The following is a 57,671-nucleotide window of genomic DNA, read 5'->3' on the forward strand; positions in this document are numbered from 1 at the left end:
GGTGCCGATCTCCGACCTGCTGGACGCCCGGCCGGCCGGCGAGCTGACCGTCGTGCGGGCGGCCGAGACGGAGGTGCTCAGCGGTGAGGGCGTCGATCTGCGCCCGCTCCAGCGGATCGAGTCGGGCGACGCCGTGATCGAGGTGTTCGACCAGCGGGTGCGGTCCGGGTGCACCCAGGAGTCGCTCGGCCACGTGGGCACCGAGCACACCATCGTGCAGGCCGGCCGGCTCGGCGTGCGGGTGGAACGGGAGACGGTGGAGCTGGGCCCCGGCGACTACGTGCGCTTCGACGCCTCGCGGCCGCACGACTACACGGCGCTGGACGGCGAGGTCCGCTCGGTCCTGCTGCTCCAGTACCGGGCGGAGCAGCGGCTCCACCTGTCCGACCCGGGACTCGGCGGCACCCACCCGGCGGCGGAGTGACCCGCCGCGCGGCGGCCGGGGGAAGAGCCCCCGGCGCGACCGTTGACAGACCCCGTGCCCGGTCTTACGTTTCCGTCGTTCGCTATGACGAACGGAGACGGTTCGATGTACGGAACACGGGCTGTGGTGCTGGGCGCAGGGATCGTCGGCTGTGCCTGCGCCCGCGAGCTGGCGCTGGCCGGGTTCGACGTCACCGTCGTCGAACGCGGCGCCCCCGCCTCGGCGACCACGGCGCACGGCGAGGGCAACGTCCTCGTCTCCGACAAGGGGCCGGGCCCCGAGCTCGAACTCGCCCAGCTGTCCCGGGCGTTGTGGCCGCGGGTGCTGGCGGCCGCCGCCGAGCGGAACGCGCACGCAGCGCGGGCGGTGGAGTGGGAACCCAAGGGCGGCATCGTCGTGGCGACGACCGACGCCGGCGCCCGCGAGCTGACCCGCTTCGCCGCCGCCCAGCGCACCGCGGGCGTGCACACCGAGGACCTCGACGCCGACGCGCTCGCCGCAGCCGAGCCGTACCTCACCCGCGAAGCCGCCGCCGCGGTGCGCTACCCGCAGGACGCCCAGGTGCAGCCGGCCGCCGCGGCCGCCGCGCTGCTCACCGAGGCCCTCGCGGCGGGCGCCGTCCTGCGCACGGACTGCGAGGTGCTCGGCGCGGCCACCCGCGGCGGCCGGCTCACCGCGGTCCGCACCTCGGCCGGCCCCCTGGAGGCGGACTGCTTCGTCAACGCCGCGGGCCCCTGGTCCGGCCGACTGGCCACGCGGCTGGGCGCCCCTGTGGACATCCGGCCCCGGCGCGGTGACGTCCTGGTGACCACGCCGCTGCCGCCGACGGTCTTCCACAAGGTCTACGACGCGGACTACGTGGCCGCGGTCGGCAGCGGCGCGGCCGACCTGCGGACCTCGGCGGTGGTGGAGTCCACCCGCGCCGGCACCGTGCTCATCGGCTCCTCCCGCCGCCGCGTCGGGTTCGACGACCGGCTGCGCCCCGAGGTCCTGTCGGCCGTCGCCGCCAAGGCGCTGCGCCTGTTCCCGGCGCTGGCCGGCGTCCCGGTGATGCGCGCCTACGGCGGCTTCCGCCCCTACGTCCCCGACCACCTGCCGGTCATCGGCGCAGACCCGCGCATGGCCGGACTGTGGCACGTCGGCGGCCACGAGGGCGCCGGCATCGGCCTGTCGGTGGGCAGCGCACGGCTGCTGCGCCAACTGCTGCTCGGTGAGCCGACGGACATGGACACGACCCCGTTCCGGGTGGACCGCCCGGCCGTGCTCGGCGAGCACACCCGCCCCACCAGGGAGGAGACGGCATGAGCCCCAGACGCGTCCGCGCCGCGTGCGACGGCGTCGGACGGCAGGACCGGCCGCTGCGGTTCACCGTGGACGGCGAACCCGTCGACGGCATCGAGGGCCAGACCATCGCGGGCGCCCTGCTCGCCGCCGGCCGCCTGGCCTGGCGGCGGGGCCGCTCCGGTGCCCCGCGGGGCGTCTTCTGCGGCATCGGCGTCTGCTTCGACTGCCTGGTGACCGTGGGGGAGGAGCGCGACGTCCGCGCCTGCCGCCGCAGGGTCCGCGACGGCGACGTGGTCACCACCCAGAGCCGGTGCCCCGAGCCCGGCGACGCGCAGCGGCGGCACCCGGCCCCGCCGGCCGAGGAGGGCGGATGAGCACGCGCCACGTGGCCGTGGTCGGCGCGGGACCCGCGGGCCTCGCCGCGGCGCAGGCCGCGCTCACCGCCGGCGCCCGGGTCACCCTGCTCGACTCGGCCGACCAGCCCGGCGGGCAGTACCACCGCATGCTGCCCGAGCCCTACCGGGCCACCCGCCCGGAACGCCTCCAGCACGGCTGGCGGGCCTTCGACCGGCGGCGCCGCCGGGTGCTCGGCCACCCGCGCTGCGCCTGGTGGCCCGAGACCTCGGTCTGGGCCCTGGAACGCCCGGACGAGCCCGGGGTGCCACGGGTGCACCTGCTGCGCGGCCCGGCCGACGGCGGCGCCCGCGGCCGTCTGATCCTCGACCCGGACGCGCTGGTCCTCGCCGTGGGCGCCCACGACCGCGTACTTCCCTTCCCCGGCTGGGAGTTGCCCGGCGTGTTCACCGCGGGCGCCGCGCAGGCGCTCGCCAAGGGCGAACGGGTCGTCGTCGGGGACCGGGTGGTCATCGCCGGCACCGGCCCCTTCCTGCTGCCGGTCGCCGCCTCCCTGCTGGAGGCGGGCTCCCGCGTGCTGGAACTGCTGGAGGCCAACCCGGCGGGCACCGTGGCCCGCGGCTGGGCCCGGCGCCCCTGGCAGCTGGCGGCCCACGGCGGCAAGGCCGGTGAACTCGCCGGGTACACCGCCTTGTTGCTGCGGCACCGGGTGCCCTGCCGTATCGGCCGCACCGTCGTGGCGGCGCGCGGTGACGGCCGGGTGGAGGAGGTCGTCACCGCACGGCTGCGCCCCGACTGGTCGGTGGTGCCGGGCACCGAGCGCACGGTCGCGGTCGACGCGCTCTGCGTCGGCCACGGCTTCAGCCCGCAGCTCGAACTGCCGGTGGCCGCCGGATGCGCGCTGCGCGGCACGCCGGGCGCCGAGTTCGTGGCCGTCGACGACGACCAGCGCACCAGCTGCCCCGGCGTCTACGCGGCCGGTGAGATCACCGGTGTCGCGGGCGCGCCGGCCGCGCGGGCCGAGGGCGCGCTCGCCGGATGGCTGGCGGCAGGCGGCGCGGCGGACGCCCCCGCGCTGCGCCCGCTGCGACGCGCCCGGGACCAGGGCCGCGCCTTCGCCGCCCGGCTGGCCGAGGCACACCCCGTCGGCGCCGCGTGGCCCGGGTGGCTGCGCCCCGACACGGTCGTCTGCCGCTGCGAGGAGACCGACTACGCCTCGCTGTGCCGGGCCGCCGGGAACGCGGTCGGCCGCGGCTCACACGTCGGGAAGCTGGAGTCGCGGGCCGGCCTCGGCCCCTGCCAGGGCCGGATCTGCGGCCCCACGGTCGCCCAGCTCACCGCCCGGCAGGCCGGCCGCCCCGCCGAGGGCGCACCCGCGACCGGACCCCAGCACCCGACGTCCGGCGGCCCGCACCACCGGCCGGTCGCCCAGCCCATCCGGCTCGGCGAACTGGCCGCCGCCCCCCTGCCCATCCCCGACCGGTCCATCTCCCGCACCCGACACCCGAAGACGGAGCAGAGTCGATGAGCGACACCCAGAAGCAGCGGCACGCGAACCTCGGCGGCGTCGTGGTGGCCACCGCGCTGCCCTACCGGGAGGACGCCTCCGCCCCGGCCGGCCTGGCCGTCGACTACGACCGCTACGCCGAGCACTGCCGCTGGCTGATCGCGGGCGGCTGCCACGGCGTCGGCCCGAACGGCTCCCTGGGCGAGTACTCCTCGCTGACCGACGAGGAGCGCCGCAGGGTGGCCCGTACGGCGATCGAGGCGGTGGGCGACTCGGGGACCGTGATCGTCGGGGTGCACGGCGCCGGCTCCCACCAGGCCCGGCAGTGGGCCGAGGCGGCGGCCGAGGACGGCGCCGACGGCGTGCTGTGCCTGCCGCCGACCATGTACCGCGCCAACCGCGGCGAGGTCCTCGCCCACTTCGAGGCCGTCGCCTCCGTCGGCCTGCCGGTGATGGTCTACAACAACCCCGTCGACACCAAGGTCGACCTGACGCCGGACCTGCTCGCCGAGATCTCCCGAATCGACAACGTCGTCGCCGTGAAGGAGTTCTCCGGTGACGTCCGGCGCGTCCTGGAGATCCGCGAGCGGGCCCCCGGCCTGGAGGTGATCAGCGGCGCCGACGACGTCGTGCTGGAGAGTCTGTTGATGGGCGCCACCGGCTGGTTCGCGGGCTTCCCGAACGTCTTCCCCGCGGAGTCGGTCCGCCTGTACGAGCTGGCGCTGGCCGGCAGGGTGGAGGAGGCCCGCGCCCTCTACGAGCCGCTGATCGCGGCCTTCCGCTGGGACTCGCGCACCGAGTTCGTCCAGGCCGTCAAGCTCGGCATGGAACAGGTAGGCCGGTTCGGCGGCCCCTGCCGCCCGCCGCGCGGCGCGCTGACCGAGCGGATGCGCGAGCAGGTGAGGGCCGACATGGCCCGCGCCGTCGACGCCCTCGGCAAGCGGGCCGGCTGATGCGGTCCGTCCGTACGATCAGCGCCGTCGACTCGCACACCGAGGGCATGCCCACCCGCGTCGTCACCGGCGGCGTGGGACCGGTTCCGGGCGACACCATGGCCGAGCGGCGCCGCCACGCCGTGGAGCACCTGGACGAGCTGCGCCGCTTCCTGGTCGACGAGCCGCGCGGCCACGCCGCGATGAGCGGCGCCGTCCTCCAGCCGCCGACCCGCCCCGACGCCGACTGGGGCGTGCTGTACATCGAGGTCAGCGGCTTCCTGCCGATGTGCGGACACGGCACCATCGGAGTGGCCACCGTCCTGGTGGAGACCGGGATGGTGCCGGTCACGGAACCGGAGACCGTCGTACGCCTGGACACGCCCGCCGGGCTGGTCGAGGCCCGGGTCGCGGTCCGCGACGGCCGCGCCGAGCGGGTCACCCTGCGCAATGTGGAGTCGTTCGCGCTCGAACTCGACGCCACGGTGAGGGTGCCGGGCATCGGGGACGTGCGCTACGACATGGCCTACGGCGGCAACTTCTACGCCATCGTCGAACTCGACCGGCTGGGGCTGCCGTTCGACCGGTCGTACAAGGAGGAGATCCTCGCCGCCGGCCTCGCCGTCATGCGGGCGGTGAACGAGCGGAACCGGCCGGTGCACCCGGTGGACCCGCGCATCTCCGGCTGCAAGCACGTGCAGTTCCTGGCCCCGGACTCCACCGCCCGGCACTCCCGCAACGCCATGGCCATCCACCCGGGCTGGTTCGACCGCTCGCCGTGCGGCACGGGCACCTCGGCCCGGATGGCCCAGCTGCACGCGCGGGGCCGACTGCCCCTGCACACCGAGTTCGTGAACGAGTCGTTCATCGGCACCCGGTTCACCGGCCGGCTGGTCGGCCCCGCGGAGGTGGGCGGACTGCCCGCCGTCGTACCGGAGTTCTCCGGCCGGGCGTGGATCACCGGCACGGCGAACTACCTGCTCGACCCGAGCGATCCGTTCCCGCACGGATTCGTGCTCTAGGCGCTCCCCGCACGGATCCGCACTGCGGACCTCCCCGCACGGCGCGGCCAACGGGCTGCTGGGACAGGTGGTGCGCCTGATCGACCACCGCGGCCTGTACGAGCTGCCGCGCCGCAGTACCGCATCGTCGAGGTCCTCCAGGACGAGGGCGGCGTCACGGTGGAGGCCGAGGGTCCGGGCAGCGGCCTGCGGCTGCGCGCCCGCTTCGTGGCCGGCGCGGACGGCGCGCACAGCGTGATCCGCGAACTGTCCGGGATCGGCTTCCCCGGCGTCAGCTACGACCGGCGCACCAACCGCTCCGCCCGCGCCACCGTGCCCGCCGACTGGATCGACCCGGCGAGCGGCGCGCTCACCGTTCGGCCACGGACCGGTGCTGCCCTTCCTGCCGCACCGCACCGACCGAGGAGGCTTCTCGTACGCGCCGTTCCCCGGCCTGCCCCGCTCGTCGGCACCACCGAGTGGGATCAGCCCGCCGGCGGCGAGCCGATGACCCTGGCGGAGCTGCGGGCGCGTGTCCACCGAGTGCTCGGCGCCGACGTGCCGCTCGGCCCCCCGGCCGGGCCCGGCCCGCATGTGCTGCGGCGGCTGGACGGCGGCAACACCCGGGTCGCCGAACGGTTCCGCGGCCGTCGGATCTTCCTGGTCGGCGACGCCGCGCACGTGTACGCCTCCAGGACGCCGTCGACCTCGGCTGGAAACTCGCGGCCGCGCTGCACCGGACCGCCCCGCCCGGCCTGCTCGACACCTACGACACCGAACGCCGCCAGGCCGCCCGCCGCATGGTGCTCAACGCGCAGGCGCAGTCGGCGCTCGACGCGCCCGGCGGCGACACCACCGCCCTGCGCGAACTGTTCCTCGCCCCTCCCCGACCGCACCGAACTCGCCGACCTGCGTGCGGCCGTCCGGCGCTGGTTCCGGCCCTGAGCGCCGGCACCCCGGGCGCCGCCGCGTTCCGGTCAGCGGGGGCCGTCGTCCAGCGCGAAGCGCAGGTAGCGCTCCGCGGAGCGGCGGACGGCCTCCGACCCGCCGCCCGTGACCACACGCCCCCAGAACGCCCCGTAGACACGCGCGAACTCGAAGGGCTCGACCAGGGCGAGCGCGCGGCGGATGGTGCGCGGCCGCTCCGGGACGAAGTTCGGGATGCTGTACATGAAGCTCACCCACCGGCGGTCCGCCACCACCATGAAGATGTCGCCGCTGAACAGCGCACCCTGCCCGTCCGGGTCGTCGGCCCAGTGCAGCACGGTGCCCCCGGCGAAGTGCGTGCCCGCGTTGATCAGCGTCAGTCCGTCCGCGATCCGGTGGGTGTCACCGGACCAGTACTCGACGACCCCGTCGGGCCGGGGAACCCACTCGCGGTCCGCGGCGTGGACGTAGACCGGGGCGTGGAAGGCGCGGCCCCACTCGGTCATGGCGCCGTAGAAGTGCGGATGGCTGACGGCGACCGCGCTGATCCCGCCCAACCGCTCGATCCCGGTGGCGAGTTCGTCGTCGAGATAGCCCAGGCAGTCCCACAGCACGTTGCCGCCCGGCGAGCGGATCAGCAGGGCGCGCTGGCCGATCCCCACGGACGGCGTCGTACCGATGCCGACCACCCCGGGACCCTCCTCCTCCACCCGGCCGCGGTGACCTGCGTCGCGCAGTTCGGCGAGGGTGGTCCACTGCTGGCCGTCCCAGCCGACGTACTGGCGTTCGTCCAGGCAGATCGGGCAGTCCTCGCGCGGTTCCGGGTACTGCACCGCGCAGGTGCGGCAGATCGGCAGGTGCCGCCCGCGCACCGGCGAGAGTGGTTTCGACGACGGCATGGGAACCTCCGGTGGTGGTCGATGACGTCCCTCACCCCGGAGCCTAGGAACAGGGGCGCCCCGGACGCGTCGGTCCGGGGCCGTGTCCGCGTTCGGTTCCTGGACCTGGGCCGGCCGGGGAAGGGGCCGCGCGGTGGCGGATCACCGGATCAGCGAGTCCAGGAGTCCACGGCCGTACGGCCACGCGCCCAGACCACTCGCGGAGTTCAGCTGCCCGTACGCGCCCGCGAGGCCGGCGGCGGTCTCGGGGGTGCAGTACGGGTCGTCGCCGCTGCCCACCACCAGGGCCGGGCAGAGCAGCGGTCGAACCGGCACCGTCGGAAAGGTCCCGGCCGCGCTGGGGAACGCCGGCCCGTGCGGGTCGGGCGGCGCGACCGGGAAAGCTCCGGCGACCGGACGCGAAGGGTTCCCCTCCCGCCAGGCGGCGGCCGCCCAGCAGCCCAGGCCGCGGGCCCCCAGCACCACCCGGTCGTCGTGCCGGACCGCCTCGCGGTACGCCCTGCCGACGGCCTCCACCCAGTCCCCGGGGTCCGGCTCGGACCACGAGGCGGGCGCGATCCGCACCCCGAGGCCCCCACCGCCGCTCCCACAGGCTCTGCCAGCGCCGCTCGTCCGAGCCGTCGATCCCGGGCATGATCACGTACGCGACCACGATCCGCCTGACGCAGATTGTGCGGGAAGCGCCGGGACGACGGGGTGACGAGCACGACACCGGCGGGTCCTCCGAGACGGGTGGCTCCTTCGACGCCGCTCCCGATGACACCGGAGTTCACCCGGGCACCGCGGCGCACCAGTACGACCTGGTCCACGGCCATGGCGACTACGACCTGGAGTGCGACACCGGCACGGCGAGTCCGCGCGCGTGCGCACAGCGGATCAAGGATTTCCTCCCGCACCGCCCCACCCCCACCGCCTTCACCCGCCTCCGCCGACGCCACGGCCTCGGGTAGACGGTCCCTCTGTTAGTGTTGCGGGTTTGCAGCGTCGCTGTGCCGGTGCCCCGGTCGGCGGCCGTGTCCCTGCCGCGCCTTCCTCGGTACGGTCCCTTCGGAGGAAGGCTCTCCTCGTGAGCGAATCAGCACGTGCGCGTACCCGTCGGCCGGACGACGGGTCGGGCGCCACCACCCCGGCAGTGCCCAAGGCGGCGTCCTTCGACGGGCTGGGACTGCCGGCCGAGATCCTGCGGGTGCTCCGCGAGCAGGGTGTGACGGTGCCCTTCCCCATCCAGGCGGCGGCGCTGCCGCACGCGCTCGCGGGACGGGACGTCCTCGGCCGGGGCCGCACCGGATCGGGCAAGACGCTCGCCTTCGGCCTCGGGATGCTCGCCCGCACGGCTGGGCGGCGCGCCCAGCCGAAAGAGCCGCTCGCGCTCGTCCTGGTGCCCACCAGGGAGCTGGCGCAGCAGGTCGGCGAGGCGCTCACCCCGTACGCCGAGGCGCTGCGGCTGCGGCTCGCGACCGTGGTGGGCGGAGTGTCCGTCGGACGGCAGGCCGCCGTGCTGCGGGACGGCGCGGAGATCGTCGTCGCCACGCCCGGCCGGCTGCACGACCTCGTCGAGCGCGGGAGCTGCCGACTGGGACGGGTGCGGATCGTGGTCCTGGACGAGGCCGACCAGATGTGCGACATGGGGTTCCTGCCGCAGGTCACCGAGATCCTGGACCAGGTGCGTGCCGACGGGCAGCGGATGCTGTTCTCCGCCACCCTCGACCGCGACGTCGACCAGCTGGTCCGGGACTACCTGCGTGACCCCGCCGTCCACTCCGTGGACCCCTCGTCCGGCGCGCTCTCCGCCGTCGACCACCACGTCCTCGTCGTGCACGGCCCGGACCGGTACGCCGTGACCACGGAGATCGCCGCCCGGGACGGCCGCGTCCTGCTGTTCCTGGACACCAAGCACGGCGTCGACCAGCTCACCCGGCACCTGCGGGCCGGCGGGGTGGCCGCCGCCGCGCTGCACAGCGGCAAGTCCCAGCCGCAGCGCACCCGCACCCTGGCCCAGTTCAAGGAGGGGCAGGTCACCGCGCTGGTGGCGACGAACGTCGCCGCCCGCGGTCTGCACGTCGACGACCTCGACCTCGTGGTCAACGTCGACCCGGCCACCGATCCGAAGGACTATCTGCACCGCGCGGGCCGCACGGCCCGGGCCGGCCGCTCCGGCACCGTCGTGACCCTCGTCCTGTCGGGACAGCGCCGTGAGACGAGCCAGGTCCTGGCGGACGCCGGCGTCGCCGCACAGGTCACCAAAGTGCGCTCCGGCGAGGCGGAACTGAGCCGGATCACCGGCGCCAAGGCGCCCTCCGGCGTACCCCTCGACGGCGGGCCGGCCGCGCCGCGCCCCAAGAACCACAACGCCCCCTTCCGCGGCCTCGGCAGCACCAAGGCCGCGAACGGCGGCTCCGGCGGCAGGCCGTCCCGCAGGACCAGCGAGGCCCGCAAACTCGCGGAGGCACAGAGGGCGGCGAGGGTGCGCCGCGGCGGCTGAGACCGGATTCCCCCTCCTCGCGCCCGCGGCGATCCGCGCCCCCGGAGCCGAGTCCGCCGGGATCGACGGCACGGCGAAGCCCGCGCCTCGGACCGTGCGGTACTACCGCGAGGTGGGCGGATCGGGGGAGCGGAGGACGAGCAGGGTGATCTCGCTGGGGGCGAAGACGCGGAACGGCGGGCCCCAGAAGCCGGTGCCGCGGCTGGTGTAGAGGAGGGTGCGGGCGCCGTGCCGACTGAGGCCGGCGAGGGCGGGCTGGTCGATGCGGACCAGGTGGTGGAAGGGCCAGATCTGGCCGCCGTGGGTGTGGCCGGAGAGCTGGAGGTCGACGCCCGCGGCCGCCGCCCGGTCGACGAACTTCGGCTGGTGCGCCAGAAGAAGGACGGGCAGGTCGGGATCGGCGCCGTTCAGGGCTTCGGCGAGGTGGGCGCGGTGGCCCGGCAGACCGGAGGACTCGGCGGTGACGTCGTCCACACCGGCCACCACGAGGGTGTCGCCGCCGCGTTCGAGCAGCAGATGGCGGTTGCGCAGCGGCTCCCAGCCCAGTTCGTCCATCAGGTCGACCCAGCCCTGGGCCTCGCTGTAGTACTCGTGATTGCCGGTGACGTACACCCGGGCCCGGGTCGCCCGTACGGTGGCGAGCGGGGCGGCCTGGGCGCGGCGGCGTTCGGCCGTGCCGTCCGCGATGTCGCCGGTGTGGCAGACCAGGTCGGCTTCCAGAGCGTTCACCGTCTCGCACACCCGTGCCGACCAGCGGGCGCGGTCGAGCGGGCCGTAGTGGGTGTCGGTGACGAGGGCGACGCGGGTGCCGTCCAGCCCGGCACCCAGGCGCGGGAGTCGCACGTCGAGCCGGCGCACGCGTGGCACGCGGCGCGCCTCGGCGTACCCCCAGCCGAGCAGTACGGCGGATATGCCGAGGACGGCCCAGGTGACGATGCGGGCACGGTCCTGGCCCTCGCCGACGCCGGCCAGGGCCAGGGCGGGCCGCAGCAGGACGCCGAGCAGAACGGACCAGGTGAACAGGACCCAGCTGGTGCCCAGCAGGGCGTCGCCGACGATCGCCGCCCGGTCCTGCTGGCGCCGGCCGTGGCCGCGCGCCATCGCGAGCGGCATGCCGACGAGACCGAGGACGAACAGGGCGGTGCCCACCGGCGTGACGGGCAGCGGCCAGTGCTGGCCGGTGTACAGGAGCACCCCGCAGGGCACGGCCCACAGCAGGACGGGGGCGATCATGGGGATGTACCGCAGCAGGCGGCGCCGCCGCGGCGCCTGCGCTTCGCCCTCCGCGGGCCGGGTGCTGCTGGTGTCGGTCACGCTTACCCTCCCTGACCGGGCTGCCGTCTCGCGCAGCGTATCCGGTCGCCGGGGCCGGCCGGACCGGAGTGTGGGCACGCATCCGCGCCACGGCCTTCGGCCCGACCGGCCGCGCCACTTCGGGGAGCGGGGGCGGGCATCCGCCACAACGGCTCCGGGCGGCTGACGGCACCCGCGGGCCACCCGCGCCGACCGTGCCCCCGCACCGCCCTCCCCCGGTCGGCGGCGGCTCGCCGGCACAGCCGCCGCCGTGAGCCCCGCCGCCCCTGCGGCCGTCCCGCCCCGCCGGCCCGGCTCCCCGGAAGCCCGCGGCTCAGGCCGACGGCGACACGGGCCAGCGCAGCAACCCGAGCAACTGCTCCCGCAGTTCGCCCTCGTCGGCGTGGCGCAGCGCGTCGTCCCGGCGGCGACGGGCCACCGGGTCCTCCAGCTGCTCCATCTCGCTGACCGACCGGGAGGCCGCCACCACCCCGCGGACCCGTTCGCGCCGCAGATCCTCGTAGCGGCGGAACGCGGCGGCCGGGTCGTCGCGGGAAGCGCCGAGGCAGCCGGCCAGGACGACCGCGTCCTCGATCGCCATCGCCGAACCCTGCCCGAGGCTCGTCAGCATCGGGTGCGCGGCGTCTCCGAGGAGGGTGACCGGGCCCTCGCCCCAGCGCTCCAGGAACGGCCGGTCGTGCGAGGGCACCGCGAGCACCGACTCCATCGGGGTCGCGCGGACGATGTCGCACACCTCGTCGGCCCAGCCCGCGTACGTGTCCAGGATCTCCGCCTTGTCGCCGTCCCAGTGGCGGGACCGCTCGGCGGGCATGTTCTTCGTACCCCACCAGTAGTAGCGGCCGTGACCGACGTCGATCAGGCCGAACCTGCGGCCGGCACCCCAGTAGTGGCCCACGTAGCCCGCCGGGAGGTGCGGCCGCGCGAACGGGGTGACGGCCAGCCAGCAGACGTAGCCGCTGTCCCGGGTCTCCTCGGGGCCGACGAGGCCGCGGCGGACGGCCGAGTGCAGCCCGTCCGCGCCGATCAGCGCGCTGCCCCGCACCGACGCGCCGTTCTCGAAGCGCACGGTGACCCCGTCGGGCCCCGGCTCGTACCCGGCCACCGTGTGCCCCAGGGCCAGCGGGATCCCGGCGGCCTCGGCCAGCAGGGCGTCCTGGAGGTCGGCGCGGGTCACGCACACCGACGGCACGCCGAGCGCCTCCGTGACCGCCTTCAGCGGTTGCTCCCGGATCAGGTCGCCGGTCTCGTCGAGGATCCGGAACGTCTCGATGTTCCGGCCGCGCTTGGACAGGTGCAGATCGATGCCCAGCGACGCCAGCGCGGCGACGGCGTTGCTCATCACGGACAGCCCCGAGCCCGCCGCGCGCAGCCGGGAGGCCCGCTCGTAGACGCGGACGGGGACCCCGGCACGGCGCAGGGCGATGGCGGCGGTCAGTCCGCCGATACCGGCTCCGGCGACGATGACCGGCAGGCGGGGGGACGACGTCTCGTGCGCGTTGGATGTCATGCTCCGACTCCTGCGGGGGAGGGGACGGCCGAGCCGTCGAGGATGCGGCCGATGACGTCGGCCGTGTGCTTCACATGGGGGTCTTCGACGATGGACAGGTGGTCGCCGGGCACGTGCACGGTGTGCAGCCGGCCGCGGGTCATCTGCCGCCAGCCGTTCAGCGGGTCCTCGTGCCGGCTGCCGCCCGCGGTGTGCATGGCCAGCAGCACCTCGGGCAGCGGGTCGGTGGCCAGCACCAGGGTGAGGTCCTGGTCCGGCACCTCGGGCCGGTACTCCAGCGCGGCGTTCCAGTTGGCCTCGTAGACCCGGAACAGCCGGCGGACCACGGCGCCCGAACTTCCCGGCGGCAGCACCCCGGTCCGCGCCGCGAAGTCCGCGATGAAGTCGAACTTCTGTGCCAGCGTGGTCAGTTCGGCCGGGATAGCCTCCAGCGGCGACGCCCCGCCACGGCCGAGCCACAGCAACTCCCAGAAGAACCAGCCGAGGAGGGCGTTCTCGTCGCTGCGGACCCGGTGCCCGGGAGCCAAGACCGTGGTGTCGAGCAGCACCAGATCGGCGACCTCCTCGCCGGCCCGGGCGAGCTGGAGGGCCATCTCGAAGGCCACGAAGCCGCCGAAGGACCAGCCACCGATCGTGTAGGGGCCGTGCGGCTGCACCCGCCGCAGCGCGGCGATGTAGTCGGCGGCCAGCTCGGGCACCGAGCGGCGGGGTTCGGAGCCGGGGTCGGCGCCCGCCGCCTGGAGCCCGTACAGCGGCAGACCGTCGGGCAGATGGCGGGCGAGCTGGACGTAGCACAGGACGTTGCCGCCCATGGGGTGCACCATGAACAGCGGGCGGCGGTCCCCTTCGGGGCGGATCGGCACCAGCGGATCGAAGGTGACCGAGGCGTTGCCGCGCCGCAGCCGCCGCGCGAGCCCGGCGACGGTGGGCGCGGCGATGAACTCGGACAGCGGGACGACGACCCCGTAGCGCTGCTCGATGGTCACCATCAGCCGCATCGCGGTCAGCGAGGTACCGCCCAGGTCGAAGAGGTCGTCGTCGACGCCGATCGCGTCGGCGGGCAGCTCCAGCAGGTCGGCCAGGGTCTCCGCCAGAACCGCCTCGTGACTGCCCGGGGCCGGCCGGGCACCGCGTGGCCGTGCCTCCCGCGCGGGGGCGGTGGCCGCCAGCGCCCGGTCGTCGCGCTTCCCGGACGGGGTCAGGGGCATCGCCGCCGTCCAGGTCACGGACGAGGGCACCAGGTACGACGGCAGCACCGTGCGCAGATGGCGGAGCAGTTCCCCGGTGTCCGCCCGGTCCTGGTCGCCGACGAGGAACGCGGCGAGCGTGGTCTCGCCGTCGGCCCGCCGGCGCGGCACGACCGCCACCTCCCGGATGCCGGGCCGGTCCGAGGCGAAGCCGAGCACCGCGGCCTCCACCTCGGCCGGCTCCACCCGGTAGCCGCGTATCTTGACCTGCCCGTCCGCCCTGCCGGTGCACACGATGTCCCCGCCGGGCAGCACGATCGCCAGGTCGCCCGTGCGGTACAGGACGTCGCCCGGGTCGCCGTACGGATGGGCGACGAACCGTTCGGCGGTCAGGTCGTCGCGGCCCTCGTACCCCTGGGCCAGGCAGACTCCGCCCAGGTAGATCTCACCCTGGACCCCGGGCGGCACCGGCCGCATCCGCGCGTCGAGCACCAGCACCTGCGCGCCGTCCACGGGGCGGCCCACGGGCGGCAGTTCCGGGAACGCGGCCGGGTCGCCGGTCATGCTGTGGCGGGTGACCACGTGCGACTCGGTCGGGCCGTACTGGTTCTCCAGCAGGACGCCGGGCAGGGCGGCGAGGAACCGGCGCAGCGCGCCCGTCACCCGCAGCTGTTCACCGGAGGAGACCACCACCCGCAGCCGCCGCGGCACCAGGCCGAGCGCGTCGGCCGCCTCGGCCATCTGCTGCAACGCCACGAACGGCAGGAACACCCGCTCCACGGCCGTCTCGTCCAGCAGCCGCAGCAGCGCCGGCATGTCGCGGCGCTGGTCCTCGTCCGCGAGTACCAGGGTGCCGCCGCCGCAGAGGGTGGAGAAGATCTCCTGGAAGGAGACGTCGAAGCTCAGCGGCGCGAAGTGCAGGGTGCGGCCGCCGACGGCTCCGCTGGGCACCCGGTTCTGCCACCCGATCAGGTTCGCCAGCGCCCGGTGCGGCATCGCCACGCCCTTGGGGACCCCGGTCGAGCCGGAGGTGAACAGCACGTACGCGGTGTCCAGCGGGCCGGGCCCCGCGAAGTCGTCCGTACCCGGGCCGGGGTCCCCGGGCGCGGTCAGGGACTCCGCGGACAGCAGCGGCGCGCGGTCCGCCACCAGGTGGGCGTGGCGAGCGGTGGTGACGATGCGGCGGGGGCGGGCGGTGGCGGCCATCGCGGCCAGCCGGGACGGCGGATACGCCGGGTCCAGCGGGACGACGGCGGCCCCGGCCAGCAGGACACCGAGGACCACGGCGACCGTCCGCGGGCCCCGGTCCATGGCGACGCCGATCCGGTCGCCGCGGCACACCCCGTCGGCCCGCAACCGGTGCGCCACGGTCCGCGCGGCACCGGCCAGCCCGGCATAGCTCCACGCTCCGGTGCCATGGACCAGGGCGGTGGCCTCCGGGGTGCGGGCGGCCTGCGCGAGGAAGGCGTCCGTGACGCACTGCGGGCTCGCCGGGGCGGGCCGGGGACGATCCGGCTCCGGCGCGAGGAAGCCGAACCCGGCCTGCTCCAGCGGGTGCTCGACCATCCGCCGCACCACCGCGACCAGGGTGTCGGCCAGCAGTTCGGCCTGGTCCCGGTCGAACACCTGCCCGTCGCAGTCGACACGCAGGACGATCCGCCCGTCCACCGGGTCGTGCAGGACGTTGACCAGCAGGGCGAAGTTGGTCTCCTCCCAGGTCCGGAAGTCCAGCAGCCGGACGTCCGGCAGCGTCAGCACCTCGGCGAGCTGCCGGAAGTGGACGTAGTTGAACGCCGTCTCCAGCTCACTGCCGGGGTTCTCCTCCTGGATGGCGCTGAGCGGATAGCGACGGTGCGGGAAGGACGCGCGCTCCCGGCGCAGCGCCTCCCGCGCGAGGTCGAACCACCCGGCGCCGGAGGTGGGCAGCCGCAGCGGCACGGTGTTCAGGAAGAGACCGAGGGCGTCCTCGCCGCCCTCGCCGGTCCGCCCGTGCGTGATCAGCCCGGTGAGCACCTCGGGGGCGCCCGTGAACAGGCCCAGGGTCAGGCAGTGCGCCGCCAGCAGCACCGACTTGACCGGCGTGCCGTGCGTGCGGGCGGCGGCGCGCAGCGCGTCGGCGAGGCCGGCCGGCAGGTCCCGGTGGCACACGATCTGCTCCCCGCCGGCCGGCGGGCGGTGGGCGCGTGTCCCGGTGATCCGCGGCGCGTCGGCACCGCGGACGACGTCCCGCCAGTAGGCGCGGCTCTCCGCGGAGCCCAAGGCGGCCCGTTCGGCGGCCACGTGCGCCGCGGGGGAGGGCAGCGGGCGGCCGGGCACCGGGCCGGTACCGAGCCCGAGGGCGTGCGCGTAGTCCCGCAGCAGGTCCCGCAGCAGGTTGGCGACGCTGGCACCGTCCAGCAGCGCGTGATGGAAGCTCAGCACCAGCTCCACCGTGTCGGGGCGGACGTACGCGCGCAGGAAGAGGAGCGGCCCGTGCTCGAAGTCGTAGTCGTGCGTGCGGCGTTCCTCGACGTGCCGCAGGATCTCCGCCTCCGCCCGCGCCGCGGGGCGATCACGCAGGTCCACACTGTCCGCGATGTCCCGCGCACGCGGGTGGATCACCTGCAACGGCTCGGACACGCGGGCGAGTGCGAACGTGGAGCGCAGCACGGGGTGCCGGGCGGTCAGCCGCGCGGTGGCGGCGCGGAACGCCGCCTCGTTCCACGGCATCCGCAGCACGTAGCGGAAGACGTCCTTGTACACGGCGGAGCCGGGCCGGCGGCGGGAGTGGAAGATCAGGCCGAGCTGAAGCCGGGAGAGCGGGTGGGCGTCCTCGGCGTCGCCGAGCGCCGCCCGGTCGACGCGGGACACCAGCTCGAAGGGGCGCGGCCCGGCCGGCGCGGTGTCACCGGCCGGGGGGTCGGTGACGGTGACGGCGGCGAGCGCCGCGACGGTCGGCGCGGCCACGAGGTCGCCGAGCCGGAAGCGCAGCCCCTGCCGCTCGGCCCTGGACCGGACGGTGAGCAACCGGATCGAGTCGCCGCCGAGGGCGTAGAAGTCGTCGTGGACGCCGACCCGCGGCACCTCCAGCACCTCCGCCCAGATCCGGGCGAGCGCGGCCTGCACCGGGTCCGCCGCCTCGCCGTCGCCGGCCGGGCCCGCGAGGTCCCGCGGGTCGGGCAGGGCCCGCAGGTCGGTCTTGCCGCTCGGGGTGAGCGGCACCCGTTCGATCCGGCACAGCAGGGACGGCACCATGAACGCCGGGAGCCGGGCGAGGAGCGCGGCGCGGAGCCGGTCCGGCCCCGGATCGCCGTCGACGGCCACGTAGTAGGCGGTCAGCCTGCCGCCGCCCCCGGAGCCGGTGACGGTGACCACCGCGTCCCGCACCCCGGGCAGTTCGCGCAGCGCGGCGGCGACCTCGCCGGTCTCCACCCGGTTGCCCCGGATCTTCACCTGGCCGTCCGAGCGGCCGAGGTACTCCAGGGTGCCGTCGGCGAGCCAGCGGGCGATGTCCCCGGTGCGGTAGATCCGGCCGCCGGGGACGAACGGGTCGGCGCTGAACCGCTCCTCGGTGAGCCGGGGCAGCCCCAGGTAGCCGCGGGCGACCTGCACGCCCCCGATGTACAGCTCCCCGGGGACGCCCGCGGGCTGTGGCCGGCCGTGCTCGTCCAGGACGTACAGCGAGGTGTTGTCCACCGGCCGGCCGATGGGCACCCGGCGCACGGCGGCCGCCGGATCGGCGGGGCAGTCGTACGCCGTCACGTCCACCGCGGCCTCGGTGGGCCCGTACAGGTTCACCAGGCGCGGCGGCCCGGCGGGACCCGGCCGGAAGGTGCGCGCGAAGCGTTCCACGTGTCCGGGCGGCAGGGCCTCGCCGCTGCAGAAGACGTACCGCAGCGAGGACAGCCCCTGCGCGCCCAGATCGAGGAAGGGGCCGAGCATGGAGGGAACGAAGTGCAGGACGGTGACGCCGTGGTCGCGCACCGCGCGGGCCACCTCCCGGGGGTCCTTCTCGGCCCCGGGCGGCAGCAGCACCAGCCGGGCGCCCTCGGCGGCCCACCAGAACAGCTCCCACACCGACACGTCGAAGGACACCGGGGTCTTCTGGAGCAGCACGTCACCCGCGCCCACCGGGTACAGCCGCTGCATCCAGGCGAGACGGTTGACCGCGGACCGGTGCTCGATCATCACGCCCTTGGGCCGGCCGGTCGACCCGGAGGTGTAGATCACATAGGCGAGGGAGTCCGGGCCGGCGCCGGTGACGGGAGGGGTGTCGTCCTGCCCCGCCTCCAGCTCGGCCACCCGGTACGCGTGCGGCCGCCCGGCCGCCCACGGCTCCCCGGCGCCCACGTCGTCCAGCAGCACCGCGGCGGCCCGGCTGTCGTCGAGCATGTGCGTGATCCGCCCGGCCGGGTAGTCCGGATCCACCGGCACGTACGCGGCCCCGGCCTTGAGCACGCCGAACAGGGCCGCCATCAGGTCCGGCCCGCGGCGCAGCGCCACCGCCACCCGGTCCCCGTCGCCGACACCGGCCGCGCGCAGGCCCCGGGCGACACGGTTGGCGCGGCGCTCCAGCTCCCCGTACGTCAGCGAGCGGCCGGTGGCGGCGTCCATGACCGCGAGGGCCCCCGGCTGCCGGGCGCACCGCCGCTCGAAGAGTCCGTGCAGGGTACCGGGCTCGCGTTCCGGAGCGGCGGGGCCCCGGCCCAGGGCGAGCAGGGCGTCCCGTTCCTCCGCGCTGGTCACCGGCACCGTGGACAGCGGCGCCGCCGGATCGTCCAGGCAGCCCGCGAGCAGCCGCCGCAGCTGCCGGGCCACCGCCTCGATCGGCAGGTCCTCGTCGAACACGTCCAGCGCGTACACCAGGTCGATCTCCATGCCCGGGACGTCGTCGAAGTCCCGCACGAAGACGTTGAGCGCGGACTGGTCGTACCCCGGCGTCCGCATGCCGGTCTCGCGCCGCACCCCGCCGCCGACGGCGGGCCGCTCGTAGCGCAGATAGGAGAGCGTCACGTCGAACAGCTGCCGGGAACCGCCCGCGCCGTCCGCGGCCAGACCGGTCAGCAGGTCGCCGAGGGCGAGCCGTTCGTGCCGCTGCAGCTCCCGGATCGCCGTGCGGGTCTCGCGCACCAGGTCGCCGACCGGGCGGGCCCCGGGGCGGAGCAGCGGCAACGGCAGGGTGTTGGCGAGCTGGCCGAGCGGCGCCGCCTGCCAGCGGGCGCGGTTGAGCAGCGGGATGCCGAGAACGACGTCGTCGCTGCCGTGCAGCCGGGTGAGCAGCCCGCCGAGGACGGCCGCGACGTACGCGAAGGGGGAGTGACCGGCGGCCCGGACGCGCCGCACCAGCGCGCCGTCGACCGGCACCGTCACGACGCCCCGGCGCCGCTCGCCGCTCGGCGCCCGGCGTGTGAACAGCGCGGTGCCGGCGTCGGCGAGCGCGGCGCGGTGGTACGCCAGGTCGCCGGCGAAGTCCTCGCCGGCCCGGTAGCGGGCTTCCTCGGCGAGGAAACCGGCGACCGGGACGGACTCCGCGGCGGGCGCCGGGGTCCCGGCGCGGCGGCGCCCGTACTCCTCGAAGATCTCCTGGCTCACCCGGTTGCAGGTCCAGCCGTCCGCGACCAGATGGTGCATCTTCAGCCGCAGGACGACCGTGTCGGGTCCCTCCACCAGCAGGGTCGCCCGGACCGGCGGCCCGTCCCGCAGCGGCAGCGCGCGCAGCAGGTCGGCCTCCAGCCACGCGGAGCAGGCCGCTGCCGGGTCCTCCTCGTGCGACAGATCGAGCTGCCGCACCGTGGGTGCCTCGGCGCCGACCCACTGTACGGGCGTCCCGTCCTGCTCCTCGAAGCACAGCCGCAGCGCGTCGTGCCGGGCGAGCACCGCGTCGGCGCTCGCCACCAGCACCCGCCGGTCCACGGGCCCGGTGAGACGTTCGGTCAGACAGCAGTTGAACTGCGGGTCGTCCGGGTGGAGTTCGGCCGCGACCCACACGTCCCGCTGGTAGGCGGTCAGCGGGAGCAACCCGGGGCCGGGCGAGGCACCGGGCCCCGGCGCCGGTGCGGCGGCCGCGGGGGAGGGGGAACCGATTCGGTCTTCTAAGTTCATGATCACACCAAGGGATGCGGAGGCGGGGCCGGGGCGTCCGCCCGCGTTACGCGGACAGTCGGGGAGTCGGGGATGTGTGCACGGCGCGCAGCATCCGGACGAAGTGCGGCGCGATCTCGGCGGCGTGCTCCTCGGGGAAGAAGTGGCCGCCCGGGAGCCAGGTGTGGCCGAGGTAGTGGGAGGTGCGGTCGGCCCAGTGCGTCATCGCGTCGGGCTCCACCATCAGCGGGTCGGCGTCGCCGCCGTAGGAGACCAGCGGGCAGGTGACCTCGGCGCCGTCGTCGGCGAAGGTCGCGGCCACCCGCAGATCCGCCCGCAGCGCGGGCAGCACCCGGGCCAGCAGCGCCGGATCGCGCTGGATCTCCTCCGGGAACGAGCCGAGGCGCCGGACATGGGCGAGCAGATCGGCCTCCGGCATCTCGCTGTCCGCCAGGGTCGCCCGGAAGAAGCCGCGCGGCGCCCAGCCGGACACCCCGAGCAGCACCGGCGCCGGCCGGCCCTCGGCCACGAGGCGGCCGGCGAGACGGAACGCGAGGTGCGCCCCCAGGCAGTGCCCGAAGACGGCGTACGGCCGCCCGTCCAACTCGCCGACGACCGCGTCGTGCACGGCGCCGTACAGGGCGTCCCAGTCCCGCAACGGCGGCTCGGCCAGCCGCGCGTCCCGGCCGGGCGCGGTGAGGGCACGCGGCGCGACGTCGGACGGCAGCAGCGGCAGCCAGTCACGGAACATCGCCGCGCCACCGCCCGCGTGCGGCAGCAGGAACAGCAGGACGGAGGCGTCCCGGTCCGCCTCCGGCGGGTGGAACCAGCGCCCGGGAGCGGACATGTCGGTGGGCAGGGGCATGGAGGTCATGGCGGAATCTCCCTGACACGGATGACGACGGAGCCGGCCGGCATGTACACCACGCCCGGCCCGGTGCCGACGGCACGTCGCCCGCGTCGTGGCGCCCACTGCTCGACGCCGGTTCCACCAGCCGGCCGGAGCGGCGAGCGTCGGTGCACACCCCTCGCCACCGGTGGCCGACGGCACACGGGGCACGGGCCGGGCGGCGCACGGTTCGACGTCCTCACGGACGCAGTCGTCCGACAGGCGCAGGCCGAGGAGGACGACGGGCGGTGCGGAGGCCATGACCTGAGCTCATCCCATTTCCGAACCGGGTGCGGGCATACCGACGTGCTGTTCCGAGCCGAGCGACCACTCACGGGGCGTGCGGGCCTGTTGCGGCCCATGCTGGCAAGCCCCGCTGATCTTCGAATGACACGGGGCTGACATGACCGGGGGCGCGGCGGGGTGGGATTCCTCAGAGGACGACCGCGGAGCGAGCGTCGACGGCCCCGCTCAAGAAGGCGACTCGGAGCGGTGTGCGGGGTACGGTCTCCAGGCATGACCCCCTCTCCCGATCACGTCGCGAGCCGAGAAGACCTTGCGGCCTTCGTCCGTTCCTTGCGCCGCAGCCACGCGGAGGACGGCAGCTTCTGGGAGAACCAGGACCTGCCAAGCTTCCTGGAGGCCCTGGCCGCGTGGATCGACGACGCGGACGGGTGGTACGGCAACACCGGTCGGGAGTTGCCGCCCGGCGGTGACTGGACGTTCTTCGCCCGAGCCCTGCGAGCGGCGGCCGTGTACGAGTAGTCGCCTGTGCCCACCGCGCGGACTCGGGCACACGGGAGGGGCACTGCGCGCGGAATCCACGCGTCACCGTCGCCGGGTCGGCCGGTGCATCACCGAGGCGACCGGCGTGGACGCGGAGCGAGACGCGCCGGCACCGCGCCCGAACCCGGCACACCGGAGCACGGAGAACCGAGCGGTACGCGGAGGCCATCCGTTCCCCCCAGGGGTGTGCGGGCAGCCGGCGTCACGAACAAGGCCGAAGTGCCGGAAACGAGGCATGCCGCATCCCCCCGCCGCATCACCGCGCGGCGACGAGGTACCGTCAAAAGGCATGCCCGGCCGTCGGCGCCCATGTTCCGCGGCCCGGCTGACCAGGGCCTTCTCTTCTAGCCGGGGCGGTGACGCGGTGGACTCGCTGGTGTTCGACAGCCAGGACCTGGCCGAGACGGAGGACTTCCTCTGCCAGGCCTACGCCCGTATGAGCATCGGCACCAGCACGCCGGAGAACAGCAGGGCGCGCATCCGCCGCGACGCCATGCCCTCGGTCAGCGTCGACGAGCTCGACCTCGGTTTCGACATGAGCTACGCCGTGACCCCGCTCGGCAGGATCTGCCTGTGCATGGTTTACGAGGGCACCGTCCAAGACCACGCCTTCCAGGGCGTGCGGGACAACTTCGGCCCCGGCGACATGGTGCTCTTCGCGCCGCCCGACCTGCCCTACGCCGGCCGTATCTGCACCGCCCGCTACAACATCACGATGCTGGACAGCGCCCTGCTGGACCAGGTCGCCGCGACCGGCCCCGCGCCGGTGACGGAGCCGGTCCGGCTGATCGGCCACCGGCCGCACTCCCCGGCCGCGGCCCGCCAGCTCAAGAGCACGATCGTCTACCTGCGCGACCACGTCCTCGCCGACCCGGCCGTCGCCGCGCAGCCACTGATCACCTCCACCAGCGGCCAGTTGCTGGCAGCCAGCGTCCTCGCCGCCTTCCCGAACACCGCCCACACCGATCCGACCGCACAGGACCGCACCGACGCCCACTCCACGACGCTGCGGCGGGCCGTCGCCCACATCGAGGACCACGCCCACGAGCCCCTGACCGTCGCCGACGTCGCCGCCGCCGCGCATGTCACTGTCCGGGCCCTCCAGTACGCCTTCCGCCGTCACCTCGACACCACCCCGCTCGCCTACCTGCGCCGCGTGCGGCTCGCGCAGGCCCACCGGGAACTGCGGGCCGCCGACCCCGCCGGCACGACCGTCGCCGACATCGCCGCGCGCTGGGGGTTCGCGCACCCCGGAAGGTTCGCCGCCCTGTACCGCGACGCCTACGGCACCAGCCCGTCCAGCACCCTGCGCGGCTGAGCCGCGGCGCCCGCCGGCGCCGCGGACGTTCACGGTACGGACCCGCACCGGGCGGGCTGCGTGTGCCGCTCCAGCGAGCCGAGCAGAGCCTGGCCGATCTCCGGCGGCAGCCAGCCGCGGTACGGCCACCGCACGAGGTGTTCCGCGACCTCCCGCAGTTTGGTGTTCGTGCGCTGGGAGACGTCCTTCAGGACGGTCCAGCCCGTCTCGGGCGGCACTCTGCCATGGGCGATGACGACCCCGATGGCCTGGTCGACGACGGCATGCGAGACGACCGCCTGCTTCAGCTGCTCGATCTCTTCCTGGAGGGCGGAGATCGTACGGTTCACATCCTCGTGCTCGGGCAAGGCGGTGCTGCTTTCTGACGCGACGGTTCGGTTCACACCGCGCTAGTGCCCCGCCCGAACGCCACACGGAGCGCCACAAAACGAAGACCTGCCGCGACGGCGGTCCAGAAAACGAAGGATCGGTGCGGAGGGACGGCGGCGGTCGCACCCGCCGAACGGGCTGTGCACAGCCTCCAGGCGAGCCGAGGACTCGCTGTGGACGGCACCGTCGGGGACCACACGTGGTCGCGTCTCCGTTCGATCCAGGGCTGACGCATCCACGCCCGCGCCAGGCCGTTTCATTTGGATCGGTAAGGACGGCGGCTGAGGACGAACGCGTGGGCGCCTGGGCGGCTTCGGCCGATGCGCCGGGAGGATCTGGCGACGGGTTCCGGCTGCTGCTCCGAAGGTGCCGGCGACGCCCCGTGCCGCCCGGGGCGTGGCGCTCGCACCTGACTGAGCGTGGTCAGTGTCCGCCGTCCGTCGCCCGGCCGCCACGTTCCCTTCCCGCCCCGGCGACCACGACGGCGCGACCTGGCATCACCTCGACCTTCGCGACCCTCTCAGCCTGGACGAAGCCCTCGACACGGTGGCCCCGGCCGTGGTGATCAACACGACGAGCGGCCGAGCGGACTGGGCAGTCACCGGCCTCGACATACGACTCGACAGCCGCACCACCCGAAAGAAGCTGCGCATCCGGTTCCGCGGCGCCCTGGAGTTCCTGAGTAAACAGCCCAGAGTTGACCCAGCCGACGTGGTAGCCCAGCCGGCCGGCCTTGCGCCGCAGGCTCTGCCGCCACTCTGGCACGCGGCGTGACCGAATTAATCCTTCTCCGGCTTTCCATTCCCCCGTACGGTCATGCACTGGAAAGGAGCCTGAATGCTCACGAAAACTCCTTCTTCTTCACGGAAAGTTTCCGCGGTCAGGGCAGGCCTCACTGTTCTCGCGATCCTCGCCGCTACCTTCACCGTCCAGACGGCACCCGCAGCGGCCGACGAATCGTATTGCGGTTACAAGGTCGGCGGCGACATCCTCACCAAGTACATCAGCCTCAACCGGACCGAAGGTGTTCTCGGCTGCCCGGTATCCGGTGAGCTGCCCAATCCGGACGGTGTCGGTAGACGGCAGCAGTTCACGGGCGGAACCATTTACTGGAAGGCCTCGACAGGTGCGCACCCCGTATGGGGAGCGATCGGCGACAAGTGGCGCGAACTCAACTGGGAGACCGGGCCCCTGGGGTATCCCGTCGACGACGAGTCGGCCAACCTTGACGGGGTGGGTAAGGCGCAGCAGTTCGAGGGCGGCGTCATGGCCTGGCATCCCTCCTACGGGGCGCACCCCGTGTGGGGGCAGATTGCGAGGCTGTGGAACCGTTACGGCAAGTTCGCCAGCAGGTTCGGATACCCCGTCACCGACGAGCGGCGTGACGACGTCCTGAACGGATACCGGCAGACCTTCTCCGTCCGCAACACGGACCTGTTCTGGAGTGCCGGAATGGGAGATGGCGCGGAAGTGTGCACCGGGGAGTGCGTTGGCTACGTCCTGGGCGCGGGGGAGCGGTGGGTTGATTCGGTCTCCGTCAAATTCGCGCTGCCCAACGGGGATGCGAATCATATCGAGGTGAGCGTCAAACCGACGCAGACCGGATACGATCAGGCGTCGACCGACTACGACTCGCTGTGGCAGCAGGTGTGGAACATGGTCCCCAGCCCCTTGCCGCTTGACGGGACACAACTGAGCCAGACGCAGCTCGCGTCGATGAAGGATCAGCTCGCCTGCCACGCGAAATGGGACTTCGAGCTGTTCGGCAAGCACCTTTCCCATGACACTTGGGATCTGGAGTCCTGGCGTTCACACAAGGGCGAGGATTACGCGACGAGCACGCTCGCACTACTCCAAACCTGCAACTGGGGCTGATCGCTTCGATGCACTGAGCTGTTTCCGTGTGGCCACTGATCGGGTGACCGGCCGGCGTCCCGCGACAAACGAGGCTCCTGTGCCGTTGAGAGAGGTGTCCGACGTCTCAACTCATCAGCACAGGAGCCTCGCCCGTTCCCTGGCAGGCATGCCGACGGCGGTACGCCGCATATGCGGCCTCAGCACACCACCGTCTTACGGTACGTTCCGACCTTCAGGACGAGTTCACGGCTCGCACGGTTCGCGAGCCGCAGGCAGCTGCTGTCGTACCAGCCGTCCACGATGACCTTGACGTGCATCGTCTTGCCGCAGTTGTTCTCCAGCCACACATGCTGGCCGTCCGGCATCTCGTCCACAACCCGGGTGATACATGCCGGGGCGGTGCCGGCTGCGGCGTACGCGGCGGGCGCGGTGGCAAGGGCGGCCCCGAGGAGAGTCAGGGCAGCGGTGGCCACGGTTGCGTGCTTACGGAAGAGCATCGATTACCCCTTTCCACGACACGGATTCGGACGTACTTGCTGGTGAACCGTGCCGCTTCGAGCATCAGGCTCGTCACCGAGCACAGTCAATCACTCACAGTGATTAAGGGGGCGCTCGCTGCACTCGATCGGGGTCGTCGTTCGGCGCGTGACACCGGCCTGCGCCCTCGCGCCGAGCGCGCAGGCCGTCGCCATGGTCGAGTTCAGCCCGGACGGCATCCGTCGCCGACCGGTGCCGGGGGCCTCGGCGGCGTGCTGATGGGGGCTGGTGGCCGGCGTCCCCCAACACGCAGCGGCCAGCGACAGCGGCACCGTCAGCTTGAGGACGTCACGTTCCCCGGGTCCTGGTTTCCGGTAGGCCATCGGTGCGTTCGCGCGGCGAGTTGGTGGACCTCTGGCACCCGTCAGCCGCGCGGGACGACCATCGACTGGACCTCCGGCAGGGCCTTCCAGTCATTGGACGCCACCGTGGCGTGTGCCTTGGCCAGTTGAGTGACCCGGGCCTGCGCGTCGGCCGTCGAGGGGTTGACGTCGTCCAGCGCCGGCGGCACGTTCTGCGCGTCGGTCATGAACAGCAGGTAGTGGTGGGTGTCATACCATCCGGTGTCGATGCTGCCGTTGAGGTATGTCGCCGCGTCACCGTCGAAGGCCACGAACCAAGGGCGCAGCGACGTGTCGGAGTAGCGCGAACGGGGATCGCCTGCCTGGGCGTTGTGCACCGAAGGAAAGACGTTCGCCTGTGACGTCCTGCCCTGGGTGTGCAAATCGCGCAGGTAGCCCGCGTACTCCTGGTCGGTCCACAGAGAGTCGGTCGGGTTGCTCTCCTCGACCGTGCCGGGAATGACCTCGATGATGACCTTGCCGGCCAGTTGCTGCCGAGTGGGCCAGTTTCCGGCGGAAGCGGCCGCGTCGAGCGTGGCGTACTGCCCGCCGCCTGGCTTGTCGAGCAGGTCGGACGGCTTGAACACCAGCCCACCGAGATGCGCGCTGATGGACTGGTCGAGCTTGGCCGGGCCCATGCCGTACGTGGCCTGGAAGCCCGCCTTCATCTCCAGCTTGATATAGAGCGGGCCGTGCCCGGGGTGCGCCCCGAGCCACAGCCGGACGTCGTCCAGGCAGCTCTCCAGGTCCTTGTTCGCCCCGCCGGTGTAGAGCTGGGAGGCCGAGGACGCGTTGACGCAGTTGTTCGAGTTGCCCGTCGGGTTGGAGTGGCTCACCTTCCACTCCTGGGTGAAGAAGTCGTCCCAGACGTCGAGTTCGATCATCGAGGTGCCTGTGTCGAGAGCCTGGGCCAGATACGTGAAGGCGGCGGGGTCGTAGCTGTTGTGCAGGCCTGACGTCGTGGCGCCGGACAGTGGTAGGGCGTTCGTGTCGGCGGCGGAGGCGGTGACGCCGCCCGGGCCGGCCATGGTGAATGCCAGGCACGCGGTGAGTGCCCCGAGCAGCGCGGCGCGCACGACGGCGCGTGGTCGGAACAGAGCTCGACGGGTGAACGGTCCGGTCACGTGCCCTCCTGTGGGTGTGGCTCTCCGTCAAGGACGGTGACAGCCACGTGTGAATCGACGGGGGCATGACACGTAACACGACGTGGATTCCCCCTGTCAGCTCCACTTCGAGCCGAACTCCACCACGTGATGCGGAGGTTCATGCTGTGGATCAGGTCCATATGGCTGAACGTCTGCGGGAACGTTCTGGCTCTACTCCGGAGTGGGCCCGGTTGAGCATGCAAGCCGGACCCGGCCGAGAACGAGTTGCACGAAGGGCGCCTGACGGGTGAAAACCCAGGGCAGGCGCCCTTTCGCAGGTCTCTAGAAGAAGCCCAGCCTCTTAGGCGAGTACGAGACCAGAAGATTCTTCGTCTGCTGGTAGTGCTCCAGCATCATCTTGTGGGTCTCGCGCCCGATGCCGGACTGCTTGTACCCGCCGAACGCGGCGTGCGCCGGGTACGCGTGGTAGCAGTTGGTCCACACCCGGCCCGCCTGGATCGCGCGGCCCGCGCGGTAGGCGGTGTTGATGTCACGGGTCCACACGCCCGCGCCGAGGCCGTACAGCGTGTCGTTGGCGATCTTGATGGCGTCGTCGAAGTCGTCGAAGGAAGCCACCGAGACGACCGGGCCGAAGATCTCCTCCTGGAAGATCCGCATCCGGTTGTCGCCCTCGAAGATGGTCGGCTGGACGTAGTAACCGCCCTTCAACTCACCGTCATACTCGATTCGTTCCCCGCCCGTGAGGACCTTCGCGCCCTCCTGCCGGCCGATGTCCAGGTAGGAGAGGATCTTCTCCAGCTGGTCGTTGGAGGCCTGGGCGCCGATCATCGTGTCCGTGTCGAGCGGGTGCCCGTGCTTGATCTGCCGGGTGCGCTCGACCGCCGCCTCCAGGAACTCCGCGTAGTTGCCGCGCTGGACGAGCGCCCGGGACGGGCAGGTGCACACCTCGCCCTGGTTGAGCGCAAACATGGTGAAGCCCTCGAGCGCCTTGTCGCGGAAGTCGTCGTCGTGCGCCCAGACGTCGTCGAAGAAGATGTTCGGCGACTTGCCGCCGAGTTCGAGCGTGACCGGCTTGATGTTCTCGGAGGCGTACTGCATGATCAGCCGCCCGGTCGTGGTCTCCCCGGTGAACGCCACCTTCGCCACCCGCGGGCTCGACGCCAGCGGTTTGCCCGCCTCGACCCCGAAGCCGTTGACGATGTTCAGCACGCCCGGCGGCAGCAGATCGGCGATCAGGCTCACCCAGTAGTGGATGGAGGCCGGGGTCTGCTCGGCGGGCTTGAGCACCACCGCGTTGCCCGCGGCGAGCGCCGGCGCCAGCTTCCACGTGGCCATCAGGATCGGGAAGTTCCACGGGATGATCTGCGCGACGACCCCGAGCGGCTCGTGGAAGTGGTACGCCACCGTGTCGTCGTCGATCTCGCCCAGCGACCCCTCCTGCGCCCGGATCGCCCCGGCGAAGTACCTGAAGTGGTCGATCGCCAGCGGGATGTCGGCCGCTAGCGTCTCCCGCACCGGCTTGCCGTTCTCCCAGCTCTCCGCCACCGCCAGGGCTTCGAGGTTGGCCTCCATCCGGTCGGCGATCCTGCGCAGGATGTCGGAGCGCTCCGTCACCGACGTACGGCCCCACCCGGGAGCGGCCTCGTGCGCCGCGTCCAGCGCCCGCTCCACGTCCTCCGCGGTGCCGCGCGCGACCTCGGTGAACGGCAGCCCGTTGACCGGCGACGGGTTCTCGAAGTACTGCCCGCGCGCCGGCGGCACGTACTCCCCGCCGATGAAGTGGTCGTAACGCGCCTGGTAGGAGACGATCGCGCCCTCGGTGCCCGGCGCCGCGTAACGAGTCATCCTGAAGTGCCTCCCGGTGCAGCGCTGCCCGCCCTTGGGCAGCTCTCGGCGCGAGGCTAGGCGGGCGGACGTTGCAAGTACGTTGCGCCGCCGCCTCGCGCTCGCGCCCGGACGACGGGCGCCGCCAACTCGGCCTCCAGGGCCGCCAGCCGCACCCGCACCGAAGCCGACGGACGCACCGCGGCCAGCGCCCGCCACACCTCGACGTCGTCCTCGCCCCACGGCGCGTGCGCCCAGTCCGCCAGCAGGTCGGGATCGCGGTGCGCGATCAGTGCCGCCCGCAGCTCCCGGGCCAGACGCTCCCGCAGCCGTACGATCGCCGGGGCCTGCGAACCGGGCAGCAGCGGCCCGGCATACACCTCCATCGCCGCGGTGAGCGCCCCCGAACCCAGCCGCCGCTCCACCACGGTCGCGTCGGCGTCCACCACCGCGGTCAGCCGGTACGGCCGCGAGGCCAGCAACCCCGGCCCCAACAGCCGGCGCAGACGGGCCAGCTCCGCCCGCAGGGTCACCGGCGTCACCGACTCGTCCGCGTACAACGCGCAGAGCAGCTCGTCGCCCGTCAGCCCCTCGGGGTGCCGGGACAGCAGCAGCACGATCTCGCTGTGCCGGCGGCTCAGCCTGATCCGCCGGCCGCCCAGGGCGAGTTCGGCCTCGTCCCGGCCCAGCGCGCCCAGCGTCGGCGTGTCCGCGGCGGGCCGCACCGGGGCGAGCAGCGCCAACTGGGCCTCCGCGGCCCGCGCCACCGCCTGCACGAAGCCCAGGCTGTGCGGATGCGCCAGCCCGTCCCCGCCGGTGACGTCCACCGCGCCCAGGACCCGCCCGGTGCGCGGATCGTGCACCGGAGCGGCGACGCAGGTCCAGGGCTGCACCCGCCGCGTGAAGTGCTCCGCCGCGAACACCTGCACCGGCCGGCCCAGGGCGACGGCCGTCCCCGGCGCGTTGGTCCCCACCGCGGCCTCCGACCAGCGCGCCCCCGGCACGAAGTTCATCCCGTCCGCCCGCCGCCGGGCCGCCGGGTGCCCCTCTACCCACAGCAGCCTGCCCTGGGCGTCGCACACCGCGAGCAACTGCTCGTCGTCCGCGGCGAACGTGCCCATCAGCTCCCGGAACAGCGGCATCACCTGGGCCAGCGGATGCTCCGCCCGGTAGGCACCCAGGTCGCCGTCGGACAGCTCCACACTCGCGGTGCCGTCCGGTACGACGCCGGCCCGCGCGCTGCGCCGCCACGACTCCGCGACCACAGACCGCACCGGCCGCGGCACCGCCCCGACCGTGGTGAACGTCTCGTGCGCCCGCCGTAGCACCCGGACGCGCTCGGCGGGATCGGCCCCCGGCTCCAGGGCCACCCACGGATCGGTCAACTCGGCCTCCCCGGACGGTGATACGGCGATGATCCGGCCAGACCCATCGTCACGTGCCGTGTCCGCTCAGACAACCGGTGTGACGTCGGCCGGGGAATCGTGTCAGGCGAAGTTGACCAGTCTGATGTAGCGCACCCAGTCCCAGTTGGGTCCGGGATCGGTGTGGTCGGTGCCGGGTACCTCGTAGTGGCCGAGGATGTGGTCCCTGTTCTTGGGGATGCCGTACTTGTCGCAGATCGCCGCCGTGAGCTTCGCCGACTGCTCGTAGAGGGCGTTGGTGAAATAGGAGGGCTGGTCCACCCATCCTTCGTGCTCGATGCCGATGCTTCGGGTGTTGTAGTCCCAGTTGCCCGCGTGCCAGGCGATGTCGCTCTCGCGGACGCACTGCGCGATGTGCCCGTCCGCCGACCGGACCAGATAGTGGGCGGACACCTGCTTCTGCGGGTTCTGGAAGATGGACAGGGTGTTGGCATACGTCTCCTGGGTGACGTGGATGATGACGCAGTCGATGGGGTAGCTGCCGGGCCGGCTGGAAGCCGTGTAGTTGGAGGTGCTGGCGGGCTGCCACTCTGCGGCCGGGTAGTCGACGGAACCGGTCTGCGCTCCGGCGCTCGGCTCGGGGAGCAGCGCGTACGGAACGGCGGCGAGCGCCGCGCCCTTCAGGAGCCACCGTCTGCTCAGACGCGGTCTTTCCCGGTCCATGTCCATCATCGATGCCTTTCTGCGGTGGGGAGTTGGCGGTTACGGAAGTACGGGAGGGGGTGACGGTAGGGGTGTTGCCCTTCTGTTCATGAGGGGAGGCGGACGGGTTTGCCCGGTGCGTGCCGGCGGCCGGGGCCGGGTGTCAGCCGCGCAGGGACCGTGCGGTCTCCCGCAGCCGTGCGTGCATACCGCGGTAGGTGTCCCGCGCGGGCAGCCACTCCTTGCGGAGCCTGGCCACGCACGTGTAGTTGGTGTCGCACACGTTCGCCAGCGGAGACTCGACCGTCTGCGTGGCGAACTGGTACGCGTCCAGCTCGCTGAACCCGTAGTCGCGCACCAGCCACTGCACCAGGTCCAGCTGCGATATCCGGAACGCGTCCTCCAGCGGGCGCGCCGATCCGGTCGAGACGATGTGGGTGTCCGACTCCAGCCGGGGCCACGGGGTCGCGACGCCCTTGAGGAGGTCCACGATCACCACGGTGTTCATGGCGCACTCCACCGCCACGCCGCAGGTCTCGCCCTCGCCCTGCCGTGCGTGCCCGTCACCGAGGCTGAGCAGGGCACCTTCCACGTTGACACCGAGGTAGCAGGTGACCCCGGCACGCATCTCGGGGGTGTCCATGTTGCCGCCGTGCGCGTCCGGGACCAGTGCCGAGCGGACCTCCAGGTTGGCGGGCGCCACGCCCACCGTGCCGTGCATGGGCGCCAGCGGGAGTTCCGCCTCGAAGTCACTGTCCCGGGCCCGGAACAGGGCGGTGCGCCGGGTGCGGTCCAGCTGCCAGATCCAGACCCGCTCCGGCAGCGGCGGCTGGAGCGAGGCGGTGGTGTGGGTGGAGGTGAGCGCCCCGAAGAGGGGCACGGTGGTCGATGCCGCCCAGTCGCGGGCCGGTTCCACCGACACGAAGTGCACGGCCACCGTGTCGCCGGGCTCGGCGCCCTCGATGTGGAAGGGCCCCGTCTGGGGATTGAGGAAGGGGAACTCGCAGACCTCGGACACGAGGTCCTTCTCCGAGCGGACCCGGCCGGCGAAGCAGTCCTCCGTGAACAGGTCGAGCACCGTACCGGGCGCGACGCGTGCCACGGGTGCCGCACCGCCGAAGGTCCAGGCGTACTCGTCCGGTCGCGGGCGCACGGTGAGGATCCGGGGGTCGGTCATCGTGACGGGGGTCCCTTCTGGTGGGGTGGTCGTGCGCAAGGGAGAGAGGAGGGGGGACGGGCGGGGGCACGGGGTGCGGTCGCCCGCGCCCGGTCGGCCCGGTGCGGGCGCCGGTCAGCCGGGCACGGTGCCGTCCCGGCGGGGGACGGCCGGTTCGCGCTCCTCCATGTGGACCCGCGCGGTCTCGGCTATGCGATCGGGGTGGCGCCGGAGCAGCACCAGCAGCACCACCACGCCCGCTGCCAGCCAGACTCCGACCACGGGACCCGCGTAGGACACCGGAGCCCTCAGCTTGGCCACGAAGGTGAACACTGGAAGACCGGCGGCCGTCAGCAGCGCGGGCACGAAGGCGGCGATGCCCAGCACCGGGAACAGCAGGTGCCGCACCGGCTTGAGGGCGCCGCCACCGACCCGTACGAAGTGGCCCGCGCAGGCGAGGTTCACCACGATGTAGACGCCGATGACGACCGTCACGATCACCGTGGCGAGCAGCAGGAACGCCGTTTCGGGGCCGTAGCCGAGGCCCAGCCCCAGCACGGCGGCGACGGCCACGACGGTCTGTACCGCGATGCCCGCCACGGGGGAGCGGTGCCGGGGATGGAGCGTGGCGAGCAGATGGGGCAGGACGCGGATCCGGGCCAGGGCGAAGGCCGTACGCGTCGACACGTTGGCGCACGCGTTGGCGTTGGCGATCGTGGAGTTGACCACCGCGAGGAACAGCAGCACCCAGAAGAGGCCGAACGAGGCCCGGGCGACCCCCTCCCAGGAAGCACTGCCGGACGCACCGAACCCGGCGAACCGGTCCGGCCCGAAGTAGACGGTCATCGCATAGGTCGTGACGACGTAGAACAGGCCGATGCCCAGGGCGGCGCCCAGCACCGCGCGGTGCATCGTCCGCCGGGGCTCGCGCGTCTCCTCGGCGAGCGGTGCCGCCGCCTCGAATCCGGCGAACGCCAGCACGGTGTACACGGACCCCGCGAAGACGCCGCCGACACCGCTGTGTCCCCCGGCGGTGTGCGAAGTACCGAAGACCGACAGGGTGTTGCTGCTGCCCGCCCTGCCGATCAGCAGCACCGCGAACACCAGGAAGACAAGGACTTCGAAGGCGCCGAGGACGGTGCCGAAGCGGGCCGAGGCCCGGACGCCGAAGTACCCCGCGACGGCGATCACGGCGGCGCCCACCAGGGGGTAAGGCCACCACAGATTCGCCGGGTACGAGGGCCACTCGTCATGCAGTGTGCCCGCCACCGTGAAGCCCAGTTGCAGGAGCAGCAGCGGAGGGACCAGCATCTCCACGAAGACGTACCCCCAGCCGACGAGGAAGCCGACCGCCGGATGCAGTCCACGCGCCGCGTAGGTGGCGACCGAGCCGGCCGCGGGTAACTCCCGCGCCAGCTCCGCGACGCAGGAGGCGGTGAACAGGCAGGCCACCAGGGCGATGAGCACCGCCAGCGGCAGGCTGCCGCCCGCGAAGGCGGCGCCGGCCGGGATCGACGCGGCCACCGCGGCGGCCGGCGCCATCGCCGTGACGCTCTGGAACAGGACTTCGCGCAGCCCGATGGCGTCACGCCGCAAGGTCCCGCTGGTCTGCCCGCGCATGTGTCCCCCGATGTCCGTCCGTCCGCTGCCGCCCGATCTGTGCGAATGCTCCGAAGTCACGAGGCTGACGCGGGACCTGACGACCAGGCAGCGCGCACCTCGCGTGATTCACGGTACGGCGCGGCCGGGTCCGGCAGAAGGGTGCGCCACGGTTCCGTGGACAAGCCGAAGCTTGTGGACAACTCGGCCACTCGTTCGGGTGAGTGCCGTGCACAGACGGGCCGGTGGATGCACCGGAGCCGCCTGCCGAAGCGTTTCCGATCAGGGGGGAAAGCGGGCGTCAGGAACGCTGCGCCACGGCGGCCGGATCGTCCAGCACGGCCCGGACGACGGAGTGCGCCGCGCCCAGCAAGGGGCCCTCGGGGCCGAGCGGCGACACCGCCACCGGACAGGTCGGGCCCGCGGAACGGCCCGCCAGTTCCGCCTTCAGCGAGGGCAGCAGCCAGGGCGAGAGGCCGGCCAGGGCACCGCCCAGGACCACCGTCTCCGGGTCGAGCAGGTTCACCGCCCCGGTCAGGGCGATGCCGAGCGCGGTGCCGGCGTCCCGCAGGGCCGCGCGCACCCCCTCCTCGCCCTGCTCCGCGCGCTCCGCGAGCAGTCCGACGAGATCCTGACGCGGTTCGAGTCCCGCGGCGCGCAGCACCGCCTCCTGGCCCGCGTACTGTTCGAGACAGCCACGTCCGCCACACGCGCACGCGGGCCCGTCCGGCCGCACCGGCACATGTCCCAACTCGCCCGCGAAACCCCGTGTGCCGCGCAGCAGTTGCCCGTCCACGACGACCGCGGCACCGATGCCGATCTCCGCCGACACGTGCAGGAACTCACGGGGGGTTCCGGCGCCCAGCCACAGCTCGGCCAGCGCGCCGAAGTTGGCCTCGTTGTCCACGATGAGCGGCCAGTCGTCGCCCAGCAGGGCGCCGAGGTCCGTGTCGCGCCAGTCGAGATTGGGGGCGCGGACGACCGTCCGTCCGTCACGCGCCACCAGTCCCGGTACGGCGACCGCGAGTCCCGCCGGCCACAGCTCCTCGCGCCCGGCCTCGGCGACGACCTGGCGGACCAGCGACATCAGCTCCGCGGTCACGGCCTCGGGCGCCCGGCCGCGGTTGGCGCCCCGGCGCGCTGCCCGCGCGCGGACCGTACCGCGCAGATCGACCGCGCACACCGCCAGGTGGTCGACGCCGATCTCCGCGCCGATCCCGGCCGGACCGCGGCCGCTCACCGCCAGCGCCGACCCGGGCCTGCCCACCCGGCCCGGCCGCTCGGGGCCCAGTTCCTCCAGCAGCCCGGTGCGGATCAGCTCGTCCACCAGGGTCGACACGGCGGCCCGCGTCAGGCCGATGCGCGAGGCCACCGCGGCCCGGGACAGCGAGCCTTCGGCGCTGACCGCGTGCATCACCCGTGCGAGGTTGCGCCGGCGCATGCCCTGCTGGGTGTCCGGCAGGGCTGGGCCGACCCCCTGGGGGAGGGACTGGTTCAGCGGTGCGGTCATGCCGGCGTCATTCCTCGGTCCGTGGGGTGGCGGGGCTCAGTGGTCCTCCGTCGCCCGTTCCAGCAGCGGAGCCGCGTCGGAGAGTACCCCGCTGATCCGGGCCAGCGTCTCCTCGTCCCGGGGCACGGCCTCCAGGACCGGGCCCGCGGTCGTGTTCCAGCGGCGCGCCACGGCCGCCGGATCCTCGCCGGTCAGCAGCCCTGCCGCCTGGGCCGCCGCGCCCAGGGCGACCAGCTCCCTCGCCTCCGGGATCCGCACGGGCCGTCCCGACAGCCGGCGCACGGTCTGCTGCCAGGCCCGGCCCCGCGCCCCGCCGCCGATCAGCAGCAGCGGGCTGTCACGGTCCGCGTCCTCGTCGAGGACCAGGTCGAGCGCGCCGAGCAGGGCGTGCACGGCCCCGTCGTAGGCCGCCTGGAGCAACTGGCCCGGGGTCGTGTCGTGGCGCAGCCCGTGCAGCAGTCCGGAGGCGTTCGGCAGGTTCGGGGTCCGCTCGCCGTCCAGGTACGGCAGGAGCGTCACGGAGCCGCCGGGGGCCACGGCCTCGCGGTCCAGGCCGAGCAGGGCCGCGACGCGGTCGACGGCGAGCGTGCAGTTCAGGGTGCAGGCCAGCGGCAGCCAGTCGCCGTGCGCGTCGGCGAAACCCGCCACCGTGCCGGTCGGGTCGGCCGGGCGGCGCCGGGAGACGGCGTACACCGTGCCGGACGTCCCCAGGCTCAGCACCGGGGTGCCCGGCCGCAGCCCGAGCCCCAGGGCCGCCGCCGCGTTGTCACCGGTTCCGGCCGCCACCAGAGTGCCTCTGGAGAACGGCAGGTCATGGCCGTCGCGGACGGTCCCTGCCACCTCGCCCGGCCGCACCACCCGGGGCAGCAGCGCCGGGTCGAGCCCGATGTGCGCCAGGGTCTCCTCGTCGTACCGCTCCGTGCCGGACGCCCACCAGCCGGTGCCGGAGGCGTCACCGCGGTCGGTGACGGCCTGCCCGGTCAGACGCTCGGTGAGGTAGTCGTGGGGGAGCCGTACGCCCTTGGTCGCGCGGACCGCCTCCGGCTCGTGCTCGGCCAGCCAGGCCCACTTCGTCGCCGTGAACGACGCGCCGGGCACGCTGCCGGTGCGCTCCGCCCAGGCCTTGGGGCCGCCCAGTTCCGCCACCAGCCGACGGGCCTGCGGCGCCGAACGGACGTCGTTCCAGAGCAGGGCCGGGCGCACCGGATCGCCGTGCTCGTCCAGGGTGACCAGGCCGTGCTGCTGGCCGCCGACCGACACCGCGGCGGCCTCGTGCGCCGGTTCACCGCACTGGCGCAATGCCTCGCACAGGGCGTCCCACCACTGGCGCGGATCACTCTCCCGGCCCGGGCCGGAGGAGACGGTGTGCGAGGCCTGGCCGCTCGCCACCACCCGCCCGGTGGACACGTCGACGACCAGGGCCTTCGTGGACTGGGTGGACGTGTCCACACCGACGACGAGCGGACCCTCGGCTGCTGACATGGCGCTCTCCCTACTTCCGCGGCTCGCGGGGTGTGCTGTGGCGCGCTCCCCGGGGCACCCCTTGGCTGGGCGCTGGTGGGAGACACCGGTCGAAGACACCCTGTGGTCGAAGACACGTTGTCTTTTCCCGGGGGTGCGTCCGCATACTAATTTGTAAACGGCCATGACGAAATAGCCGCAAGAGCAAGGAGCCGCGCGATGAGCTACCAGCCCACCCCCGAGGACAGGTTCACCTTCGGCCTGTGGACCGTCGGCTGGCAGGGGAGGGACCCGTTCGGCGACGCCACCCGCCGCGCCCTCGACCCGGTCGAGACGGTGCAGCGCCTGGCCGAGCTCGGCGCCCACGGTGTGACCTTCCACGACGACGACCTGATCCCCTTCGGGTCCTCCGACGCCGAGCGCGAGACGCACATCAAGCGCTTCCGCGAGGCCCTGGACGCCACCGGCATGAAGGTGCCCATGGCCACCACGAACCTCTTCACCCACCCCGTCTTCAAGGACGGCGCGTTCACCGCCAACGACCGCGACGTGCGCCGGTACGCGCTGCGGAAGACGATCCGCAACATCGACCTTGCCGCCGAACTGGGCGCCGAGGTCTACGTCGCCTGGGGCGGCCGCGAGGGCGCCGAGTCCGGCGCCGCCAAGGACGTGCGCGCGGCCCTGGACCGCATGAAGGAGGCGTTCGACATCCTGGGCGAGTACGTCACCGCCCAGGGGTACAACCTCCGCTTCGCCATCGAGCCCAAGCCGAACGAGCCGCGCGGTGACATCCTGCTGCCCACCGTCGGCCACGCCCTGGCCTTCATCGAGCGCCTGGAGCGACCCGAGCTGTACGGCGTCAACCCGGAGGTCGGCCACGAGCAGATGGCGGGCCTGAACTTCCCGCACGGCATCGCGCAGGCCCTGTGGGCGGGCAAGCTCTTCCACATCGACCTCAACGGCCAGTCCGGCATCAAGTACGACCAGGACCTGCGGTTCGGCGCCGGCGACCTGCGGGCGGCGTTCTGGCTGGTCGACCTGCTGGAGAGCGCCGGTTACGAGGGCCCGCGGCACTTCGACTTCAAGCCGCCGCGGACCGAGGACCTCGACGGCGTGTGGGCGTCGGCCGCCGGCTGCATGCGCAACTACCTGATCCTCAAGGAGCGCTCGGCCGCCTTCCGCGCCGACCCCGAGGTGCAGGAGGCGCTGCGTGCCGCCCGCCTGGACCAGCTCGCCGAGCCGACCGCGGCCGACGGCCTGCAGGCCCTGCTCGCCGACCGCGCCGCGTTCGAGGACTTCGACGTCGATGCGGCCGCCGCCCGCGGCATGGCGTTCGAGCGGCTCGACCAGCTGGCGATGGACCACCTGCTGGGCGCGCGCGGCTGACATCAGGGGCCGGGGAGCGCCGAGCCCACCGGCGCCGCGCTCTCCGGCCCTCCTTCCCGTACGCCGGCGTCGTGACCCAGGTCAGGGCGCCGGCTCCGCGCGTGCCGCCCGGCCGACGGGTCCGACCGACGGACTCGGCCGGTGGTCCCCGGCGGCTCCACTAGGGGCGCATCTCAGGGAAGTCTCAGGGGCGAGGCCCGGAACCGCGGGGCGCGGGATGCCGTTCTCACAGCAGAGAACGGCAGCGGCCGGGAAGGAGGCGACGTTCATGTCCAAGAACGCGAAGATCGCCGCAGGAGGTGTGGCGGTCGGTCTGATCCTGCTGATATGGCTGCCATGGTGGGTGGCGTTCCTGATCATCGTGGGCGTCCCGGCGGCCGCCTACCTGGCGCTGGACCCCTCCCAGCGGCGCAGGCTCCGCAGGGTCACGCGCAAGGAACTCGGCCGCTGAGCCAGGCGGACAGGACCCTGTCCGCCGTACCGGCTCACAAGGGCCGTACGGCCAGTTTGTCGAGTGCTTCGAGCAGCCCGGGCAGTTCCGGGCCTCGGCCGACCGGCAGCACCTCGCCCGGCTCGTCGTCGAGGAGGACGAAGGCGATGTCGTCGGTGCGGGCCACCATCGACCAGCCGGGGCCGTCGGCACGCAGGGTGCGGGCGTCCCCGGAGGCGAACGAGGAGCGCACGCGGCCCAGTGGGGGCGGCGAGTCGACGTAGGCGCGCGCCTCCGCGAGCACCCGCCGGACCCCTGGGTGGCCGCCCTTCGACGGGCCCGTCGCTCCCTCGCCGCTCTCCTCGGCCCGTGTCGAAGGCGCGGTGGCGGGGGCCCGGCCGGTCGGCGCGGCGAACTCGTCGTCGTTGATCTGCTGCCGCCACGCCGCCCACTGCGACGCGATCTCGTCGGCGCCCAGACGTCGCTGAGCCGGGCCCCACACACTCGTGTCCGGCGGGCTCAGCGGAGGGCGGTCGGCCGTGTCGGGCCCGGGATCGTGCGGCGCGGGGACGCCGGGGGCCGCCACGGCGACCGCCAGCGGCCAGCCGGGCAGGGCGGTCACGATGGCGTGCTCGTCCGGCGACAGCTCGTACTCCAGGCCGCAGTCCCAGGACGCGATCGCCACGGCGACCAGGGAGACATCGTCGATGACGACCGTCCAGCGGGCGCCGTCCCCGTCCTGCCCCAGAACCAGGCCGTACCCGTCGGCGCGGGGTGCGAGCCCCAATGTGGCGCACGCCTCCGGATAGTCGTCGCCCAGCACGCTCGGAAACTGCGCCGGCGTCAGCAGTACCGCCGTCAGCACATACAGCGCATCGTCCGCGGCGGCGACGGTCCCATCGTCCGTCCCGGCCATGCCTGCCTCCCCAATGGCTCGTCCAACCGCGCGCACCCTAAACCGGACGGAAGGACCTTGTCACGACTCCTCACACCACCCGGACCTGCAGCTTTCCGCCTGGACGGGGGCGAAACGGCCACGGTCTCCACGGGACTTCCCCAGACCGTGCCCACCCTGGAAAGGCCCCGGGCGCGAAACCTGTCGAACGCGCGCCCCGATCACCCTCCGAAACGGGGTGGGGGCGGCCGTGGTCCATGTCCGCAAGCACACCGTAGAGTTGGACCCCGGCAGCAGAAGGGGGACGACGCGGTGAAACGCTTCGAGAGGCTGGAGCGGATCCGCCGGCTGGACCCGGTGGCGGATGCGCTGGAGATCTACCGGCTCAGCGCTGCCTACGAATTCCCCTGGGACTACACACGCGCCCTGGAACTGGCCCTCTACCGCACTTATGCCGTGCCGAGCATCGGCCGGCTCCTCGCGCGGACGGCCGAGCTGACCGAGCGCACCCAGAAGCGCTACGACGACACCGCGCTGCTCCTCGACACCGTCATGGAGCACGGCTTCGCCGCCGAGCAGGGACGTACCGCGATCCGGCGCATCAACCAGATGCACCGCAGCTACGACATCAGCGACGACGACATGCGCTATGTGCTCAGCACCTTCGTCGTGGTGCCCCGGCGCTGGATCGACGCCTACGGCTGGCGCCGGCTGTCGCGACACGAGATCGTCGCCACGGTGGAGTACTACCGGACCCTCGGCCGGCACATGGGCATCCCCGACCTCCCCAGGACGTACGAGGAGTTCGAGACCCTTCTCGACACCTACGAGGAGGCCAACTTCGGCTGGGACGAGGGAAGCCGGCAGGTGTCCGACGCCACCCTCCGCCTGATGGCGTCCTGGTACCCGCGCCCGCTGGCACCCCTGCTGCGCACCGGGGTGCTCGCCCTGCTCGACGAGCCGCTGCTGCGCGCGTTCCGCTATCAGAGGCCCGGTGCGGGCACCGTCGCGCTGGTGCGGCGTGCCGTCAGGGCGCGCGGCCGGGTGGTACGGTTGCTGCCGCCGCGCCGCGCGCCGCACTTCGCGCGTCAGAACCGGGAGATCAAGGGGTACCCGAACGGCTACCGCGTGGCCGACCTCGGTACTCGCCCGGTCCCGGGACTGCGCGGCTGCCCGGTGCGGCACCTGGACACCTCAGCGGCCGACGTCGGCGAGTGACGCCAGGGTGTCGCGCAGCCAGGCGAGTTCGGCCCGGCTCGTGGCACGCGCGATGGTGAGGATGCCCTGCCGGAAGGGATCGTCCACCTCCTCGGCGCCGATCGGCCGGTCACCGTCGTAGAAGAAGCTCGTCGGCTCCTCCAGGAAGGCGAGCCGCCGGCGCAGCACCGCGGCCTGGGCGGCCGGGTCCTCCAGATGCCGCAGGAAGGCGAGCAGCACGAACCACTGGTTCTCGTCGGTGATCTCGCGCTGCGCGGGTTCGGCGAGCCGGCGCAGCAGCTCCCGCCGCCCTTCCTCGGTCGGGCGCAGCACATGGCGCGGCGCGGCCACGGCCCCCGGCTCGGTGGCCCGCACCAGCAGGCCCGCCTTCTCCAGCCGCTTGATCGCCGGATACAGCGTGCTTTCCGCGACGGGCCTGACATGGCCGGTGAGCGCCGCGATGTGCCGGCGCAGGACGTATCCGTGCAGCGGGGCCTCGTACAGGAAGCCCAGGATGGCGAGTTCGAGCATGCCCGCATTCTTCCGTACGGCGACGCGGTACAGCGACGTCTAGATACTCCATGGACGCGATACCTCGGTATCGATGTATAGTCCCCGATGGTGATCAGGAGAGATGGGAGGACGCGATGCGGCAGGCCGCATTCGACGATGAGGGAAGCCGGATCCGCTGGACGGAGGCGTCCGGAGAAGAGCCCGCCCGGGTCTATCTCCACGGACTGGGATCGATGTCCACGGCGTACCACGCGCACATCGCCGCCCGCCCGGAACTCGCCGGCCGGCGCAGCCTGTTCGTGGACCTGCCCGGCCACGGCCTCAGCGACCGGCCCCGGCACTTCGGCTACACGCTGGAGGAGCACGCCGACGCGGTCGCGGCCGCGCTGGACGCGGCAGGGGTCGCCGGCGCCGAGCTGATCGCGCACAGCATGGGCGGTGCCGTCGCGATCGTGCTGGCGCACCGACGGCCGGAACTCGTCTCCCGGCTGGTGCTCACCGAGGCCAACCTGGACGCCTTCCCGCCCCTGACGGCGGGCAGCAGCGCGATCGCCACCTACGGGGAGCAGGAATTCGTCGAGGAGGCGTTCCCGCGCGTGCTGGATGCCGTAGGCCCGCAGTGGGCGGCCACCATGCGGCTGGCGGACCCGCGCGCCCTGCACCGCAGCGCGGTCGGGCTGCGGCGCGGCTCCGACCCCGTGATGCGCACCATCCTCGCGGCCCTGGACATCGACCGGGTCTATCTGCAAGGGGAGAAGAGCGGTGAACTCGCGGACCGCGAGCGGCTGGAAGCCACCGGGGTGCGGGTGCTGACGGTGCAGGGCGCCGGGCACAACGTCATGTTCGACAACCCCGACGCCTTCGCCGCCGCCGTCACCGGAACGATCTGACCCGTCAGCCCTCGCGTACGGCGAGGGCGAGGAAGCGGGCGTCCTGGTCGGTGTACGACGTCATGCGCCATCCCGAACCGGCGAGCAGCGGGCGGAGGTTGGGCTCCGCCCGCAGGTCGTCGGGCGTGAGCCGGCGGCCCTGGCGCGCCGCCAGGGCCGCCCGGCCGATGGGGTGGAACAGGGCCAGCGTCCCGCCGGGCCGCACCACCCGGGCGAGCTCCCGCAGGTTCTCCTCGGGGCGCGGCAGATGCGCGATCAGGCCCGCGGCGAACACCGCGTCCAGGGACCGCGAGCGCAGCGGCAGGACCGTCACGTCCGCGAGCAGCAGCAGCCCCGCCCGGTCCCGGCCCGCCCGTGCGGCCTCCGTGAGCATCGCCGGGGTCAGATCGGCACCGAGCACCACCCCGGTGGGGCCCACGGCGGCCCGCAGCGGGGGCAGCGCGCGCCCCGTTCCACAGCCCGCGTCCAGCACCCGGTCGCCCGCCCGCAGCCCCAGCTCGGCCACGGCGGCCGTATACGCGGGCCCGTCGTCGGGGAACTTGCGGTCCCAGCCGGCGGCGCGGGAGGTGAAGAACTCCTGGACGTGCGTGTGATCGTCGCTCATGTCCCGCATGATGCCCCGCTCCGGCGCCGGTGCGCGGCCCGGGTCGGGTATCCGGCGGCTCCGCCGGGCGGGGCACCGGGGCCGGCGGGGCTTTGCGTGGCGGTCGGCCGGGACCCGCTCAGGCCGCCAGGTCCCGCACCGCCACCGCCTGGTCGACGGCGACACGGACCAGCAGCTCGCCCGGCACGCCGTTGCGGGCACCGAACTCCTCGGCCCGGTCCTCGCCCATGTACCGGGCGGCGACCTTCGCGGCCCAACGGCGCAGTTCCGCCGGGTCCTCCGACAAGCGGGCGCGGCCGCTCAGCATGACGAAGTGGAACGGCGGCCGGTCGTCGTCCACACACAGGGCGATCCGCCCGTCACGGGCGAGATTGCGCCCTTTTACCGTGTCCCGGCCGGTCAGGAAGACCACTTCGTCCCCGTCCAGCAGAAACCACACCGGGGCCACATGAGGGCTCCCATCGGCGCGAACGGTGGACAGCTTGCCGGTGCGGGTGCCCTCCGAGACGAACGCCCGCCACTCCTCGTCGGTCATCTTCTGTGCCATGCGCCCATCCTGCTTGCCCGGACGCCGCACGTGGGGAAGGCTGGCTGAGGGTTCCTCCAGCCAGGGGGAGACATCACACGGGGAGACGGAAATGGCGCAGAACCAGGGACTCGGCTGGCTCCTGGACGATCTGACGGAGCGTGTGGACGACGTCCGGCACGCACTCGTCCTGTCGAACGACGGACTGGTCACCGGAGCGAGCACGGGCCTACGCCGTGAGGACGCGGAACACCTGGCGGCCGTGGCATCCGGACTGCACAGCCTCGCCAAGGGCTCGGGACGCCACTTCGGCGCGGGCGCGGTACGCCAGACGATGATCGAGTACGACGACGCCGTGCTGTTCGTGACCGCGGCCGGTGCCGGGAGCTGTCTGTGCGTGCTCAGCGGGGCGGCGGCCGACATCGGACAGATCGCCTACGAGATGACGCTGCTCGTCAACCGGGTCGGCGAACATCTCGGCGTCGATGCGAGAAAGCCGGAGCGAGCACCCGGCACAGACCTCTGACCTGCGAGTTCGCAAGGATCCATGGAGTTATCCACAGGCTCGCCACGAGAAAGGTGAATCCGGCTACGGTGTGTGCACGGCGAACGCACAAGGCGTGAGCCACCCACTCCACGGGGGAGTACGACCATGTCGGCGAACACCTTCGACCCCACCCGTTCCGACACCTGCACACCGAGCCGGGCCGCTCGTGAACTGGGGCTACCGCGCGGCGAGTTCGACCTGGCGATCCAGCTCGGCCATGTGCGGACCCTGCCCGACGAGGGCGGGGGAGGCGGCCGGCTGGTGGAGCGCGCGGAGCTCGACCGGCTTCGGGCGCAGGACGGGTTTCCGGACACGTTCAGCGATCGGGTACGAACCGTGGGCACGGCGGACGGCGCCGCCCTCATGGACGTCCCGGCCGGTCGTTTCACCCGGCTCGCGCGGCTGGGCCTGCTCGTGCCCGTCGGGTTCTACGTCAACCGGTACCGGACCGTGGTCTGGTTGTATCTCGCGCAGGAACTGAAGCAGTTCGCGGCTGCCGCCGAAAACGCGCACCTGCTCAAGGGGCGTACACCCGAGACGCTGCGCAGCCAGCTCACGGACGGAGTGGACCTGCGGGCCCGCAACTGGCGTACGCGCCGGCTCGGATGTCTGCTCCGGCAGGCCGACAACGCGTGGGCGCGGGCCGGAGCAGTGGCCGCCTTGCTCCCACCGGTCGAGGTCGCCGACGTCGTGAAGGACCCGTACGAGCGGGCCCGGGTGAACCGGTGCCGGCCCGCGCTGCCCGAACCGGCCCTTCCCGGCGCCTCGTCCGGCCACCTCGCAGAGCGGATCACGACCGCGCAGGACGCGGACGAGATCGAGTGGCTGCGCAGCGAACTCGCCACCTACGTCGCGGAGGCACGCGGCCTTTCACCCGCCACACGTGCGGCCCTCCGCCGTCCCCGGCCGTCGAGGCGACCGACGGCCCGCCCCATCCCGCCCATGGCGCGCACGATCACGGGTGCTGTGCGGACGCCGGGCGGAGCGGCCGGGCCGCCGGACTGGGGCGCCGAACTGCGCCGGGCGGCCGCGGCGCACGTGTCGGAGTGGCCCCGTACGTCGCCGGCGCTGCCCGCCCTGCCCCCGACGCTGCGCAACCACGGAACCGGACCTACTCTGCCACGCTCCACGCGGCGCCTGCGCGCCTGGCTGCGGCGCGCAAATCCCCGGCCCGCCGAGGTGTGAGCCTCGCGGCCGAGCACTCGGCCGACGGCCCGCTTACAGGGGCCTGAACAGGCCCTCCTGGACGACCGACACGAGCAGCCGCCCCTCCAGGTCGTAGATCCGTCCGCGGGCCAGTCCGCGCCCGCCGGTGGCGATCGGCGATTCCTGGTCGTACAGGAACCACTCGTCTGTGCGGAACGGCCGGTGGAACCACATGGCGTGGTCCAGCGAGGCCATGTCGAAGCTGCGGCGGCCCCACAACGGCTCGACGGGGATGCGCACCGCGTCCAAGAGCGTCATGTCACTGGCGTAGGTCAGCGCGCAGGTGTGGACCAGCGGATCGTCGCCCAGCGGTCCCACCGCGCGCATCCACACGGCGCTGCGCGGCTCGGCACCCTCGACCTCCTCGGCGGTCCAGCGCAGCGGGTCCGCGTAACGGATGTCGAAGGGCTGGCGGCGCACCATCCGCTCCAACTGCTCCGGCAGTGAACCCAGGTGCTTGCGTATCTCCTCGGCCACCGTCGGCAGCGACTCGGGGTGCGGCAGCTCCCGAGCCGGCGGCAGCTGGTGCTCGAACGGTCCTTCCTCAGGCTTGTGAAAGGAGGCGGTCAGATTGAAGATCGTGCGTCCCTGCTGTACGGCGGTGACCCGGCGCGTGGTGAACGAGCGCCCGTCGCGGACCCGCTCCACCTGGTACACGATCGGCACGCCCGGCCGGCCCGGGCGCAGGAAGTACGCGTGCAGCGAGTGCACCGGGCGGTCCCCGTCCGTGGTGCGGCCGGCGGCGACCAGGGCCTGGCCCGCCACCTGGCCGCCGAAGACCCGCTGCAGGGACTCCTGCGGGCTTCGGCCACGGAAGATGTTGACCTCGATCTGCTCCAGGTCGAGCAGATCGACCAGTCTTTCGGCCGGGTTCGTCGTCATGGGTGGGATTCTCCTGTGGTCACAGCTGGCCGACATCGGTGACGCGTACGACCGCACGGCCCTCGGCGTCGGAGGCCGCGAGGTCGACCTCCGCGCTGATGCCCCAGTCGTGGTCGCCGTTGGGGTCGTCGAAGATCTGGCGGACCCGCCAGAGGCCGTTCTCCGGCTCCTCCTTGATGACCAGCAGCTTGGGGCCGCGGGCGTCGGGTCCGGTGCCGAGGTCCTCGTACTCGTCCCAGTACTTGTCCATCGCCTCGCCCCACGCGTCGGCGTCCCAGCCGGCCTCGGCGTCCATCTCGCCCAGTTCCTCCACCTGGTCCAGCGCGGCCAGCTCCACGCGGCGGAAGAGCGCGTTGCGCACCAGCACCCGGAAGGCACGCGCGTTGGTGGTGACGGGCTTGACCTCGTCGGCCTTCTCCTGGGCCTGCTCGGCGGTCATCTCCTCGGGGTTCGCCAGCTGCTCCCACTCGTCCAGCAGGCTGGAGTCCACCTGGCGCACCATCTCGCCGAGCCACTCGATCAGGTCCTGCAGGTCCTCGGACTTCAGGTCGTCCGGGATGGTGTGGTCGAGCGTCTTGTAGGCGCTGGCGAGGTAGCGCAGCACGATCCCCTCGGTGCGCGCCAGCTCGTAGAAGGACACCAACTCGGTGAAGGACAGCGCCCGTTCGTACATGTCGCGGACGACCGACTTCGGCGACAGCGGGTGGTCACCGACCCACGGGTGGCTCTTGCGGTAGGTGTTGTAGGCGTGGAAGAGCAGCTCTTCCAGGGGCTTCGGGTAGGTGACGTCCTGGAGGCGCTCCATGCGCTCCTCGTACTCGACGCCGTCGGCCTTCATCGCGGCCACGGCCTCGCCGCGCGCCTTGTTCTGCTGGGCGACGAGGATCTGCCGCGGATCGTCCAGGGTGGACTCGACCACGGACACCATGTCGAGGGCGTACGACGGCGACTCGGGGTCGAGGAGTTCGAACGCGGCGAGCGCGAAGGTCGACAGCGGCTGGTTGAGCGCGAAGTCCTGCTGGAGGTCGACCGTGAGCCGGACGATGCGGCCCTCGGCGTCGGGCTTGTCGAGCTTCTCCACGATGCCGCCGTCGAGCAGCGAACGGTAGATCGCGATCGCCCGGCGGATGTGCCGCAGCTGCTGCTTGCGCGGCTCGTGGTTGTCCTCCAGGAGATGGCGCATCGCCTCGAACGCGTTGCCCGGACGGGCGATCACCGACAGCAGCATGGTGTGCGTGACCCGGAAACGGGACGTCAGCGGCTCCGGTTCCGAGTCGATCAGCTTCTGGAAGGTGTTCTCCGTCCAGGCGACAAAGCCCTCCGGCGCCTTCTTGCGCACCACCTTGCGCCGCTTCTTCGGGTCGTCGCCCGCCTTCGCCAGCGCCTTCTCGTTCTCGATGACGTGCTCCGGCGCCTGCGCGACCACCAGGCCGGCCGTGTCGAAGCCCGCCCGGCCCGCGCGGCCCGCGATCTGGTGGAACTCGCGCGCCCGCAGGGTGCGTACACGGCTGCCGTCGTACTTGGTCAGCGCGGTGAACAGCACGGTGCGGATGGGCACGTTGACGCCGACACCGAGCGTGTCCGTACCGCAGATGACCTTCAGCAGACCGGCCTGGGCGAGCTTCTCCACCAGGCGCCGGTACTTGGGCAGCATGCCGGCGTGGTGCACACCGATGCCGTGCCGCACGTAGCGGGAGAGGTTGCGGCCGAACTTCGTGGTGAAGCGGAAGTTGCCGATCAGCTCGGCGATCTGGTCCTTCTCCTCCCGGGAGCACATGTTGATGCTCATGAGCGCCTGGGCCCGCTCCACGGCCTGCGCCTGCGTGAAGTGGACGATGTATACCGGAGCCTGCTTGGTCTCCAGCAGCTCGGTGAGCGTCTCGGTGAGCGGGGTCAGCTTGTACTCGTAGGAGAGGGGCACCGGGCGGGTCGCCGAACGGACCACCGAGGTGGGCCGCCCGGTGCGGCGGGTGAGGTCCTTCTCGAAGAAGGAGACATCACCCAAAGTGGCCGACATCAGGATGAACTGCGCCTGGGGCAGCTCCAGCAGCGGGATCTGCCAGGCCCAGCCGCGGTCGCCCTCCGCGTAGAAGTGGAACTCGTCCATGACGACCTGGCCCACATCCGCGTCCTTGCCGTCGCGCAGCGCGATCGAGGCCAGCACCTCCGCGGTGCAGCAGATCACGGGGGCGTCGGCGTTCACGGAGGCGTCGCCGGTGAGCATGCCGACGTTCTCGGTGCCGAAGAGCTTGCACAGCTCGAAGAACTTCTCCGACACCAGTGCCTTGATCGGCGCCGTGTAGAAGGTGACCTCGTCCCGGGCCAGCGCGGCGAAGTGCGCACCCGCGGCGATCATGCTCTTGCCGGAGCCCGTGGGGGTGGAGACGATCACGTTCGCCCCGGACACCGCTTCGATCAGCGCCTCTTCCTGGTGGGGATAGAGGGTGAGGCCGCGCTCCTGGGCCCAGGACTCGAAGGCTTCGTACAGGGCATCGGGGTCGGCGGTCGGCGGCAGCTGATCGATGAGGGTCACGCTCCCATCTTGCCTGGCCTCCTCCCCGATCGGGGAATCGGCTGTGGCCGGCAAGATCACGACGGCTACGCTGTGTCGCCGACGAAGCGTCACGGCACCAGGTCAACTGGACAGCGGTACATGAGGAATGGGGCGGGAAGCGGCCATGATGGGACCAGCACACTCACTGTCGGGGGCCGCGGCCTGGCTCGGGGTCGGAGCGGCCGCCGCCGCGGCCGATCACCCGATGCCCTGGCCGGTTCTCCTGGTCGGCGCCCTGATCTGCGCGGGCGCCGCGCTCGCCCCGGACCTCGACCACAAGGCGGCCACCATCTCGCGGGCCTTCGGGCCGATCTCGCACTGGCTCTGCGAGATCGTCGACAAGCTGTCCTACGCCGTGTACAAGGCGACCAGGAAGAAGGGCGACCCGCGCCGCTCCGGCGGCCATCGCACGCTGACCCACACCTGGGTGTGGGCGGTCCTGATCGGCGCCGGCTGCTCCGCGGTGGCGTACACCGGGGGACGCTGGGGCGTGCTGGCGATCCTGTTCGTGCACATGGTGCTGGCGATCGAGGGTCTGCTGTGGCGGGCAGCCAGGGGCTCCAGCAGCGACATACTGGTGTGGCTGCTCGCGGCCGCCACTGCGTGGATCCTGGCGGGCATCCTCGACCAGCCCGGAAACGGCTCGGACTGGCTGTTCGGCGAGCCCGGGCAGCAGTACCTGTGGCTGGGGCTGCCGATCGTGCTGGGCGCGCTGGTGCACGACATCGGGGACGCGCTGACGGTGTCGGGCTGCCCGATCCTCTGGCCCATCCCGCTGGGCCGCAAGCGCTGGTACCCGGTGGGTCCGCCGAAGGCGATCCGGTTCCGGGCGGGCAGCTGGGTCGAGCTGAAGGTACTGATGCCCCTGTTCATGGTGCTCGGCGGAGTGGGCTGCGCGGCGGCGCTCAATGTGATCTGAGCCCGCCCTCCGCGTCAGGTGGCGTCGCCCGCGTCCGGGCCGCCGTAGCGGCGCTCGAAGCGGGCGATGCGGCCCTCGGTGTCGACCGTGCGGGCCTTGCCGGTGTAGAAGGGGTGGCTCTCCGAGGAGATCTCCACGTCGACCACCGGGTAGCTCTGGCCGTCGTCCCAGTCGATGGTCTGCTCGCTCTGTGCGGTGGACCGGGTCAGGAAGGCGTATCCGGCGGCGCGGTCGCGGAAGACCACGGGGTGGTAGTCGGGGTGCTTGTCCTGCTGCATGGCGGCTCCTCGTGCGGGGCGGTCGGGCGGGGCCTGGACGGACCGGCGGGGGCCCGCGGATCAACCGGAGAGGGAGTCCTCGTCCACGATGTGCATCGCGGCCTCCTCGGCGGACGCGGCGGCGCCGTCGATGCCGACGTCGCTGGCCACGAGGGCGGCCTCCTCGTCCTCGTGCACCCCCTCGTCGGGGGCCACCAGCCGGCCGGAGCGAAGGTCGCCGACCTCGTTGTCGAGGAGTTCCCCGTCGGTGCCCTCGCAGTCACCGATGCCGTCGCCGCCCGGGACGTCGCGGTCGGGTGTCTCCTCGGCGAGCCGCTGGTCGAGGGTCTCGCCCGCGTGGCGCTCCGCCGCGGTCACACCGTTGTGCTCCACCGCCCACGGCCGCTCCGGGGGCGACCAGCCGCGGTCGAGGGGGTCGTCGACACCGTCGAAGTCCAGAGTGTCCTCGACGTCGAGCACCCCCGAGTCCTCCCGGATCTCCGAGGGGTCGGGCTGGTAGACGTCGTCCCCCCAGCTGTCGGCGCTGTCCACGACTACCTCCAGGTGGTGAGGACGGCCGGGTGCCGCCGAAACGGGCGGCGGGCCGTCGGCACGCACGGCATGGATATCACCCGGTGCCCACCAGGTGGTTTTCGGGTGGAACCCGATGCTGTGCCCTTCTCCAGACTTCCACTGCTGCTCACCACCGCGCAACGGCACGAGTCCCGGGCGGCTGTCTTGGAGTCCGCCCGGGCCGGATGCTCAGCCGTGCCAGGAGCGCCACAGGGCCGCGTACGCACCGTCCGCCGCGACAAGGTCGTCATGGCTGCCCAGCTCGGTGATGCGGCCGCCTTCCACGACGGCTATCGCGTCGGCGTCGTGGGCCGTGTGCAGGCGGTGGGCGATGGCGACGACCGTGCGCCCGTCGAGGACGCGGGCCAGGGAGCGCTCCAGATGGCGGGCCGCGCGTGGGTCGAGGAGCGAGGTCGCCTCGTCCAGGACCAGCGTGTGCGGATCGGCCAGCACCAGTCGGGCCAGCGCGACCTGCTGGGCCTGTGCCGGAGTCAGGGCCAGCGCGCCGGACCCGACCTCGGTGTCCAGACCCTCGTCCAGCGCCCGGGCCCAGCCGTCGGCGTCCACGGCGCCCAGGGCCGCCCACAGCTCGGCGTCGGTGGCACCGGTGCGGGCCAGCAGGAGGTTGTCGCGCAGGGAGCCGACGAAGACATGGTGCTCCTGGTTCACCAGTGCCACGTGCGAGCGCACGCGTTCGGCCGGCATCCGGGACAGTTCGGCACCGCCGAGAGTGATCCGGCCGTCCCGGGGCGCGTAGATCCCGGCGAGCAGCCGGCCCAGGGTGGACTTGCCCGCCCCCGAGGGGCCGACCAGGGCGAGCCGGGTGCCCGGAGCGACCCGCAGGGAGACCTCGCGCAGCACGTCGACGCCCTCGCGGTAGCCGAAGCGCACCCGCTGGGCGTGCACCTCCCGCCCGTCGGGAGCCACCGAGGCGTCCCCCGCGTCCGGTTCGATCTCCCGGACACCGACCAGGCGGGCGAGCGACACCTGGGCCACCTGCACCTCGTCGTACCAGCGCAGGATCAGGTTCACCGGGTCGACGAGCATCTGCGCGATCAGCGCACCCGTGGTCAGCTGGCCCACCCCGAGCCAGCCGTGCAGGACGAAGACTCCGCCGACCATCAGGACCGAACCGAGGACGAGGACGTGGACCGTGTTGATCACCGGGAAGAGCACGGACCGCAGCCACAGCGTGTAGCGCTCCCATCCGGTCCACGCCTTGATCCGCTGCTCCGACAGGGCGACGCGGCGGGCGCCCAGACGGTGTGCCTCGATGGTGTGTCCCGCGTCCACGGTCTCGGCGAGCGCGGCGGCGACGGCGGCGTATCCGGCGGCCTCCGAGCGGTAGGCGGAGGGTGCCCGCTTGAAGTACCAGCGGCAGCCGACCACCAGCACCGGCGCGGCGATGAGCACCGCCGCCGCGAGCGGCGGGGCCGTCACCACGAGCCCGCCGAGCAGCAGCAGTGCCCAGACGACACCGATCGCGAGTTGCGGCACGGCCTCCCGCATGGCGTTGGCCAGCCGGTCGACGTCGGTGGTGATGCGGGAGAGCAGGTCACCCGTGCCCGCCCGCTCCAGCACGCCGGGCGGCAGCCCGACCGAGCGGACGAGGAAGTCCTCGCGCAGATCGGCGAGCATTTGTTCGCCGAGCATGGCACCCCGCAGCCGTACCTGCCGGACGAACCCCGCCTGCACGGCGAGCGCCAGCAGGAACAGGGCGACGGTCAGGCCCAGACGCAGCTCCCGTGCCCCGTCCGACACCCGCTGGACCAGGTCGCCGAGCAGGTAGGGGCCCACCATGGACGCGATCACGGCCACCGTGTTCACGCCGATCAGCAGCAGGAAGGCCCGGCGGTGCCGGCGGAACAGCTCGGCGACATAGGCGCGCACGGTCGAGGCCGCGCCCACGGGCAGGGTGGTGGCGGTGGTCGGGGCCGCCGGGTCGTATGCCGGTGGCGCGACGCCGATCATGCGCTCTCCTCGATCTCTTCCAGTTCCTGGAGGGTGTCCCGCAGCACACCCTCGTCGTCCGTCTCCCGGGTCACCACGGCCCGGTACCGGGGCTCGCCGTCGAACAGTTCGCGGTGCGTGCCGCTCGCCACGGCCTCGCCCTCGTGGACCAGGACGACCCGGTCCGCGCGGTCGAGCAGCAGCGGCGAGGAGGTGAACACCACCGTGGTGCGCCCCGAGCGCAGCCGGCGCAGTCCGTCGGCGACCCGGGCCTCGGTGTGCGAATCGACCGCCGAGGTCGGCTCGTCCAGCACCAGCACCTCCGGATCGGTGATCAGGGACCGGGCCAGCGCGAGCCGCTGGCGCTGGCCGCCGGAGAGGGACCGGCCGCGCTCGGTGATGCGGGCGTCCATCGGGTCGGCGACGTCCACGGACCCCTCCACCAGCGCGTCCAGGACGTCCTCGCACCGCGCGGCCGCGAGGGCCTCGTCGGCCGAGACGGCGCCGGACGCCGGGACATCGAACAGTTCCCGCAGGGTGCCGGAGAGCAGCACCGGGTCCTTGTCCTGGACGAGGACGGCCGTCCGGGCGACGTCCAGCGGGAGCCGGTCCAGGGGCGTGCCGCCGAGCAGGACCGAACGGCCCGGTTCCGTGGGATGGCCGCCGAGCCGCTCCGCGAGACGCCCGGCCGCGTCGGGGTCGCCGCACACGACGGCGGTGAGCCGGCCGGCCGGGGCGACCAGCCCGGTGGCGGGGTCGTGCAGTTCACCCCTGGGCGCTTCCGCGAGACCGTCCGCCGCGGTGGTGGTGCCGCCGGTGTCGGCCGTGGCCGGTCGGCGCAGCGACAGCACCCGTGCGGTGCGGGTGGCCGAGGGGCGGGAGAAGGAGTAGGACATGGCGATCTCTTCGAAGTGCTGCAGCGGGTAACTGAGCACCATCACCGCGCTGTAGACGGTGACCAGTTCGCCGACGGCGATACGGCCCTGGCGGGCCAGCTGGACGCCGTACCAGACGACCGCGATCAGCAGCAGGCCCGGCAGCAGCACCTGGACGGCGGAGATCAGCGACCACATCCGGGCGCTGCGCACCGCCGCGTGCCGCACCTCCTGGGAGGCGCGGCGGTAGCGGTCGAGGAACAGTTCCTCGCCGCCGATGCCGCGCAGCACGCGCAGTCCGGCGACGGTGTCCGAGGCCAGCTCGGTGGCCCGGCCGGCCTTCTCGCGCTGCACGTCGGCGCGGCGTGTCGCGCGCGGCAGCAGGGGCAGTGCCGCGAGGGCCACCACGGGCAGCCCGGCGGCGACGACCACGCCGAGCGAGGGCTGGTAGACGAGGAGGCCGACGCAGACAAGGACCACGGTCAGCGCGGCGGCGGTGAAGCGGGACACCGCCTCCACGAACCAGCCGATCTTCTCCACGTCTCCCGTGGACACGGCGACCACTTCTCCGGCCGCCACCCGGCGGGTCAGCGTCGAGCCCAGCTCGGCCGCCTTGCGGGCGAGCAGCTGCTGGACGCGGGCGGCGGCGGTGATCCAGTTGGTGACGGCGGCCCGGTGCAGAAAGGTGTCGCCCACGGCCACGGCCGCCCCGCACAACAGCATCAGGGCACCCGCCAGCGCCAGCCGCCCGCCGGACCGGTCGACGACCGCCTGTACGGCGAGGCCCACGCAGAACGGCAGCGCGGAGACGGCGACGAAGTGGAGCAGCCCCCAGGCCAGCGCCTTCAGCTGGCCGCCCAGCTGGTTACGGAAGAGCCACCACAGAAGTCGGGGACCCGAGTGTGCGTCGGGCACGCCCGGGTCGGGATAGGGAAGGTCTTGAATCTGCATGACGTCCAGACGGCTCGTGACAGCGTGTCGGCAAACGACGGCAGCCGGCGGGGGCTGCCCGGGACAAGCCGTGAAAGGTTCGCGTCACAGAGTCGTGAATTTCAAACGGTTTTCCCGCCAACCGGGCGCCATGTCGCCAAGCGCGCCGCGGGCGCGGATCGACGCCGACCGGCGGGACCGGGGCCTGATCGAGGCGCGGGCGCCCTCGGCGGCTCCCGTCGGAAGGCCCGCCGTGGACGGCCCGCTCCCCGGCCCTGGAGCGGGCCGGGGAGGGCGGTGGAGAACGGCTTACGATCCCGTGGCCTCACTGGTCCGATGAGCGGTCCTGGGTTTCCGTCGACGTCTCCACCGATGTTTCCGCCGACGGGCCCGCGGTCACGGGCGCGCCGACCACGTCCACGTCGCTGGAGCGAACGTAGGCGATCCGGTTGTCGAACTGGATCTGGTAGTACGTCTCGTTGCCCCTGACCACCGGCTCGGGCGTGTCGACGAAGGACGACCTGGGGACGAACGAGCTGTCGATGGTGCCCTGGGCGACATAGCGCTGACCGGCGCGGAAGTGGTAGGGCAGCGGCGCCTCGGGTTCCTCCTCCACTCCCTCGGGATAGGCCTCCTCCTCCGGCAGGGCCCGGCCGAACACCGGGATCTCGTCCACGCCCTGCTTGGGCGTCACCATCTTGCCGACCGCGCCGACCGCCGTCGGGTCCTTCTTCGGGTTCTCCAGCCAGGCCTTGCGCCCCTGGTACCAGATCGCCGTCCAGTCGCCGCGGCGTTCGGCGACCGCGAAGGTCTGACCGGCCGAGGCGCGCGCGCCCAGGTCGTCGACGTCCATCGTGGAGGGTCCGCCGTCGGGGTGGCGGCCCGGGTCCTGGATCAGTGGCGCCTTCTCGTCCGGACGGGTGTACAGGCGGACGGCGCTGGAGCCGTGCTTCGCGCACGGCGCCCCGGCGCTGCGGCACCCCGTGAACGCGGGCGTGTGGGTGGCGTAGTCCGGCAGGATGGTCACGATGTCGCTGCCCGGCCCGGCCGTGGGCTTCAGCGGCGCCCCGAGAAGGTCGAAGTAGTGCCGCCAGTCCCAGAAGGGGCCCGGGTCGTCGTGCATGTCGGGGATGGAGTCGCCGGTGGGCGAGGGCACGTTGTCATGGCCGAAGATGTGCTGCCGGTCGAGCGGAATCTCGTACTTCTTGGCGAGGTAGCGCACCAGACGGGCCGAGGAGCGGTACATCTGTTCCGTGAACCACGTGCCCGGCTGCCTGAGGAATCCCTCGTGCTCGATGCCGATGGAGCGGGCGTTCACATACTGGTTGCCGGAGTGCCAGGCCTCGTCCTTGGTCTGTACGTGCTGGGTGATGTGGCCGTCGCTGGAACGGATCGAGTAGTGCCAGGACGCCTCGGTGGGGTCCTGCACCGTCTGGAACATGCTCGACAGCTTCGCCTCGGTGTCGTGGATGACGATGTACTGGATCTTCTGGTCCCGCGGCCGGTCGGCGAGGTCGTGGTTGCCGTAGTTGCCCTCGTCGTCGATCTCCTCGTACGGCGCCGCCAGCCAGTCGCAGGACACCTCGGCCGGGCACTCCGTCCCCTTGGCGTGCCGGGGCTTCTCGGTGCGCACGGTGTGGGCGCGCACGCCGGGGCTCGCGGGCAGGGAGACGTCCTGGCCCTCGGCGGTGGTGCGGTGGGCGCCCTTGCGGATGACGGCGAAGACGTCGTTGGCGTAGGTGGCCGCCGAGGTGACGTCGGGCGTGCCGGGGAAACGTTCCACCGCCTCCCACCAGTCGGCAGGGTTGTCGCTGAGCGGCTTGCCCAGCTGCCGCTGGGTGGCGGCCAGGAGGGCCGCGCCGCCGCGCACATTGGCCTCGGCGTCGGTGCGCAGGCGCCCGGCCGGGGCGCCGGTCAGCTTCGCGGCGCGCTGCAGGTCGGCGGGCTTCACGGAACGACCGGCCAGGACGCCCTCGGGCGCCGCGGCGGGCGCTCCCGCCGCCCCCGCGCTCGGCCGCAGCGCGCCGCCGCCCTGGGCGCTCGGGGAGGGCGCCGTGGCCGGGAACTGGCTGGTGTCCACCAGGTGCATCGGTCCGTAGCCGCCCGCGACGCTGGGCGAGCCGGGGTGGGCGTCCCAGCGGGTCTGCACGTAGGACACGCCCATGAGCACGCTGCGCGGCACATGGAAATCGTGGGCGGCGTCGGAGAAGGCGTACTGGAGGCGCTGCTCGGGTGCCTCGTCGTCGGTCATCGGGGTGAGCAGCAGCGGCGCCAGCAGGGCGGCCGCTCCGATGGCACACGCCGTCCTGCGGCACACGCGGATGCCGTTGGGGACACGTGGGGCGGTGGGTCTTTTCATGGCACGGGTCTCCAAACATGTTCATCGCGCTCTATGCAGCCAGGACAAAGGAGTTGCCCCTGACAACCACCCCTCGTACGTTTCCGTGCCCGGCGTGTCCCGTCGCGCCAACCGTCACCGGGGTGGACCAGCGGCCCGGCAGAGGCCACCCGGTCGGCGGCAGCGGCTCGGCCCCGACGGCCCGTCAGCGCCGGGGCGCGCGCGGGGCAGTGACGGCGGGCCATCCGGGTCAGTCCTGGACCGGGTCGACCCGCCAGTCGGGGTGGCCGGGCATGGGCGGGGTGTGCGGCCCGTGGAGCCAGTCGGTCAGAAAGGGCTTCAGGTCCTGTCGGGCGATCCGGGAGGCGAGGCCGATGAAGTCCCCGGTGCCGGCCACCCGGCCCCGGTAGGTGCTCACCCAGGACCGTTCGATCCGCTCGAAGGTCTCGGTGCCGACCTTCTCCCGCAGGGCGTACAGCACCAGGGCCGAGCCGTCGTAGCGCATCACTTTGAAGAGCGTGTCGGCGGTGGGTTCGGCGGGCGCCCCGTCGTCGTGCCGCCACTGGTCGTGCTGCGCGTAGGCGTCGCGCATCGCGTCCTCCAGGGCGACGCCGCCGTGCGAGGCGGAGTACAGCCGTTCGTAGAAGCGGGCGTGACCCTCGCTCAGCCACAGGTCGGACCAGCGCCGGATGGCGACGCTGTCCCCGGTCCAATGGTGTGTCAGCTCGTGCACGAGGTTGCGCTCGGCGTCGACCCGGTCGCCGAGCAGGTCGTCCTTGGGCAGCACGGACAGCGACTGCGTCTCCAGCGCCACCGGCAGCTCGGTGTCGCCGACCAGCACGCCGTAGCGGGGGAACGGGTACGGGCCGAGCCGCTGTTCGAGCCAGGCGATGTGCTCGGGGGTGAGCGAGCGGTACTCCTCGGTGTCGCCGACCAGGCCGTCCGGGACCACGTCGCGGACCGGCAGCCCGCGCGGGCCGCTGCTGCTGACGATGCGGAACTTGCCGATCGCCAGCTGGACCAGCTGCGCGGCGATCGGCTGTTCGGAGTCGTACGTCCACTGGACGCGTCCGCCGGGCCGTTGGTCGGTACCGACGAGGCGCCCGTTGGCGACCGCGCTGATGCCCGCGGGCGTGGTGACGCGGAAGGTGATCGGAGCGCGCAGGCTCGGGTGGTCGTCCGCCGGGAAGATCATGCGGGCGCCGTCGGGCTGGGCACACACCACGGTGCCGTCGGGCGTGGGCACCCAGCCGTAGTCCCGGATCGCGTCGTCGCGGTGGCGCTGCTGGGTGGGGTCGGCGGTGTAGGCGACGTTGACGGTGAACGCGCGGCCGCGGGGGATCGGGCGGGCGGGTGTGACGACGAGTTCGTCGCCGTCGCGCACGGCTCTCGCGGGCGAGCCGTCGACCGTGACCCGGTGCAGCGTGTTGCCCGCGAAGTCGAGGTCGAAGCGGGACAGGGTTTGGGTGGCGGCGGCGCTGATGGTGGCGCCGGCCTCGAAG

At 73.0% G+C, this 57,671-nt stretch carries 46 protein-coding genes and 2 pseudogenes (2 of these 48 cut by a window edge); 20 read left to right on the plus strand and 28 right to left on the minus strand.

The annotated features are described in order from the left end of the window. The 7 genes and pseudogenes from HZZ00_RS12455 to HZZ00_RS38310 form a co-directional block, all read left to right on the plus strand. Positions 1-424, plus strand: partial view of a helix-turn-helix domain-containing protein gene (locus HZZ00_RS12455; protein WP_180332236.1) — the 3' portion only. It extends 194 nt beyond the left edge of the window; 424 of the gene's 618 nt are visible here — the last part of the coding sequence; the start codon falls outside the window, past its left edge; it ends in the stop codon at positions 422-424. 105 nt (positions 425-529) lie between these two features. Next, a complete protein-coding gene (locus HZZ00_RS12460) occupies positions 530-1,729 on the plus strand; it encodes an FAD-binding oxidoreductase (protein WP_180332237.1) in 1,200 nt (399 codons plus the stop codon). Next, a complete protein-coding gene (locus HZZ00_RS12465) occupies positions 1,726-2,082 on the plus strand; it encodes a (2Fe-2S)-binding protein (protein ID WP_180332238.1) in 357 nt (118 codons plus the stop codon). Before HZZ00_RS12460 ends, HZZ00_RS12465 begins: the two co-directional genes overlap by 4 nt. Further along, complete coding sequence (locus HZZ00_RS12470) at positions 2,079-3,590, plus strand: FAD-dependent oxidoreductase (protein ID WP_180332239.1); 1,512 nt, start codon at positions 2,079-2,081, stop codon at positions 3,588-3,590. The genes HZZ00_RS12465 and HZZ00_RS12470 overlap by 4 nt, the downstream gene beginning before the upstream one ends. After that, entirely contained in the window at positions 3,587-4,522 is a 936-nt protein-coding gene (locus tag HZZ00_RS12475) for a dihydrodipicolinate synthase family protein (RefSeq protein ID WP_180332240.1), read from the plus strand. The genes HZZ00_RS12470 and HZZ00_RS12475 overlap by 4 nt, the downstream gene beginning before the upstream one ends. Continuing rightward, positions 4,522-5,523 carry a proline racemase family protein gene (locus HZZ00_RS12480; RefSeq protein ID WP_180332241.1) on the plus strand — a complete coding sequence of 334 codons (1,002 nt, stop codon included), beginning with the start codon at positions 4,522-4,524 and terminating at the stop codon, positions 5,521-5,523. The genes HZZ00_RS12475 and HZZ00_RS12480 overlap by 1 nt, the downstream gene beginning before the upstream one ends. Before the next feature lie 159 nt (positions 5,524-5,682). Further along, positions 5,683-6,129, plus strand: a pseudogene (locus HZZ00_RS38310) (FAD-dependent monooxygenase); the annotation flags it as partial. Between the two features lie 350 nt (positions 6,130-6,479). Here HZZ00_RS38310 and HZZ00_RS12490 read toward each other — a convergent pair. Continuing rightward, entirely contained in the window at positions 6,480-7,328 is an 849-nt protein-coding gene (locus HZZ00_RS12490) for an MBL fold metallo-hydrolase (RefSeq protein WP_180332242.1), read from the minus strand. Positions 7,329-7,469: 141 nt separating this feature from the next. Then, positions 7,470-7,892: an alpha/beta hydrolase gene (locus HZZ00_RS12495; RefSeq protein ID WP_306856160.1), complete on the minus strand. Its 423-nt coding sequence runs from the start codon at positions 7,890-7,892 to the stop codon at positions 7,470-7,472. A gap of 209 nt (positions 7,893-8,101) precedes the next feature. On the opposite strand from HZZ00_RS12495, the pseudogene HZZ00_RS12500 reads away from it, so the two are divergent. Together HZZ00_RS12500 and HZZ00_RS12505 are read left to right on the plus strand one after the other, a co-directional pair. Beyond that, positions 8,102-8,278 (plus strand): annotated as a pseudogene (locus tag HZZ00_RS12500) (chloramphenicol phosphotransferase); the annotation flags it as partial. 116 nt (positions 8,279-8,394) lie between these two features. Next, positions 8,395-9,810: a DEAD/DEAH box helicase gene (locus HZZ00_RS12505; RefSeq protein WP_180332243.1), complete on the plus strand. Its 1,416-nt coding sequence runs from the start codon at positions 8,395-8,397 to the stop codon at positions 9,808-9,810. A gap of 102 nt (positions 9,811-9,912) precedes the next feature. On the opposite strand, the gene HZZ00_RS12510 is transcribed toward HZZ00_RS12505, so the two are convergent. From HZZ00_RS12510 to HZZ00_RS12525, 4 genes are all read right to left on the minus strand, one after another. Next, the gene (locus tag HZZ00_RS12510; RefSeq protein ID WP_180332244.1) at positions 9,913-11,124 is read right to left on the minus strand and encodes a metallophosphoesterase; all 1,212 of its coding nucleotides are present in this window, start codon (positions 11,122-11,124) and stop codon (positions 9,913-9,915) included. 313 nt (positions 11,125-11,437) lie between these two features. Then, positions 11,438-12,631 carry an FAD-dependent monooxygenase gene (locus tag HZZ00_RS12515; RefSeq protein ID WP_180332245.1) on the minus strand — a complete coding sequence of 398 codons (1,194 nt, stop codon included), beginning with the start codon at positions 12,629-12,631 and terminating at the stop codon, positions 11,438-11,440. Further along, complete coding sequence (locus tag HZZ00_RS12520; RefSeq protein ID WP_180332246.1) at positions 12,628-19,899, minus strand: non-ribosomal peptide synthetase; 7,272 nt, start codon at positions 19,897-19,899, stop codon at positions 12,628-12,630. Before HZZ00_RS12520 ends, HZZ00_RS12515 begins: the two co-directional genes overlap by 4 nt. A 46-nt stretch (positions 19,900-19,945) precedes the next feature. Then, positions 19,946-20,752: a thioesterase II family protein gene (locus tag HZZ00_RS12525; protein ID WP_257585759.1), complete on the minus strand. Its 807-nt coding sequence runs from the start codon at positions 20,750-20,752 to the stop codon at positions 19,946-19,948. Positions 20,753-21,283: 531 nt separating this feature from the next. Between HZZ00_RS12525 and HZZ00_RS12530 the strand changes: the two genes are divergently transcribed. Both HZZ00_RS12530 and HZZ00_RS12535 read left to right on the plus strand, forming a co-directional pair. After that, on the plus strand, positions 21,284-21,532 hold the full coding sequence (locus HZZ00_RS12530; RefSeq protein ID WP_180332247.1) for a hypothetical protein: 249 nt from the start codon (positions 21,284-21,286) through the stop codon (positions 21,530-21,532). Between the two features lie 385 nt (positions 21,533-21,917). Then, complete coding sequence (locus HZZ00_RS12535) at positions 21,918-22,871, plus strand: AraC family transcriptional regulator (protein WP_180332248.1); 954 nt, start codon at positions 21,918-21,920, stop codon at positions 22,869-22,871. 29 nt (positions 22,872-22,900) lie between these two features. On the opposite strand, the gene HZZ00_RS12540 is transcribed toward HZZ00_RS12535, so the two are convergent. Then, positions 22,901-23,218 carry an ANTAR domain-containing protein gene (locus HZZ00_RS12540; RefSeq protein ID WP_180332249.1) on the minus strand — a complete coding sequence of 106 codons (318 nt, stop codon included), beginning with the start codon at positions 23,216-23,218 and terminating at the stop codon, positions 22,901-22,903. 448 nt (positions 23,219-23,666) lie between these two features. On the opposite strand from HZZ00_RS12540, the gene HZZ00_RS12545 reads away from it, so the two are divergent. Together HZZ00_RS12545 and HZZ00_RS12550 are read left to right on the plus strand one after the other, a co-directional pair. Further along, entirely contained in the window at positions 23,667-24,014 is a 348-nt protein-coding gene (locus tag HZZ00_RS12545; protein WP_180332250.1) for a hypothetical protein, read from the plus strand. Positions 24,015-24,077: 63 nt separating this feature from the next. Further along, a complete protein-coding gene (locus HZZ00_RS12550; protein ID WP_180332251.1) occupies positions 24,078-25,115 on the plus strand; it encodes a DUF2599 domain-containing protein in 1,038 nt (345 codons plus the stop codon). A 179-nt stretch (positions 25,116-25,294) separates the two neighbouring features. Here the strand turns inward: HZZ00_RS12550 and HZZ00_RS12555 are convergent, their stop codons facing one another. From HZZ00_RS12555 to xylB, 9 genes are all read right to left on the minus strand, one after another. Continuing rightward, a complete protein-coding gene (locus HZZ00_RS12555) occupies positions 25,295-25,594 on the minus strand; it encodes a hypothetical protein (protein ID WP_180332252.1) in 300 nt (99 codons plus the stop codon). 404 nt (positions 25,595-25,998) lie between these two features. Further along, complete coding sequence (locus HZZ00_RS12560; protein ID WP_257585760.1) at positions 25,999-27,099, minus strand: phosphatidylinositol-specific phospholipase C domain-containing protein; 1,101 nt, start codon at positions 27,097-27,099, stop codon at positions 25,999-26,001. A gap of 303 nt (positions 27,100-27,402) precedes the next feature. Then, entirely contained in the window at positions 27,403-28,926 is a 1,524-nt protein-coding gene (locus HZZ00_RS12565; RefSeq protein ID WP_180332253.1) for an aldehyde dehydrogenase family protein, read from the minus strand. 56 nt (positions 28,927-28,982) lie between these two features. Next, positions 28,983-30,290, minus strand: a complete 1,308-nt coding sequence (locus tag HZZ00_RS12570) for a GAF domain-containing protein (protein WP_180332254.1) — start codon at positions 30,288-30,290, stop codon at positions 28,983-28,985. Positions 30,291-30,392: 102 nt separating this feature from the next. Further along, positions 30,393-30,992 (minus strand): N-acetylmuramoyl-L-alanine amidase, encoded by a 600-nt coding sequence (locus HZZ00_RS12575; RefSeq protein WP_180333479.1) that lies wholly within the window; start codon positions 30,990-30,992, stop codon positions 30,393-30,395. 142 nt (positions 30,993-31,134) lie between these two features. Next, positions 31,135-32,148 (minus strand): acetamidase/formamidase family protein, encoded by a 1,014-nt coding sequence (locus HZZ00_RS12580; protein ID WP_180332255.1) that lies wholly within the window; start codon positions 32,146-32,148, stop codon positions 31,135-31,137. 114 nt (positions 32,149-32,262) lie between these two features. Continuing rightward, positions 32,263-33,747 (minus strand): APC family permease, encoded by a 1,485-nt coding sequence (locus HZZ00_RS12585; RefSeq protein ID WP_180332256.1) that lies wholly within the window; start codon positions 33,745-33,747, stop codon positions 32,263-32,265. 280 nt (positions 33,748-34,027) lie between these two features. Further along, entirely contained in the window at positions 34,028-35,236 is a 1,209-nt protein-coding gene (locus HZZ00_RS12590; RefSeq protein ID WP_180332257.1) for an ROK family transcriptional regulator, read from the minus strand. Between the two features lie 36 nt (positions 35,237-35,272). Beyond that, the gene (gene xylB, locus HZZ00_RS12595) at positions 35,273-36,718 is read right to left on the minus strand and encodes a xylulokinase (RefSeq protein ID WP_180332258.1); all 1,446 of its coding nucleotides are present in this window, start codon (positions 36,716-36,718) and stop codon (positions 35,273-35,275) included. Between the two features lie 198 nt (positions 36,719-36,916). Here xylB and xylA point away from each other — a divergent pair, with 198 nt between their 5' ends. Continuing rightward, positions 36,917-38,083, plus strand: coding sequence for a xylose isomerase (gene xylA / locus HZZ00_RS12600; protein ID WP_180332259.1), 1,167 nt, complete (start codon positions 36,917-36,919; stop codon positions 38,081-38,083). A gap of 268 nt (positions 38,084-38,351) precedes the next feature. Further along, complete coding sequence (locus HZZ00_RS12605; protein ID WP_070026425.1) at positions 38,352-38,534, plus strand: hypothetical protein; 183 nt, start codon at positions 38,352-38,354, stop codon at positions 38,532-38,534. 34 nt (positions 38,535-38,568) lie between these two features. Here the strand turns inward: HZZ00_RS12605 and HZZ00_RS12610 are convergent, their stop codons facing one another. After that, complete coding sequence (locus tag HZZ00_RS12610) at positions 38,569-39,429, minus strand: hypothetical protein (protein ID WP_180332260.1); 861 nt, start codon at positions 39,427-39,429, stop codon at positions 38,569-38,571. A gap of 291 nt (positions 39,430-39,720) precedes the next feature. Here HZZ00_RS12610 and HZZ00_RS12615 point away from each other — a divergent pair, with 291 nt between their 5' ends. Next, positions 39,721-40,626, plus strand: a complete 906-nt coding sequence (locus HZZ00_RS12615; RefSeq protein WP_180332261.1) for an oxygenase MpaB family protein — start codon at positions 39,721-39,723, stop codon at positions 40,624-40,626. On the opposite strand, the gene HZZ00_RS12620 is transcribed toward HZZ00_RS12615, so the two are convergent. Continuing rightward, a complete protein-coding gene (locus HZZ00_RS12620; RefSeq protein ID WP_180332262.1) occupies positions 40,603-41,136 on the minus strand; it encodes a PadR family transcriptional regulator in 534 nt (177 codons plus the stop codon). The two genes, HZZ00_RS12615 and HZZ00_RS12620, sit on opposite strands and share 24 nt — an antisense overlap. Before the next feature lie 116 nt (positions 41,137-41,252). On the opposite strand from HZZ00_RS12620, the gene HZZ00_RS12625 reads away from it, so the two are divergent. Further along, positions 41,253-42,008, plus strand: coding sequence for an alpha/beta fold hydrolase (locus tag HZZ00_RS12625; RefSeq protein WP_180332263.1), 756 nt, complete (start codon positions 41,253-41,255; stop codon positions 42,006-42,008). A 4-nt stretch (positions 42,009-42,012) separates the two neighbouring features. On the opposite strand, the gene HZZ00_RS12630 is transcribed toward HZZ00_RS12625, so the two are convergent. Together HZZ00_RS12630 and HZZ00_RS12635 are read right to left on the minus strand one after the other, a co-directional pair. Then, a complete protein-coding gene (locus HZZ00_RS12630) occupies positions 42,013-42,612 on the minus strand; it encodes a class I SAM-dependent methyltransferase (RefSeq protein ID WP_180332264.1) in 600 nt (199 codons plus the stop codon). 118 nt (positions 42,613-42,730) lie between these two features. Beyond that, positions 42,731-43,159, minus strand: a complete 429-nt coding sequence (locus HZZ00_RS12635) for a PPOX class F420-dependent oxidoreductase (protein WP_180332265.1) — start codon at positions 43,157-43,159, stop codon at positions 42,731-42,733. 91 nt (positions 43,160-43,250) lie between these two features. Here HZZ00_RS12635 and HZZ00_RS12640 point away from each other — a divergent pair, with 91 nt between their 5' ends. Continuing rightward, the gene (locus HZZ00_RS12640; RefSeq protein WP_180332266.1) at positions 43,251-43,664 is read left to right on the plus strand and encodes a roadblock/LC7 domain-containing protein; all 414 of its coding nucleotides are present in this window, start codon (positions 43,251-43,253) and stop codon (positions 43,662-43,664) included. Positions 43,665-43,790: 126 nt separating this feature from the next. Then, the gene (locus HZZ00_RS12645; RefSeq protein ID WP_257585761.1) at positions 43,791-44,870 is read left to right on the plus strand and encodes a DUF6397 family protein; all 1,080 of its coding nucleotides are present in this window, start codon (positions 43,791-43,793) and stop codon (positions 44,868-44,870) included. Between the two features lie 33 nt (positions 44,871-44,903). Here the strand turns inward: HZZ00_RS12645 and HZZ00_RS12650 are convergent, their stop codons facing one another. Beyond that, the gene (locus HZZ00_RS12650; RefSeq protein ID WP_180332267.1) at positions 44,904-45,773 is read right to left on the minus strand and encodes an acyl-CoA thioesterase II; all 870 of its coding nucleotides are present in this window, start codon (positions 45,771-45,773) and stop codon (positions 44,904-44,906) included. Between the two features lie 19 nt (positions 45,774-45,792). Beyond that, positions 45,793-48,306 (minus strand): DEAD/DEAH box helicase, encoded by a 2,514-nt coding sequence (locus HZZ00_RS12655; RefSeq protein WP_180332268.1) that lies wholly within the window; start codon positions 48,304-48,306, stop codon positions 45,793-45,795. A 145-nt stretch (positions 48,307-48,451) separates the two neighbouring features. On the opposite strand from HZZ00_RS12655, the gene HZZ00_RS12660 reads away from it, so the two are divergent. After that, positions 48,452-49,246: a metal-dependent hydrolase gene (locus HZZ00_RS12660; protein ID WP_180332269.1), complete on the plus strand. Its 795-nt coding sequence runs from the start codon at positions 48,452-48,454 to the stop codon at positions 49,244-49,246. 14 nt (positions 49,247-49,260) lie between these two features. On the opposite strand, the gene HZZ00_RS12665 is transcribed toward HZZ00_RS12660, so the two are convergent. From HZZ00_RS12665 to HZZ00_RS12690, 6 genes are all read right to left on the minus strand, one after another. After that, a complete protein-coding gene (locus tag HZZ00_RS12665) occupies positions 49,261-49,524 on the minus strand; it encodes a type B 50S ribosomal protein L31 (RefSeq protein ID WP_180332270.1) in 264 nt (87 codons plus the stop codon). Between the two features lie 60 nt (positions 49,525-49,584). Then, a complete protein-coding gene (locus HZZ00_RS12670) occupies positions 49,585-50,055 on the minus strand; it encodes a DUF5709 domain-containing protein (protein ID WP_070026436.1) in 471 nt (156 codons plus the stop codon). A gap of 210 nt (positions 50,056-50,265) precedes the next feature. Beyond that, positions 50,266-52,047, minus strand: coding sequence for an ABC transporter ATP-binding protein (locus HZZ00_RS12675; protein WP_180332271.1), 1,782 nt, complete (start codon positions 52,045-52,047; stop codon positions 50,266-50,268). Next, positions 52,044-53,852 (minus strand): ABC transporter ATP-binding protein, encoded by a 1,809-nt coding sequence (locus HZZ00_RS12680; protein ID WP_180332272.1) that lies wholly within the window; start codon positions 53,850-53,852, stop codon positions 52,044-52,046. Before HZZ00_RS12680 ends, HZZ00_RS12675 begins: the two co-directional genes overlap by 4 nt. Positions 53,853-54,156: 304 nt before the next feature. Continuing rightward, entirely contained in the window at positions 54,157-56,190 is a 2,034-nt protein-coding gene (locus HZZ00_RS12685) for an N-acetylmuramoyl-L-alanine amidase (protein ID WP_180332273.1), read from the minus strand. 229 nt (positions 56,191-56,419) lie between these two features. Then, a protein-coding gene (locus HZZ00_RS12690; RefSeq protein ID WP_257585763.1) for a M1 family metallopeptidase crosses the window boundary here: on the minus strand, positions 56,420-57,671 show its 3' portion. Its footprint extends 380 nt past the window's final position; 1,252 of the gene's 1,632 nt are visible here — the last part of the coding sequence; the start codon falls outside the window, past its right edge — the gene reads right to left on this strand; it ends in the stop codon at positions 56,420-56,422.

The sequence above is a fragment of the Streptomyces sp. NEAU-sy36 genome (genome assembly GCF_013423905.1).
GTDB classification, from domain to species: domain Bacteria; phylum Actinomycetota; class Actinomycetes; order Streptomycetales; family Streptomycetaceae; genus Streptomyces; species Streptomyces misionensis.

Coding starts and splice junctions, on each gene's coding strand:
- HZZ00_RS12680 (WP_180332272.1), bottom strand. CDS start 53,852: ATGCAGATTCAAGACCTTCCCTATCCCGACCCGGGCGTGCCCGACGCA.
- HZZ00_RS12585 (WP_180332256.1), bottom strand. CDS start 33,747: ATGCGCGGGCAGACCAGCGGGACCTTGCGGCGTGACGCCATCGGGCTG.
- HZZ00_RS12675 (WP_180332271.1), bottom strand. CDS start 52,047: ATGATCGGCGTCGCGCCACCGGCATACGACCCGGCGGCCCCGACCACC.
- HZZ00_RS12665 (WP_180332270.1), bottom strand. CDS start 49,524: ATGCAGCAGGACAAGCACCCCGACTACCACCCCGTGGTCTTCCGCGAC.
- HZZ00_RS12490 (WP_180332242.1), bottom strand. CDS start 7,328: ATGCCGTCGTCGAAACCACTCTCGCCGGTGCGCGGGCGGCACCTGCCG.
- xylA (WP_180332259.1), top strand. CDS start 36,917: ATGAGCTACCAGCCCACCCCCGAGGACAGGTTCACCTTCGGCCTGTGG.
- HZZ00_RS12645 (WP_257585761.1), top strand. CDS start 43,791: ATGTCGGCGAACACCTTCGACCCCACCCGTTCCGACACCTGCACACCG.
- HZZ00_RS12515 (WP_180332245.1), bottom strand. CDS start 12,631: ATGACATCCAACGCGCACGAGACGTCGTCCCCCCGCCTGCCGGTCATC.
- HZZ00_RS12660 (WP_180332269.1), top strand. CDS start 48,452: ATGATGGGACCAGCACACTCACTGTCGGGGGCCGCGGCCTGGCTCGGG.
- HZZ00_RS12555 (WP_180332252.1), bottom strand. CDS start 25,594: ATGCTCTTCCGTAAGCACGCAACCGTGGCCACCGCTGCCCTGACTCTC.
- HZZ00_RS12470 (WP_180332239.1), top strand. CDS start 2,079: ATGAGCACGCGCCACGTGGCCGTGGTCGGCGCGGGACCCGCGGGCCTC.
- HZZ00_RS12590 (WP_180332257.1), bottom strand. CDS start 35,236: ATGACCGCACCGCTGAACCAGTCCCTCCCCCAGGGGGTCGGCCCAGCC.
- HZZ00_RS12580 (WP_180332255.1), bottom strand. CDS start 32,148: ATGACCGACCCCCGGATCCTCACCGTGCGCCCGCGACCGGACGAGTAC.
- HZZ00_RS12550 (WP_180332251.1), top strand. CDS start 24,078: ATGCTCACGAAAACTCCTTCTTCTTCACGGAAAGTTTCCGCGGTCAGG.
- HZZ00_RS12480 (WP_180332241.1), top strand. CDS start 4,522: ATGCGGTCCGTCCGTACGATCAGCGCCGTCGACTCGCACACCGAGGGC.
- HZZ00_RS12475 (WP_180332240.1), top strand. CDS start 3,587: ATGAGCGACACCCAGAAGCAGCGGCACGCGAACCTCGGCGGCGTCGTG.
- xylB (WP_180332258.1), bottom strand. CDS start 36,718: ATGTCAGCAGCCGAGGGTCCGCTCGTCGTCGGTGTGGACACGTCCACC.
- HZZ00_RS12630 (WP_180332264.1), bottom strand. CDS start 42,612: ATGAGCGACGATCACACGCACGTCCAGGAGTTCTTCACCTCCCGCGCC.
- HZZ00_RS12520 (WP_180332246.1), bottom strand. CDS start 19,899: ATGAACTTAGAAGACCGAATCGGTTCCCCCTCCCCCGCGGCCGCCGCA.
- HZZ00_RS12465 (WP_180332238.1), top strand. CDS start 1,726: ATGAGCCCCAGACGCGTCCGCGCCGCGTGCGACGGCGTCGGACGGCAG.
- HZZ00_RS12650 (WP_180332267.1), bottom strand. CDS start 45,773: ATGACGACGAACCCGGCCGAAAGACTGGTCGATCTGCTCGACCTGGAG.
- HZZ00_RS12625 (WP_180332263.1), top strand. CDS start 41,253: ATGCGGCAGGCCGCATTCGACGATGAGGGAAGCCGGATCCGCTGGACG.
- HZZ00_RS12605 (WP_070026425.1), top strand. CDS start 38,352: ATGTCCAAGAACGCGAAGATCGCCGCAGGAGGTGTGGCGGTCGGTCTG.
- HZZ00_RS12635 (WP_180332265.1), bottom strand. CDS start 43,159: ATGGCACAGAAGATGACCGACGAGGAGTGGCGGGCGTTCGTCTCGGAG.
- HZZ00_RS12575 (WP_180333479.1), bottom strand. CDS start 30,992: ATGGACCGGGAAAGACCGCGTCTGAGCAGACGGTGGCTCCTGAAGGGC.
- HZZ00_RS12685 (WP_180332273.1), bottom strand. CDS start 56,190: ATGAAAAGACCCACCGCCCCACGTGTCCCCAACGGCATCCGCGTGTGC.
- HZZ00_RS12525 (WP_257585759.1), bottom strand. CDS start 20,752: ATGACCTCCATGCCCCTGCCCACCGACATGTCCGCTCCCGGGCGCTGG.
- HZZ00_RS12530 (WP_180332247.1), top strand. CDS start 21,284: ATGACCCCCTCTCCCGATCACGTCGCGAGCCGAGAAGACCTTGCGGCC.
- HZZ00_RS12640 (WP_180332266.1), top strand. CDS start 43,251: ATGGCGCAGAACCAGGGACTCGGCTGGCTCCTGGACGATCTGACGGAG.
- HZZ00_RS12610 (WP_180332260.1), bottom strand. CDS start 39,429: ATGGCCGGGACGGACGATGGGACCGTCGCCGCCGCGGACGATGCGCTG.
- HZZ00_RS12565 (WP_180332253.1), bottom strand. CDS start 28,926: ATGACTCGTTACGCGGCGCCGGGCACCGAGGGCGCGATCGTCTCCTAC.
- HZZ00_RS12460 (WP_180332237.1), top strand. CDS start 530: ATGTACGGAACACGGGCTGTGGTGCTGGGCGCAGGGATCGTCGGCTGT.
- HZZ00_RS12620 (WP_180332262.1), bottom strand. CDS start 41,136: ATGCTCGAACTCGCCATCCTGGGCTTCCTGTACGAGGCCCCGCTGCAC.